The 57,671-nt window shown below is 43.1% G+C and carries 54 protein-coding genes and 2 pseudogenes (2 of these 56 only partly in view); 47 read left to right on the forward strand and 9 right to left on the reverse strand.

What is annotated here, in order from left to right; genetic code table 11:
• From K1J09_RS05820 to K1J09_RS05845, 6 genes are all read left to right on the forward strand, one after another.
• Positions 1-695: the 3' portion of a D-alanine--D-alanine ligase gene (locus tag K1J09_RS05820; protein WP_223323333.1), read on the forward strand. It extends 352 nt beyond the left edge of the window; the window shows 695 of its 1,047 coding nt (coding positions 353-1,047); its start codon lies off the left edge, out of view; the stop codon is at positions 693-695.
• Between the two features lie 75 nt (positions 696-770).
• On the forward strand, positions 771-2,141 hold the full coding sequence (locus K1J09_RS05825) for a UDP-N-acetylmuramoyl-tripeptide--D-alanyl-D-alanine ligase (RefSeq protein WP_223323334.1): 1,371 nt from the start codon (positions 771-773) through the stop codon (positions 2,139-2,141).
• Complete coding sequence (locus K1J09_RS05830) at positions 2,131-2,742, forward strand: NUDIX hydrolase N-terminal domain-containing protein (RefSeq protein ID WP_223323335.1); 612 nt, start codon at positions 2,131-2,133, stop codon at positions 2,740-2,742. The genes K1J09_RS05825 and K1J09_RS05830 overlap by 11 nt, the downstream gene beginning before the upstream one ends.
• A gap of 107 nt (positions 2,743-2,849) precedes the next feature.
• Entirely contained in the window at positions 2,850-3,536 is a 687-nt protein-coding gene (locus tag K1J09_RS05835) for a YwaF family protein (RefSeq protein WP_223323337.1), read from the forward strand.
• An 18-nt stretch (positions 3,537-3,554) separates the two neighbouring features.
• On the forward strand, positions 3,555-4,241 hold the full coding sequence (locus K1J09_RS05840) for a YwaF family protein (protein WP_223323339.1): 687 nt from the start codon (positions 3,555-3,557) through the stop codon (positions 4,239-4,241).
• A gap of 530 nt (positions 4,242-4,771) precedes the next feature.
• Positions 4,772-6,316 (forward strand): peptide chain release factor 3, encoded by a 1,545-nt coding sequence (locus K1J09_RS05845; protein ID WP_004187794.1) that lies wholly within the window; start codon positions 4,772-4,774, stop codon positions 6,314-6,316.
• A gap of 77 nt (positions 6,317-6,393) precedes the next feature.
• Here K1J09_RS05845 and K1J09_RS05850 read toward each other — a convergent pair whose 3' ends face one another.
• The gene (locus K1J09_RS05850) at positions 6,394-6,576 is read right to left on the reverse strand and encodes a dehydrogenase (protein ID WP_223323340.1); all 183 of its coding nucleotides are present in this window, start codon (positions 6,574-6,576) and stop codon (positions 6,394-6,396) included.
• Between the two features lie 77 nt (positions 6,577-6,653).
• Here K1J09_RS05850 and K1J09_RS05855 point away from each other — a divergent pair, with 77 nt between their 5' ends.
• From K1J09_RS05855 to icd, 4 genes are all read left to right on the forward strand, one after another.
• On the forward strand, positions 6,654-7,562 hold the full coding sequence (locus tag K1J09_RS05855) for a magnesium transporter CorA family protein (protein WP_011836670.1): 909 nt from the start codon (positions 6,654-6,656) through the stop codon (positions 7,560-7,562).
• Between the two features lie 210 nt (positions 7,563-7,772).
• A complete protein-coding gene (gene acnA, locus K1J09_RS05860) occupies positions 7,773-10,436 on the forward strand; it encodes an aconitate hydratase AcnA (protein WP_223323342.1) in 2,664 nt (887 codons plus the stop codon).
• Positions 10,437-10,438: 2 nt separating this feature from the next.
• Positions 10,439-11,557 carry a citrate synthase gene (locus K1J09_RS05865; RefSeq protein WP_223323344.1) on the forward strand — a complete coding sequence of 373 codons (1,119 nt, stop codon included), beginning with the start codon at positions 10,439-10,441 and terminating at the stop codon, positions 11,555-11,557.
• Positions 11,544-12,755 (forward strand): NADP-dependent isocitrate dehydrogenase, encoded by a 1,212-nt coding sequence (gene icd / locus K1J09_RS05870; protein ID WP_223323345.1) that lies wholly within the window; start codon positions 11,544-11,546, stop codon positions 12,753-12,755. The genes K1J09_RS05865 and icd overlap by 14 nt, the downstream gene beginning before the upstream one ends.
• Before the next feature lie 27 nt (positions 12,756-12,782).
• Here icd and K1J09_RS05875 read toward each other — a convergent pair.
• Positions 12,783-13,182: pseudogene (locus K1J09_RS05875) on the reverse strand (hypothetical protein).
• A gap of 358 nt (positions 13,183-13,540) precedes the next feature.
• On the opposite strand from K1J09_RS05875, the gene K1J09_RS05880 reads away from it, so the two are divergent.
• From K1J09_RS05880 to K1J09_RS05890, 3 genes are all read left to right on the forward strand, one after another.
• The gene (locus tag K1J09_RS05880) at positions 13,541-15,112 is read left to right on the forward strand and encodes a DEAD/DEAH box helicase (protein ID WP_002897984.1); all 1,572 of its coding nucleotides are present in this window, start codon (positions 13,541-13,543) and stop codon (positions 15,110-15,112) included.
• A 362-nt stretch (positions 15,113-15,474) separates the two neighbouring features.
• Positions 15,475-16,221 carry a DeoR/GlpR family DNA-binding transcription regulator gene (locus K1J09_RS05885; protein WP_002904081.1) on the forward strand — a complete coding sequence of 249 codons (747 nt, stop codon included), beginning with the start codon at positions 15,475-15,477 and terminating at the stop codon, positions 16,219-16,221.
• 183 nt (positions 16,222-16,404) lie between these two features.
• A complete protein-coding gene (locus tag K1J09_RS05890; RefSeq protein ID WP_002904082.1) occupies positions 16,405-16,938 on the forward strand; it encodes an isoprenylcysteine carboxyl methyltransferase family protein in 534 nt (177 codons plus the stop codon).
• A 44-nt stretch (positions 16,939-16,982) separates the two neighbouring features.
• Here the strand turns inward: K1J09_RS05890 and K1J09_RS05895 are convergent, their stop codons facing one another.
• From K1J09_RS05895 to K1J09_RS05910, 4 genes are all read right to left on the reverse strand, one after another.
• On the reverse strand, positions 16,983-17,849 hold the full coding sequence (locus K1J09_RS05895; protein ID WP_223323347.1) for a DapH/DapD/GlmU-related protein: 867 nt from the start codon (positions 17,847-17,849) through the stop codon (positions 16,983-16,985).
• Entirely contained in the window at positions 17,842-18,105 is a 264-nt protein-coding gene (locus tag K1J09_RS05900) for a GIY-YIG nuclease family protein (protein WP_223313254.1), read from the reverse strand. Before K1J09_RS05900 ends, K1J09_RS05895 begins: the two co-directional genes overlap by 8 nt.
• Complete coding sequence (locus K1J09_RS05905; protein WP_002912006.1) at positions 18,095-18,841, reverse strand: tRNA1(Val) (adenine(37)-N6)-methyltransferase; 747 nt, start codon at positions 18,839-18,841, stop codon at positions 18,095-18,097. Before K1J09_RS05905 ends, K1J09_RS05900 begins: the two co-directional genes overlap by 11 nt.
• Before the next feature lie 129 nt (positions 18,842-18,970).
• Positions 18,971-21,310, reverse strand: a complete 2,340-nt coding sequence (locus tag K1J09_RS05910; RefSeq protein WP_223323349.1) for a cation-translocating P-type ATPase — start codon at positions 21,308-21,310, stop codon at positions 18,971-18,973.
• A 157-nt stretch (positions 21,311-21,467) separates the two neighbouring features.
• Here K1J09_RS05910 and K1J09_RS05915 point away from each other — a divergent pair, with 157 nt between their 5' ends.
• The 18 genes from K1J09_RS05915 to K1J09_RS06000 all read left to right on the forward strand — a co-directional run bounded on the left by K1J09_RS05915 (position 21,468) and on the right by K1J09_RS06000 (position 39,545).
• Positions 21,468-22,208, forward strand: coding sequence for a lysophospholipid acyltransferase family protein (locus tag K1J09_RS05915; protein WP_002900842.1), 741 nt, complete (start codon positions 21,468-21,470; stop codon positions 22,206-22,208).
• A gap of 72 nt (positions 22,209-22,280) precedes the next feature.
• On the forward strand, positions 22,281-22,829 hold the full coding sequence (locus tag K1J09_RS05920; RefSeq protein ID WP_223323481.1) for an HXXEE domain-containing protein: 549 nt from the start codon (positions 22,281-22,283) through the stop codon (positions 22,827-22,829).
• A gap of 148 nt (positions 22,830-22,977) precedes the next feature.
• The gene (locus K1J09_RS05925; RefSeq protein ID WP_223323351.1) at positions 22,978-23,658 is read left to right on the forward strand and encodes a helix-hairpin-helix domain-containing protein; all 681 of its coding nucleotides are present in this window, start codon (positions 22,978-22,980) and stop codon (positions 23,656-23,658) included.
• Positions 23,642-25,882 carry a DNA internalization-related competence protein ComEC/Rec2 gene (locus K1J09_RS05930; protein ID WP_223323353.1) on the forward strand — a complete coding sequence of 747 codons (2,241 nt, stop codon included), beginning with the start codon at positions 23,642-23,644 and terminating at the stop codon, positions 25,880-25,882. Before K1J09_RS05925 ends, K1J09_RS05930 begins: the two co-directional genes overlap by 17 nt.
• A 124-nt stretch (positions 25,883-26,006) precedes the next feature.
• The gene (locus K1J09_RS05935) at positions 26,007-27,128 is read left to right on the forward strand and encodes a DUF805 domain-containing protein (protein WP_223323355.1); all 1,122 of its coding nucleotides are present in this window, start codon (positions 26,007-26,009) and stop codon (positions 27,126-27,128) included.
• 255 nt (positions 27,129-27,383) lie between these two features.
• Positions 27,384-28,430 carry a DNA polymerase III subunit delta gene (gene holA / locus K1J09_RS05940; RefSeq protein WP_002919404.1) on the forward strand — a complete coding sequence of 349 codons (1,047 nt, stop codon included), beginning with the start codon at positions 27,384-27,386 and terminating at the stop codon, positions 28,428-28,430.
• A gap of 62 nt (positions 28,431-28,492) precedes the next feature.
• Positions 28,493-29,098, forward strand: coding sequence for a superoxide dismutase SodA (gene sodA / locus K1J09_RS05945; protein ID WP_002906995.1), 606 nt, complete (start codon positions 28,493-28,495; stop codon positions 29,096-29,098).
• Positions 29,099-29,233: 135 nt separating this feature from the next.
• Positions 29,234-30,313 carry a serine hydrolase gene (locus K1J09_RS05950; RefSeq protein ID WP_317627836.1) on the forward strand — a complete coding sequence of 360 codons (1,080 nt, stop codon included), beginning with the start codon at positions 29,234-29,236 and terminating at the stop codon, positions 30,311-30,313.
• A gap of 191 nt (positions 30,314-30,504) precedes the next feature.
• Positions 30,505-31,293: a YhfC family intramembrane metalloprotease gene (locus tag K1J09_RS05955; RefSeq protein WP_223323356.1), complete on the forward strand. Its 789-nt coding sequence runs from the start codon at positions 30,505-30,507 to the stop codon at positions 31,291-31,293.
• On the forward strand, positions 31,271-31,552 hold the full coding sequence (locus K1J09_RS05960) for an autorepressor SdpR family transcription factor (protein WP_002915637.1): 282 nt from the start codon (positions 31,271-31,273) through the stop codon (positions 31,550-31,552). Before K1J09_RS05955 ends, K1J09_RS05960 begins: the two co-directional genes overlap by 23 nt.
• Positions 31,539-32,036, forward strand: a complete 498-nt coding sequence (locus K1J09_RS05965; protein WP_223323358.1) for a DUF1648 domain-containing protein — start codon at positions 31,539-31,541, stop codon at positions 32,034-32,036. Before K1J09_RS05960 ends, K1J09_RS05965 begins: the two co-directional genes overlap by 14 nt.
• A gap of 47 nt (positions 32,037-32,083) precedes the next feature.
• Complete coding sequence (locus K1J09_RS05970) at positions 32,084-32,770, forward strand: Crp/Fnr family transcriptional regulator (protein ID WP_223323360.1); 687 nt, start codon at positions 32,084-32,086, stop codon at positions 32,768-32,770.
• A gap of 104 nt (positions 32,771-32,874) precedes the next feature.
• The gene (locus K1J09_RS05975) at positions 32,875-33,033 is read left to right on the forward strand and encodes a hypothetical protein (RefSeq protein WP_223336024.1); all 159 of its coding nucleotides are present in this window, start codon (positions 32,875-32,877) and stop codon (positions 33,031-33,033) included.
• A gap of 26 nt (positions 33,034-33,059) precedes the next feature.
• A complete protein-coding gene (gene arcA / locus K1J09_RS05980; RefSeq protein ID WP_126435760.1) occupies positions 33,060-34,289 on the forward strand; it encodes an arginine deiminase in 1,230 nt (409 codons plus the stop codon).
• A gap of 50 nt (positions 34,290-34,339) precedes the next feature.
• Positions 34,340-35,356 carry an ornithine carbamoyltransferase gene (gene argF / locus K1J09_RS05985; protein ID WP_002925466.1) on the forward strand — a complete coding sequence of 339 codons (1,017 nt, stop codon included), beginning with the start codon at positions 34,340-34,342 and terminating at the stop codon, positions 35,354-35,356.
• A 166-nt stretch (positions 35,357-35,522) separates the two neighbouring features.
• Positions 35,523-36,470, forward strand: coding sequence for a carbamate kinase (gene arcC / locus K1J09_RS05990; protein ID WP_125338225.1), 948 nt, complete (start codon positions 35,523-35,525; stop codon positions 36,468-36,470).
• Between the two features lie 204 nt (positions 36,471-36,674).
• Positions 36,675-38,186 carry a YfcC family protein gene (locus tag K1J09_RS05995; RefSeq protein WP_223323362.1) on the forward strand — a complete coding sequence of 504 codons (1,512 nt, stop codon included), beginning with the start codon at positions 36,675-36,677 and terminating at the stop codon, positions 38,184-38,186.
• A gap of 21 nt (positions 38,187-38,207) precedes the next feature.
• Entirely contained in the window at positions 38,208-39,545 is a 1,338-nt protein-coding gene (locus K1J09_RS06000) for a dipeptidase (RefSeq protein WP_223323365.1), read from the forward strand.
• A 138-nt stretch (positions 39,546-39,683) separates the two neighbouring features.
• Here K1J09_RS06000 and K1J09_RS06005 read toward each other — a convergent pair whose 3' ends face one another.
• The 3 genes from K1J09_RS06005 to K1J09_RS06015 are packed head-to-tail and all read right to left on the reverse strand — an operon-like array spanning position 39,684 to position 41,388.
• Positions 39,684-40,154 (reverse strand): arginine repressor, encoded by a 471-nt coding sequence (locus tag K1J09_RS06005; RefSeq protein ID WP_002929798.1) that lies wholly within the window; start codon positions 40,152-40,154, stop codon positions 39,684-39,686.
• Between the two features lie 16 nt (positions 40,155-40,170).
• A complete protein-coding gene (gene queA, locus K1J09_RS06010) occupies positions 40,171-41,199 on the reverse strand; it encodes a tRNA preQ1(34) S-adenosylmethionine ribosyltransferase-isomerase QueA (protein WP_223323367.1) in 1,029 nt (342 codons plus the stop codon).
• A gap of 9 nt (positions 41,200-41,208) precedes the next feature.
• Positions 41,209-41,388 carry a hypothetical protein gene (locus K1J09_RS06015; RefSeq protein ID WP_002929807.1) on the reverse strand — a complete coding sequence of 60 codons (180 nt, stop codon included), beginning with the start codon at positions 41,386-41,388 and terminating at the stop codon, positions 41,209-41,211.
• A gap of 134 nt (positions 41,389-41,522) precedes the next feature.
• On the opposite strand from K1J09_RS06015, the gene nagB reads away from it, so the two are divergent.
• The 16 genes and pseudogenes from nagB to alaS form a co-directional block, all read left to right on the forward strand.
• Positions 41,523-42,230 (forward strand): glucosamine-6-phosphate deaminase, encoded by a 708-nt coding sequence (gene nagB / locus K1J09_RS06020; RefSeq protein ID WP_223323369.1) that lies wholly within the window; start codon positions 41,523-41,525, stop codon positions 42,228-42,230.
• A 150-nt stretch (positions 42,231-42,380) separates the two neighbouring features.
• Positions 42,381-43,736: a DUF1958 domain-containing protein gene (locus tag K1J09_RS06025; RefSeq protein ID WP_223323371.1), complete on the forward strand. Its 1,356-nt coding sequence runs from the start codon at positions 42,381-42,383 to the stop codon at positions 43,734-43,736.
• A gap of 94 nt (positions 43,737-43,830) precedes the next feature.
• On the forward strand, positions 43,831-45,000 hold the full coding sequence (locus tag K1J09_RS06030; RefSeq protein WP_223323373.1) for an MFS transporter: 1,170 nt from the start codon (positions 43,831-43,833) through the stop codon (positions 44,998-45,000).
• Between the two features lie 115 nt (positions 45,001-45,115).
• The gene (locus K1J09_RS06035; protein WP_002929818.1) at positions 45,116-46,066 is read left to right on the forward strand and encodes a competence protein CoiA; all 951 of its coding nucleotides are present in this window, start codon (positions 45,116-45,118) and stop codon (positions 46,064-46,066) included.
• A 170-nt stretch (positions 46,067-46,236) separates the two neighbouring features.
• The gene (locus K1J09_RS06040) at positions 46,237-46,629 is read left to right on the forward strand and encodes a DUF1310 family protein (protein WP_002929821.1); all 393 of its coding nucleotides are present in this window, start codon (positions 46,237-46,239) and stop codon (positions 46,627-46,629) included.
• A 321-nt stretch (positions 46,630-46,950) separates the two neighbouring features.
• Complete coding sequence (locus K1J09_RS06045; RefSeq protein WP_223323375.1) at positions 46,951-47,337, forward strand: DUF1310 family protein; 387 nt, start codon at positions 46,951-46,953, stop codon at positions 47,335-47,337.
• A 326-nt stretch (positions 47,338-47,663) separates the two neighbouring features.
• Positions 47,664-48,049, forward strand: a pseudogene (locus tag K1J09_RS06050) (DUF1310 family protein).
• 167 nt (positions 48,050-48,216) lie between these two features.
• Positions 48,217-48,603, forward strand: coding sequence for a DUF1310 family protein (locus K1J09_RS06055; RefSeq protein ID WP_032914211.1), 387 nt, complete (start codon positions 48,217-48,219; stop codon positions 48,601-48,603).
• A 1-nt stretch (position 48,604) separates the two neighbouring features.
• Positions 48,605-50,194 carry a hypothetical protein gene (locus K1J09_RS06060; protein ID WP_002896052.1) on the forward strand — a complete coding sequence of 530 codons (1,590 nt, stop codon included), beginning with the start codon at positions 48,605-48,607 and terminating at the stop codon, positions 50,192-50,194.
• The gene (locus K1J09_RS06065; protein ID WP_002896050.1) at positions 50,191-50,565 is read left to right on the forward strand and encodes a hypothetical protein; all 375 of its coding nucleotides are present in this window, start codon (positions 50,191-50,193) and stop codon (positions 50,563-50,565) included. The genes K1J09_RS06060 and K1J09_RS06065 overlap by 4 nt, the downstream gene beginning before the upstream one ends.
• Before the next feature lie 35 nt (positions 50,566-50,600).
• Positions 50,601-50,909: a hypothetical protein gene (locus K1J09_RS06070; RefSeq protein WP_002896048.1), complete on the forward strand. Its 309-nt coding sequence runs from the start codon at positions 50,601-50,603 to the stop codon at positions 50,907-50,909.
• A gap of 163 nt (positions 50,910-51,072) precedes the next feature.
• Positions 51,073-52,875 (forward strand): oligoendopeptidase F, encoded by a 1,803-nt coding sequence (gene pepF, locus K1J09_RS06075; RefSeq protein WP_223323379.1) that lies wholly within the window; start codon positions 51,073-51,075, stop codon positions 52,873-52,875.
• 1 nt (position 52,876) lies between these two features.
• Positions 52,877-53,560, forward strand: a complete 684-nt coding sequence (locus K1J09_RS06080; RefSeq protein WP_002917505.1) for an O-methyltransferase — start codon at positions 52,877-52,879, stop codon at positions 53,558-53,560.
• Between the two features lie 113 nt (positions 53,561-53,673).
• Positions 53,674-54,681 (forward strand): peptidylprolyl isomerase PrsA, encoded by a 1,008-nt coding sequence (prsA, locus tag K1J09_RS06085; RefSeq protein WP_223323382.1) that lies wholly within the window; start codon positions 53,674-53,676, stop codon positions 54,679-54,681.
• 140 nt (positions 54,682-54,821) lie between these two features.
• Positions 54,822-55,403, forward strand: a complete 582-nt coding sequence (locus tag K1J09_RS06090) for an LURP-one-related/scramblase family protein (protein WP_223323383.1) — start codon at positions 54,822-54,824, stop codon at positions 55,401-55,403.
• Between the two features lie 38 nt (positions 55,404-55,441).
• Positions 55,442-57,671 carry the 5' portion of an alanine--tRNA ligase gene (gene alaS, locus K1J09_RS06095; protein ID WP_223323385.1) on the forward strand. Its footprint extends 389 nt past the window's final position, so the window shows 2,230 of its 2,619 coding nt (coding positions 1-2,230); its start codon is at positions 55,442-55,444; the stop codon falls past the right edge of the window.

The raw sequence follows: 57,671 nt of genomic DNA on the forward strand, positions 1-57,671 counted from the left end.
ATATTTTATCCTCTAGCCTGGCCATGGATAAAATCACGACCAAGCGAGTGCTGGAATCGGCAGGCATTGCCCAAGTGCCTTATGTGGCGCTAGTTGATGGCGAGGATCTAGAGCAAAAAATCCAGGAAATCGAGGAGAAATTGACCTATCCAGTCTTCACCAAGCCCTCCAATATGGGCTCCAGTGTCGGCATTTCTAAATCTGAAAACCAAGCAGAACTGCGTGCTTCTCTGGACCTGGCTTTCAAATACGACAGCCGGGTACTGGTTGAGCAAGGTGTAACAGCTCGTGAGATTGAGGTTGGACTTCTAGGCAATGTTGACGTCAAGAGTACCCTGCCTGGAGAAGTGGTCAAGGACGTGGCTTTCTATGACTACGAAGCCAAATACATTGATAATAAAATTACCATGGATATTCCGGCCAAGATTCCAGAAGAAGTGGTGAGTCTGATGCGTCAAAATGCAGAGGCCGCTTTCCGAGCTCTAGGTGGTCTGGGGCTGTCCCGCTGTGATTTCTTCTATACAGAAGATGGTCAGGTTTTCCTTAATGAGCTCAATACCATGCCAGGTTTTACCCAGTGGTCTATGTATCCATTGCTTTGGGAAAATATGGGGCTGGCCTATCCTGACTTGATTGAGAAACTAGTTGGCCTAGCTGAAGAGGCATTTGCTAAGAGAGAAGCGCATCTTCTCTAAAATATGATATAATAGAGGGGCTGAAAATTTTCGGTCCTTTCTTTTTGCGAGCAAACCGAAAAACGAGGAAGAAGTATGAAATTAGATTTATATGAAATAGCAGAAGTCCTGTCTGCGAAAAATGATGTGACTCAGTTTGAAAATGTTGCGCTTAGAAATGCTGAGTTTGACAGCCGCTTGATTGAGCCGGGTGGCCTTTTTGTGCCTCTTAAGGGAGCGCGTGATGGCCACGACTTTATCCCAACAGCCGTTGCTCAGGGAGCTGCTGCCACCCTATCTGAGCGTCCAGTGGCAGAGGGAGCTTATATCTTGGTCGATGATGTCCTGACGGCCTTTCAGCGCTTGGCCCAGTATTATCTGGAAAAGATGCAGGTGGATGTGCTGGCGGTGACAGGCTCCAACGGTAAAACGACGACTAAGGATATGCTGGCTCAGCTACTAGCAACCACTTACAAGACCTATAAGACCCAGGGCAATTACAATAACGAAATCGGTCTGCCTTATACGGTTCTTCACATGCCTGAAGACACAGAGAAACTTGTCTTAGAAATGGGGCAGGACCACTTGGGCGATATCCATCTCTTGTCTGAACTGGCCAAACCTAAGACAGGCATTGTAACTCTGGTCGGAGAAGCCCATCTAGAATTTTTCGGAAGCCGAACTGAAATTGCCCAAGGCAAGATGCAGATTGCGGATGGTCTAAGAGAAAATGGTCTCTTGATTGTTCCGGCAGATAAGATTGTCAATGAATTTCTGCCAGCAGACTGCAAACTGGTTCGCTTTGGTCCTGATGCGGATATCTTCCTGACGCGTCTGGAAGAGCGCAAGGACAGCTTGAGCTTTGACTGCAACTTTTTAGAGCATAGGATTGATCTGCCTGTGACCGGTAAGTACAATGCGACCAATGCCATGATTGCAGCCTATGCGGCTCTGCAGGAGGGTGTATCTGAGGCGGCTATTGCTCAAGCCTTTTCTGAGCTGGAGCTGACCCGCAATCGAACGGAGTGGAAGAAAGCTGGTAATGGCGCAGATATCCTATCGGATGTCTATAATGCCAATCCAACAGCCATGCGCTTGATTCTGGAGACTTTCTCGACCATTCCGGCCAATCCAGGCGGACGAAAATTGGCAGTGCTGGCGGATATGAAAGAGCTGGGAGCGGACTCTAAGTCCATGCATGGCTCGATGATTACCAGTCTCAATCCAGAAATTGTGACCGACCTTTTCCTTTATGGACAAGACATGGAAGCCCTCTATGACTATGCCAAGGAAATCTACCCGCCAGGCAAGGTTCATTACTTTATCAAAAATGACGAGAAAGACCAGTTTGAACAACTAACTAAAGCTGTCAGAGAGAAGCTGACTCCTGCCGACCAAATTCTTCTCAAAGGCAGCAATTCCATGAATCTGGCTAAGCTGGTAGAGGACTTGGAAGATGGAAACTAAAGAAACTGCAAAAACCATTCAACGTCTCCTTTCTATTACAGAGACAGGACTGGCATTTAGTCGTGATGAATTTGATCGAGAACGTTACTTAGAACTCCGTCAGCTTTTGGGACACCTCCTGGCTGATTGGTCAGATTTGGATGGGAAAGAATTGGCAGAGCTGTTGCGCCCAACGGATTTTTATGCCACTCCTTTGATTGATGTCCGAGCTGTACTGGTTCGAGACGGAAAAGTCTGTTTAGTCAAGGGTAAAAATGAGAAAACTTGGGCTTTACCAGGCGGCTTTTGTGAAGTCGGCCTATCTCCTAAGGAAAATATCGTCAAGGAAGTCCAAGAAGAAACGGGATTTAATGTTTCAGTTTCGCGTCTGCTTGCAATTTTTGATACTAATAAATTTCAATTTCAGAGTAAGCAATATGCTAAACTGGTCTTCGAGTGTCAGATAGAGGATGGAGATTTTCAGCCTAATACAGAAATAGAAGAGTTAGCTTTCTTTGATATCCAATCTCTACCAGAATTATCTTCTAAGCGGACGACAAAAGAACAGTTGGAAATCCTTTGGGAGATTTATCAAGGAGGCAGAGAACAGTATTTGGATTAGTTAAGTAAGTTTCTGGGATGCTTTTTGTCTGAAAAAGCTAGAAATTATTGCAACAACAGGCAAACTCAGCCTTGTTCAAACCTTATATTAGAATGGGAGCCTAGGAGATGGGAATAAGAGATATGTTTACAACCTATAAAACCGAACCGCCTCAACTAGGACTTTGGTATTTTGTTCTTTTGGGGCTGGTCTTTGCGATTATCTGGCTTTCCTATCGCTACTACAATCGGAAGCCTTACCAGCAGCTATTTGTCGGGATGCAAGCTTGTCAGCTGATAAGCCTCTATTCTTGGTATATGCTGACTGCTGCCCCGCTGTCTGAGAGTCTGCCTTTTTATCATTGCAGAATGGCTATGTTTGCCTTGATGTTTCTGCCTAATCGCTCAGTTTATAAATTTTATTTTGCACTTTTGGGGACTTTTGGCTCGATTGTAGCCTTTATCTATCCGATTTTTGATCCCTATCCTTTTCCCCATATCACTATTTTGTCCTTTATCATCGGCCATCTGGCGCTCTTGGGAAATTGTTTGATTTATCTTTTCAGATATTATCATACTTTCTCTATGAGCTGGCAGCGAGTGGTGTGGACGACCTTTATGATGAATGCTTTTTTGCTTGTTATCAATATGTTGACAAAGGGTTCTTATGGATTTCTCACTGATCCGCCGCTTGTTGGCAATCACGGACTCCTGCTCAATTATCTGCTTGTCTCAATCGTCTTAAGTGCAGCAGTCTGCTTGGTTTCTGACATTTTTAAGCGCGTGGAGCAGACCAAGACAGTCACCCTAACCTAATCATCTAACGGAGGATTTATGAAAGATTTTTTAACTACGACAAAAACGGTGGCACCGCCTATCTCGATTTTTTGGTATGCTGTGATGATTGCTTTGGTTTTGCTGTCTATTTGGAGCTCACTCAAATACCATGATAATCCGCGTTTTGTCAAGGCTTTTAAGTGGATTCAGATTGCTCAACTGCTGATGCTTTATAGCTGGTATTTTGGTTTTCGAATTCCCTTTTCCAATAGTCTGCCCTTCTATCATTGCCGCTTGGCTATGTTTGCGGTGGTCTTTCTGCCAGACAAATGGCGCAGCAAGCAGTATTTTGCTCTTTTAGGAGCTAGCGGAGCGGTATTTGCCTTGGGCTATCCAGTTTTTGACCCCTATGATTTCCCGCATATTACCAGCTTTTCTTTCCTGATTGGCCACTATGCCCTCTTGGTTAATTCCTTGATTTATCTGATGAATCACTACGACAAGACCCTGCTCAAGAAATACATGATTGTAGCTTACACCTTTGGACTCAACCTTTTCCTAGTCGGCGTTAATCAAGTGACCGGAGGAAATTACGGTCTGCTAAAAAGTCCGCCTTTCATCCCTGATGCCCCCCTATGGATAAAGTACCTTCTTGTGTCAGTCATCCTTTCTCTGGCTCTGGTTCTCTTTGATATATTGTTTAAGAAACGGTGGAAAAAGCAGTTAAGTTTGGTCCGCAGTTAATTCATCTCAAGTTTACAAGTCCTGTCAAGTTAATGTGGCAGGAATTTTTTTAAATTAGGAAGCCTTATCACGCCCTGCTTTGCTTCTAGTAACAAACGGACTATTTGTCTATCAACTCTTTAAGCTGGTCGAGCTAGACGCTTCTATTAGCAGAATGAAACATCCCAAATTTTGGGCTTTCTTAACAACTGGCGGATGGCTTGATCCTCTATCTCTTGAAACGGAATAAGGTCATTTTTTCCATGACAACTGAAGAGAAAGAAGAACTGGAAACCAGAGAATTGCCTGCTCCATTTACTGGATTTGAACTCAATCGTTGCAATTTGTGCCATTGTCAGGGTTTTAAGGAAATTTCATTGACTTAGGAGAATAGAATCGCTCGAAAGGGCGATTTTTATCTTCTTTAGATAATTGAAAAAAAGCGCTAAATCCGCTATAATAGGTAGGTTGAAAGGTTGGAATACTCCGATGTAAAATAAAAAACAAATACTAAGATTCGCCATTATCCTAAATGAAAGAAAGAGAAGAAAATGACTTTACAAGAAGAAATTAAGAAACGCCGGACCTTTGCCATTATCTCCCACCCGGACGCAGGGAAGACGACCATCACGGAGCAGTTGCTCTACTTCGGAGGCGAGATTCGTGAAGCTGGGACAGTCAAGGGGAAAAAGACAGGTAATTTTGCCAAGTCTGACTGGATGGATATTGAGAAGCAGCGGGGGATTTCGGTGACTTCCTCTGTCATGCAGTTTGACTACGATGGTAAGCGGGTCAATATCCTGGATACGCCAGGACACGAGGACTTCTCAGAAGATACTTATCGGACTTTGATGGCGGTGGATGCTGCGGTCATGGTTATTGACTCGGCCAAGGGTATTGAGGCTCAGACCAAGAAATTGTTTGAGGTTGTCAAGCATCGGAATATCCCAGTCTTCACTTTTATGAACAAGCTGGATCGTGACGGTCGCGAGCCCTTGGACTTGTTGGAAGAACTGGAAGAGATTTTGGGTATTGCCAGCTATCCGATGAATTGGCCGATTGGGATGGGGAAGAGCTTTGAGGGTCTTTATGACCTCTACAATGAGCGGCTGGAGCTTTATAAGGGTGAGGAGCGCTTTGCAACTCTGGCAGAAGGCGATCAACTGTTTGCTTCTAACCCTTTCTATGAGCAAGTTAAGGAAGACATTGAGCTCTTGAGCGAAGCTGGGAATGAATTCTCAGAAGAAGCGATTTTGGCTGGCAAGCTAACACCTGTTTTCTTCGGCTCAGCCCTGACCAACTTTGGCGTCCAGACTTTCCTGGAAACCTTCCTTAAGTTTGCTCCGGAACCGCATGGCCATAAGAAGACAGATGGCGAGGTAGTCGAACCACTCAGCCCAGACTTTTCAGGTTTTGTCTTTAAAATTCAGGCTAATATGGACCCGCGCCACCGCGACCGTATCGCCTTTGTTCGTATTGTTTCTGGAGAGTTTGAACGCGGTATGAGTGTCAATTTGCCTCGCACTGGCAAGTCTGCCAAGCTATCTAATGTTACCCAGTTTATGGCCGAAAGTCGGGAAAATGTGACCAATGCTGTAGCTGGTGATATTATCGGGGTTTATGATACGGGGACTTATCAGGTCGGTGACACCCTGACTGTAGGCAAGAATAAGTTTGAATTTGAGCCTCTGCCAACCTTTACTCCAGAGATCTTTATGAAAGTTTCAGCTAAGAATGTCATGAAACAAAAATCCTTCCATAAGGGGATTGAGCAGCTGGTGCAAGAGGGAGCCATCCAGCTTTATACCAACTACCAGACGGGCGAGTACATGCTGGGCGCTGTCGGTCAGCTCCAGTTTGAGGTCTTCAAGCACCGCATGGAAAATGAATACAACGCTGAAGTAGTCATGAATCCTATGGGTAAAAAGACTGTCCGCTGGATTTCACCAGATGATTTGGACGAGCGTATGTCTTCTAGCCGGAATATTTTAGCCAAAGACCGCTTTGATCAGCCAGTCTTCCTCTTTGAAAACGACTTTGCCCTGCGCTGGTTCGCGGACAAGTATCCAGATGTCAAACTGGAAGAGAAGATGTAACGTACTAAGATTGCTTGGCTACATAGTAGTCTAAGCAATCTACGCCATGTCCTATGGGACCATGGCTAAGTACCTTACTAACTGCGTTTGGCAAATAAAATCGATTTGCCAAACTCCGTGTCGTAGTGAATGGGATTGTTATGATTGTATAACAAACTAAAGTTACTAAGGCCGAGTTCAGTTGGCCCCTTGCTAGCCACTTGACTAATCTCGTCAGGCGAGGTAGTTAATTTGATTGGTTTTGTGCTTCGACATTGCATATTTACTTGCAGGAAGAGTTTATGAAGTTGGGTGCTAGTTTATTAGAGAATCATTCTACCTCATAGAAAGGAGCTCCATGTTTCTGGAAAGAAAACTAAAAGATCAGTCTGTCTGGATCAACATTGACTCAGATAGTTTCAAAAAGAACGCCCGGATTTATCAGGATTATGAAATTGATAAAGAGACCATCGAGTATGCGCTGGATAAGAATGAGCGGGCTCACATGGACTACAATCGTGAGAATGGAACTGTTGTCTTTATCTACAATGTCCTTAATCTAGCGACAGATAAGGAACATTATGAGACGATTCCCATGACCTTTGTGGTGCAACAGAGACGGCTCATTACGATCAGCAACCAGGACAATGCCTATGTTGTGGATATGATGAAGGCTTATACTGAGCGCCATGAGCCAGTATCGGTCTATAAGTTTCTCTTTGCTAGTCTAGAGTTGATCTCCAATTCTTACTATCCAGTTGTTGAGCGGATGGACAAGCGCAAGGATGAGATTAATGCTCTTCTGCGTCAGACCACTACCAAAAAGCATCTTTTTGCCCTGTCCGACTTGGAAACTTCTATGGTCTATCTAGTTGCTGCAGCTAAGCAGAATCGTATGCTCCTAGAGCATATCAAAAGTCATGGAATTTACCGACGTTTTGATGAATTAGAAACCGAGCAGTTTGAGGATGCTATGATTGAGGCTCGTCAGCTCGTCTCTATGACCGATCTGATTGCTCAAGTTCTCAGCCAGCTCTCTGGCTCCTACAATAATATCCTGAACAACAATCTGAATGACAATTTGACGGTCTTGACCATTATTTCGGTCCTTTTGGCAGTACTCGCAGTTATCACGGGTTTCTTTGGTATGAATGTTCCTCTGCCCTTGTCTAATGATAAAAATGCCTGGATTTATATTGTTGTCATTAGTCTAATCATCTGGGGACTTCTGACCAAGCTTCTTAAATGGTTAGCCAATAAGAAGTAAACATTTGAAATTATTTTTCCTATAACAAGCACCGAGAATGGTGCTTGTTTTTTCGTGCTTGGAAAAATAATTATTAGTACAGTTTGCCTGTATTTAAAAAACTGTTATTATGTGTTAGAAAATATAACATAAAAATTATAATTCTTATTGCATAAAATTTCATAATAAAGTATAATATAAAACAATTTAAAATAAGTGAGGGGTAGAAATATGGCAGAATACCTAAACGATTTAAATTACAAAGGTAAAATATACCAATACATAGACCTTTGGAAAGCCTCAGCTCTACTAGGAGGGGATATAGAAAGACTTCCTTATTCTATACGAATATTATTAGAAAGTGTTCTTCGTAAGGAAGATGGTATTGATGTAATAAAAGATAACATTGGTTCTTTGGTGCATTATCAAGCTAAATCACCAAGCGGAGAAGTTCCTTTTAAGCCTAGTCGAGTTATTCTCCAGGATTTTACGGGTGTTCCTGTCGTAGTGGATTTGGCTAGTATGCGCGATGCGATTGTCAAGCAGGGAGGTCAGGCCGATCAGATTAATCCAGAGATTCCGGTTGATTTAGTTATTGACCACAGTGTTCAAGTGGACTTTTATGGCTGTGATACAGCTCTAGAGGCCAATATGACCCAAGAGTTTGTCCGCAATAATGAGCGCTACGAATTTCTCAAGTGGGCAGAAAAATCATTTGATAATTACCGTGCGGTTCCCCCTGCTACTGGGATTATCCATCAGGTCAATATCGAGTTTCTCAGTGATGTCATCATTGAGAAGGATGGCCAACTCTATCCGGACAGTATGTTTGGGACGGACAGTCATACGACCATGATTAATGGTATCGGTGTTCTGGGCTGGGGAGTCGGTGGGATTGAGGCTGAAGCTGCCATGCTAGGTGAGGCTTCATATTTCCCAGTTCCTGAGGTGATTGGTGTTCGTCTTTTGGGAAGGCTACCTAAGATTGCGACAGCGACAGATTTGGCTTTAAAGGTCACGCAAATCTTGCGGCAGGAAAATGTTGTTGGCAAATTTGTCGAGTTCTTTGGACCTGGCTTGTCTAATCTAAGCCTAGCTGATCGGGCAACAGTGGCTAATATGGCGCCGGAATACGGAGCTACCTGTGGTTATTTTCCGATAGATGAGGAAACGCTTAATTACATGCGTCTGACCAATCGGTCAGAAGATCATATCGAGCTGACCCGTCTCTATGCTCAAAAAAATCACCTCTTCTATGATGAAAAGGTTGAGCCGAACTATACCAAGGTAGTCGAAATTGATTTGTCCAGCATTGTGCCGAGCATCTCAGGACCCAAGCGTCCCCAAGATTTGATTGAATTGACAGCTGCTAAAGAAGAATTTCAAGCTAGTCTAGTCAGAGAAGCGGGGGTCCGAGGCTTTGGTCTAGATGAGAGCGAGCTGGAAAAGTCAGCAGTGGTTCAATTTTCTGATTATGAGGAGACGATTAAGACAGGCCATGTGGCTATCGCAGCCATTACTAGCTGTACCAATACATCCAATCCCTATGTGCTGATGGCGGCAGGGCTTTTGGCCAAGAAAGCAGTAGAAAAAGGCTTACGCGTTTCAAAGACTGTCAAGACTTCTTTGGCTCCGGGCAGCAAGGTGGTCACAGGCTATCTCAAGAAGAGTGGTCTACAAACTTATCTGGATCAGCTTGGTTTCAATGTTGTCGGCTATGGCTGCACTACTTGTATTGGAAATTCAGGCAATCTCCGAGCAGAAGTGGCTCAGGCGATTACAGATACTGACTTGCTGGCTAGTGCTGTTCTTTCAGGCAATCGGAATTTTGAAGGACGGATCAATCCACTGGTCAAGGCTAATTTCCTAGCTAGTCCGCCCTTGGTAGTTGCCTATGCTCTGGCTGGAAATACCAATATTGATCTGACCAGTGAGCCGTTGGGTTATGATCAAAAGGGGCAGCCTGTCTATTTGATGGATTTGATGCCGGAGCACGACTTGGTTGCTGATTATGTTCAAAAATATGTGACGCGCCAGCTTTTTGAAAAAGAATATGCTCATGTGTTTGACGACAATGAAAAATGGAATCAGATTCCGACAGCCTCTTCTCAAAATTATCAGTGGAATCAGGCTTCTACCTATATCCAAAATCCACCTTATTTTGATGGTTTAGCTGATGATTTAGTCATTCAGCCACTGAAAAATCTTGCAGTGCTGGCAAAATTTGGGGATACGGTGACGACAGACCATATCTCCCCAGCAGGAAATATTGCCAGAAACAGCCCAGCAGCTTCCTATTTGATGGAGCATGGAGTGGATTACCAAGAGTTTAATTCCTATGGCAGCCGTCGGGGCAATCATGAGGTCATGATGCGGGGGACTTTTGCCAATATTCGGATTAAAAATGAATTGGCGGATGGGAAAATTGGTGGTTACACAGATTATAAAGGAGAGTTGCTATCCATTTATGAAGCGGCCATGCGCTACAAGGAAGAGCAAATTGACACCATTGTCCTAGCTGGCAAAGACTACGGTATGGGGTCCAGCCGTGATTGGGCAGCCAAGGGGGCTAATCTTTTGGGTGTCAAGGTGGTGTTGGCAGAGAGTTTTGAGCGTATCCACCGGTCCAATCTGGTCATGATGGGGATTCTTCCTTTGCAGTATCTAGAGGGAGAAAATGCGGATAGTCTGGGCTTAACAGGCAAGGAGACTTTCGACATCAATCTGCCACAGAACCCGCGAGTTGGGCAGTTAGTTGACGTGGTAGCGCGGAAAGGTGCTGAAAAAATAGCTTTTCAAGCTCGACTGCGTTTTGATGCAGAGGCGGATATCCGTTACTATGAAAACGGAGGAATTTTGCCCATGGTCGTTAGAAAGAAATTAGAGGAGGTGTGAGCATGAGTCAGACGGACGGTTTGAAAGATACCATTGCCTGTGATACTCGGATTAGCCAGATTGTGGATGATTCTTTGTCTTATGCAGGCTACAATATTTCTGAATTGGTAGAGCACCACGCGAGTTTTGAAGAGGTGATTTATCTGCTCTGGCATTTGCATTTGCCGACTCAAATTGAGCTCAAGCATTTTGAAGAAGATCTGCGAACTAATTATGCCATTAGCGATGCGGTGGAGCAGTGCATCCTTATCCAGTCCCGTAAGCACCTTCATCCCATGAGCGTCTTGCGCTCAACGGTCAGTCTTTTGGGTGTTTATAATGTCCATGCTGAGGAAGCTTCTCTAGAAGCGACCTATGAGCAGAGCATCCAGCTTATGGCAAAGATGCCGACTATTATTGCGGCTTTTGCCAGACTGAGGTCGGGTCAGACTCCGGTAGAGCCGCGGGAGGATTTGGGCTTTGCGGCTAATTTCCTCTATATGCTCAAGGGAGAAGAGGCTAGTGAGCTTGAAGTCAAAGCCTTTAACTGTGCCTTGGTGCTCCATGCCGATCATGAACTCAATGCTTCAACTTTTGCGGCTCGTGTATGTGCCTCAACCTTGACTGATATTTATTCTTGCGTGACAGCAGCTGTTGGAGCGCTCAAGGGCTCCCTTCATGGTGGCGCTAATGAATGTGTCTTTGATATGCTGAAAGAGATCAGAGAGGAAGGGGATTGCCAAGCCTACTTAGACCGCAAGCTGGCTTCTCACGAGAAAATTATGGGCTTTGGTCACCGGGTTTACAAGACCCAAGATCCGCGTGAAAAATACCTGCGTCAAATGGCTAAGGATTTGACACAGGGGACCAAGGATGAGGTTTGGTATCAGCTTTCAGTGGAAATTGAAGCCTATATGAAGCATACCAAGCATCTGATACCGAATGTCGATTTTTATTCGGCTACGGTTTACCATGTGTTGGGCATTGACAGCAGTATCTACACCCTGATTTTTGCCATGAGTCGGGTGGCTGGCTGGATTGCTCATATTCAGGAACAGCGCAAGAACAATAAACTGATTCGGCCACGTTCTAACTATATTGGTGCTCAAGGTTTGGAGTATCTTCCCATTGGAAGGAGATAAAATGGCAGATAAGATTTTGTTTGAGAAAGGGCGGTTGCAGGTGCCGGATGCTCCGATTATTCCTTACATCCAAGGTGATGGGATTGGGGGTGATATCTGGAGGAATGCCCGGCTGGTCTTTGATAAGGCAGTGGAAAAGGCTTATGGAAGTCAGAGAAAGGTTTTTTGGAAGGAAGTTTTGGCTGGGAAAAAAGCAGCAGACCAGACAGGTGACTGGCTGCCGGACGAAACGTTGGCAACGATTAAGGATTGTCTGGTAGCTATAAAGGGCCCGCTAGAAACCCCAATCGGAGAAGGGATTCGTTCCTTGAATGTGGCCCTGAGACAGGAATTGGACCTTTACGCCTGTCTGCGGCCGGTTCGTTATTTCAAGGGAGTTCCCAGTCCGCTCAAGCACCCAGAGAAGACAGATATCACGATTTTTCGGGAAAATACAGAAGACATCTATGCAGGGATTGAGTGGGAGAGTGGAACGGCTGAAGTCCAAAAAGTTATCGATTTCCTGCAGGAGGATATGCAGGTTGACAAGATTCGCTTCCCAGAAAGCTCTGCTATTGGGATTAAGCCTATCTCTAAGCAGGGCAGTGAGCGGCTGATACGGGCAGCTATTGACTATGCGCTAGCCAAAGGACTAAGGCGTGTCACTCTGGTTCACAAGGGCAATATCCAGAAATTTACAGAGGGCGGTTTTCGGAAATGGGGCTATGAACTAGCTCAAAGAGAGTATGTGGACGAGCTGGCTTCTGGAAAACTAATCATCCAGGATGTCATTGCGGATAATTTTCTGCAACAGATTTTGCTCTATCCAGAAAAATTCGACGTTGTTGCTTTGACCAATCTAAATGGTGACTATGCCAGCGATGCCTTGGCTGCTCAGGTGGGCGGGATTGGTATCGCTCCAGGGGCCAATATCAATTACGAGACTGGTCATGCTATTTTTGAAGCTACTCACGGGACGGCGCCAGATATAGCAGGTCAAAACAGGGCTAATCCTTGTTCTCTTCTCTTATCGGGAGCCATGCTCTTTGATTACATTGGTTGGTCGGAGGTCTCTCATCTCCTGACTAAGGCCGTTGAGAAAGCTCTCTTTGAGCAAAAAGTGACAGGGGATTTTGCCAGTCAGCTGGAAGGAGTAGCAGCTTTGACCACTAGTCAATTTGCTGAGGAGCTGGTAGCTAATATAGAAAAGTGTCAATAATGAAAAAATGATGAAGAATCTGCCTATCTAGACAGTCTCTTCATCACTTTTTTTGTCTTTTTCGATATTCCAGTCCCCAGCCGATGATCCAGCAAAAGACTAGCAGATAATTTTCAATCCAGCCCAGTAGATTCGCTTGATTCGCCTTTTCCAGATAGCCTAGCAGATGGTTGGTGCCAAAGCCCAGCCCACCCAGAATCAGTGCTAGCAAAGTCATACGTAGATAGAACCAATCATACTTTATGTTGGCGGCAATGACTAAAGGAAGAATAGCCAGATTCCAGAAACCAATTTCCCGCTGCCAGTAGGGAGCTAGACCATAGATGGACTCATTGCCCAAGAGCTGGGGCTGGAAAATCTGGATCATAGCCGCGCCCATCATAGCTAAGAATAGTAAAATGAAAGTCACTCGTAAAAATTTATTCATACTTGTCTCCTTTCTTCTTTGTAGATTATAATGTTTTTGAAAATGATTTTCAAATTTTCATTTTTTACAAAAGAAATCTCTAATAAAATATTTTACAGTCAAGTCCTATCTTTTTAACCTTATTTATGGTATACTGGGTAGGTTGCAAAACTTACAGTTTTTCTATTCAGTGGGAACTAGCGACCGAGTCGGCGCTTTTTTAGTGCCTGGACTTGAGAGACCATATTTATGAAGAGAAGAGCGAATACTCTCAGAAAATCGAGATTTAGCAAGAGAAAAGCACTTGGTATGTTTCGATAGTTGAGTATCAAAAGCCTTATAAGGTGGCTTCGCACCGCCTTTAGAAAGAAGAAGAACATTGAAATTTAATGAATTACATTTATCTGCTGAATTACTAGCAGAAATTGAAAAAGCTGGCTTTGTAGAAGCAAGCCCTATTCAAGAGCAGACAATTCCACTTGCTATGGCAGGTAAGGATGTCATTGGTCAGGCCCAGACTGGGACAGGAAAGACAGCAGCCTTTGGCTTCCCAACTTTGGAGAAGATTGATACAGATAATCCTGCTGTGCAGGCTTTGATTATCGCTCCAACCCGTGAATTGGCTGTGCAGAGTCAGGAAGAGCTTTTCCGTTTTGGCCGCAGCAAGGGGGTCAAGGTGCGTTCTGTCTACGGTGGCTCCAGCATCGAAAAGCAAATCAAGGCCCTCAAGTCTGGTGCTCATATCGTCGTAGGAACACCTGGCCGTCTCTTGGATTTGATCAAACGCAAGGCGCTTAAGCTGAATCAGATTGAAACCTTAATCTTGGACGAAGCGGATGAAATGCTTAACATGGGCTTTTTGGAAGATATTGAGTCTATCATTTCACGTGTGCCAGAAGAGCGTCAGACCTTGCTCTTTTCAGCGACCATGCCGGATGCTATCAAGCGCATCGGTGTTAAGTTCATGAAGGAGCCTGAGCATGTCAAGATTGCTGCTAAAGAGCTGACAACGGAGCTGGTGGATCAGTATTATATCCGTGTCAAGGAAAATGAAAAATTTGATACTATGACCCGCCTGATGGACGTGGAGCAGCCAGAGCTGTCTATCGTCTTTGGCCGGACCAAGCGCCGGGTGGATGAGCTGACTCGTGGCCTGAAAATCCGCGGTTTCCGAGCAGAGGGTATCCATGGTGATTTGGACCAAGGCAAGCGCCTTCGCGTTCTACGCGACTTTAAAAACGGCAATCTGGATGTCTTGGTGGCGACAGATGTGGCAGCGCGTGGATTGGACATTTCTGGTGTAACCCATGTCTACAACTACGACATTCCGCAGGATCCAGAAAGCTATGTTCACCGGATTGGTCGGACTGGTCGCGCTGGTAAGTCAGGTCAGTCTATTACTTTCGTAGCGCCAAATGAAATGGGCTATCTGCAGATCATCGAAAATCTGACCAAGAAGCGTATGAAAGGCCTCAAGCCAGCGACTGCAGAGGAAGCTTTCCAAGCTAAGAAAAAAGTTGCTCTTAAGAAGATTGAACGCGATTTTGCGGATGAAAACATCCATTCTAACTTTGAGAAATTTGGCAAGGATGCCCGCAAGCTAGCAGCAGAATTCAGTCCGGAAGAGCTGGCTATGTATATCCTCAGCTTGACGGTGCAGGATCCAGATGCTCTTCCTGAAGTAGAAATTGCCCGTGAAAAACCATTGCCATTTAAACCGTCTGGCGGTGGCTTTGGCGGAAAAGGCAAGGGCAGTCGTGGCGGAAATAGCAACCGTCGCAGCAATGACAACCGCCGTGACCGAGGTGGCCGTCGCGATCAATTTAAGAAAGGTCGCAAAGACGAGCGTTTTGACAAAGAAAATCGCTACCGCAAGGACCACAAGAAGCCACGCAATACTTCTAGCGAAAAGAAAACCGGCTTTGTTATCCGTAACAAGGGTGATAAATAAAGCGGGGTGTTAACTGGAGTTGACGACAATTTTAGCGTCGAGAGAGAATGCAAGTTCTCTCTTTTTTTGTTTGTTCGATGAGTCTGGTTACCGTCTGTCCCACAGAAATATAAGTATGAGCCAATGTAGTTTCCTTAATCATGCTGATTGAAGCAGTCCTGTTTTTCAAAGTAAATAATAATCGCCTTATTTTTGCTATAGAACAGGATTCAAAGTATTTCAACTAATTTCGATATCAAAATTCAACATATCAGTCAATTAAAATAAAAAAATTCACAAATCTTTGTTTATATGCTGGAACTGTTGTATAATAAGGTGAAGGTGAGTCTGTAAGAAATTCAGGAGCAAAAGGAGAATGTAAAATGAAAGAAAGTAGACATAGAATCATTCTGCAAGAACTGGATCAAACAGGTGTGGTTGCTGTGAAAAACCTCAAAGAAATGCTGGGCGTTACGGATATGACTATCCGTCGAGATTTGATTGACTTGGAGAAGCAGGGCATGCTGACCCGAGTTCATGGCGGAGCCCATAAGAAGGTCAAAAATGCTCTCAATGAGATTTCCCACTCAGAAAAGCAAATGCTGAATGTTGAGGAGAAGAAGCAGATTGCCCGTAAATGTGCGGATTTGATTGCTGACGGGGATACGGTCTTTATTGGGTCAGGCACCACAACGGATTTTATAGGAGATTATTTGGATGGCAAAAATATCAGCATTGTCACCAATTCGCTGCCAATTTTTGAAAAGTTAAAAGAAAGGTCCAATTTAGATTTAATTCTGATTGGAGGACGTTATCGTGCTAAGACTCAAACCTTTGTCGGTCAGTTTGCCAATAATCTTTTGAAAGAAATCAAGGTTTCCAAGGCCTTTATCGGGGCGAATGGCATTGACGGTCATAATGTTACCACCAGTAATGAAGAGGAAGGCAACGGCGACGCGATTATCCTTAACAATGCCATCAGCAAATATATTGTAGCCGATAACAGCAAGTTTGACAGCTATTCTTTCTATTCTTTTTACCGGCTGGACAACCTCAGTGCAGTTGTGACGGACGACAATATCGCTCCGAAAGTTAAGGAAAAATACAGCACTTATGTTGAAATTTTGTGATGTCTGACCGATGAGAGAAACTTAGTTTAAATGAATAATTTATAGAGGCTGTGACTGGGATTTTGTTTAGAAATTCTAGTCGCAGCTTTTTTATCTCTTGATCTCATTTTGTAAACAACAGTCTTGACTTTGCTGCGGAATTCCTTATATAATAAAATGTATTATTAAATTTTAGGAGGTCTTATGACAATCAATATAGTGATTTTTGTGGCTGTGTCGCTTTTTCGTTTGGTGTTTTTGAGGAAATCCTCTCAGAATGAGCAGGATATTCTGGCCAAGGGTGGCATAGAGTACGGGGTGAAAAACTCAACTATCATGAAGTACCTGCACATGCTTTTTTATGCGGTTTGCTTTCTGGAATTGCTGCTGAAAAAGCCAGCTTTTGACTTTGTGAGTCTATTGGGGGCTGTCTTGTTGCTCTTTTCTATGTTTATGCTCTACCTTGTTGCTAAGCTCTTGGGACCAGTTTGGACCATCAAGCTTATGCTGGTTAAGGATCATAAGTTTGTCGACCACTGGCTCTTTCGCAATGTCAAACACCCTAATTATTTCCTGAATGTTGTACCAGAATTGGTGGGCTTGGCACTGCTCAGTCATGCTTACTTTGCTCTTTTCATTCTCTTCCCGCTCTACTGTATCACCCTCTATGTCCGTATCAAGGAAGAGGAGCAGCTGCTCAAGGAAGTCATCATTCCAAATGGAATTGCTGGTGAATAAAATTAATAAAATGCATATCGACTGCAAAATAAAGGCTAGGACCTTTATGTCCTAGCCTTTTCTTGCATGAATTTTCGTATTTCATCAGCCATTTGCTGGGGTTGGTTCGCTTCAAAAAGTAAAGTATTTTCTTCAGGCTGGTGGGCAGTTTGGCTGAAAGCCAAAACTGGCTTCCCCTTGCTGATAGCCCTTTGAACAATTTGGTCGACCTCTCCCCAGTGATTGATATCCAAGTAAATATCCGCCCTATCAAGCAAATCTTCTATAAAGTCATCCTGGTGAATATTGGTGTAGAGGTTGATATTGGGATAGTCCTTAAAGCTGGCCAAGTAAGGAGAAATACTGGTCTTAGCAGCTATGTGAAATTCCAAGTCTGGCAGATTTTCTGCTAAATAGGCCAGCTGTTCCAAGGTATCAGAAGCTGTCAGCGTAAAGGCATGGAAATTGCCCTGTGGACGCTCCTTGATGATAAGCTCTTCCTTGCTCATAGCGATAGAGTTGCTGGGAATATCCTGGAAAATCAAGCTGTTGGCTCCGATGATGACATTATCGCCAATGGTCACACCTTTGAGAATCACAGTATTAGCCCCAATCCAGCAGTTTGCTCCAATCTTAACCGGCGCAACAGTAAAATCAATCTTTTCAATATGGTAATTAGAATACTGATGATTATGGTCAAAAATGCGGACCCCATCGCCAAACATGGTGTCCTTGCCGATTTCGATAGAGTGCTGACATCGGACAGTGCAGTGGTCATTGAAGAAAACTCGGTTTCCTAGTTTGAGTTGTGCGCCACTGGCTACACTGAGGCTGGTAAAGGATTGGAAGACGACATCTTGACCGATATCAAGCTGGCTATCTGGGGAAATTTCTATATGATGAAAGTCGCCTTTAAACTGGATTTCAGGCATTTTGAGTCCTTTCTTTGATGTAAGCCAGTTTGGCTTGTCTAGTTTTCTTTTTAAAGAGTGCTTCAGCCGACATGGCAGCCGGCTTGCTAGGGTGTTCCTCTTGGTAAAGTAAGGAGACTGGCAGCCGAGCGCGGGTGTACTTGGCTCCTTTGCCAGCTTGATGCTTTTTGAGTCGGGCTTGAACATCCGTTGTGTAGCCCGTGTAGAGGGATCCGTCCCCGCATTCAAGTACGTACATATAGGCTTTATTTTCCATAGTAAATCTCGTGAATCTCCGGAGTGTAGCTGCCGTCCTGATTGTGAATAAAGAGAGGGGGCAGGATTTTTAGACCGTCGCGGGAACCATCTTTAATAGCTTCAATGAGCAGCATATTGGCCTCTTTACCCAATTTTGGATAGACAAACTGGATGCGCTTGGGAGCCAGGTTGTGGGCTTGCATGGTGTCTAAAATATCTAAAAAGCGTTCTGGTCGATGAACCATAGCTAGCCGACCGTTGGATTTGAGGACTCGCTGAGCAATCTTGCAAATTTCTTCCAGATTTGTTGAGATTTCATGGCGGGCTAAAAGGTAGTGCTGGCTTTCGTTTAGATTTGATTGCTTATCAACCTTGAAATATGGAGGATTGCAGAGAATCATGTCAACCTTGCTGCCGGTGATATAGCGTCCTAGGTTTTTCAGATCGTCCTGAATGACCTGCATTTGCTGGGTCAAATCATTGAGCTCAATGGAGCGCTCGGCCATGTCTGCCAGACGCTCCTGAATCTCGACTGCCAGAATCTTGGCCTTGGTGCGAGTGCTAGCAAAAAGTCCAACGGCGCCATTTCCAGCACAGAGATCGACAATCAACCCCCGCTGAGGCAGCTTGGGAAAGCGGGAAAGCAGCACGCTGTCTACCGAATAGCTGAAGACCTCACTATTTTGAATAATCTTGACATCCGTCGAAAAGAGCTGGTTGACGCGCTCTCCGTCTTTTAGTTTTGCTTCGTTCATAAGTCAATTATAGCATGATTTAGTAAGGATTCCAAAGGGATATGGGAAGTTTTTGCACAATCAAAAAAACATGCGAGGGCTCTCGCATGTTTCCATGAGCTTAAATGACAATTCTTTTTTAGCTAGCCCTTAATCAAATCTGTATTTCTGCTTGATGGTGCAGGCAACAAAGACAAGTCCGAAAATGACCATGAGAATCAGATAGACTGGCAAAGTTGCGGCTGTCAGCGTTGCAATTTCCAAAAGGTGCTGCAGGACAAAGGCTGATAGATAGAAGCCAAAGACAGAGAAGATAATAAGCAGGCTGCGCCAGAGGTTGAGTGGCAGACAGGCTCGGATGACTGACATGAAGCTGATGCTGCCTAGCAAGTAGTAGGTTAGGGTGGACATTTCTATGTCGCTCCAGCCATGGCTGGAGCCCCAGATACGAACAAATAGCACGCTGAAGACAATCATGATGGAGCTTGGCAGAGCCAGTTGCAGGGAGCGTTTGAGGAAGTGCTTTTCAACCGGCTTAATATTGCGCTCAAAGGTGAGGACAAAGGGCGGGAAACCTTCGACAAACTGGTCAATCAGGGTGATTTGAATCGGGATGAATGGGAAAATCAAGAGGTATTCAGATTTTCCGAGCAGGATACTGGCGATACAGATGATAGCCAGGATAAAGGAATAGATCGTCTTGATGAAGAAAATCGGAGCAATCCGGCCGATATTGTTAACGACTCGGCGGCCTTCAAAAAGAATCTCAGGGACATCGTTAAAGTCGGAGTTAAGAAGGACCAAATTGGCAATTTGCCGAGTTGCGGGGTCTCCCTCCGCCATGACGATGGAACAGTCTGCTTCACGTAAGGCCAAGATATCATTAACCCCATCTCCGGTCATGGCTGTTGTCCGACCGGCGGCCTTGAGAGTCTGGATGAGCAGTTTTTTCTGATGAGGAGAAACACGGCCGAAGATAGCTGTTTCTTCTGCTTGCTCAACCAATTCTTGATCGCTGATTTTAGAGCAGTCGATGTAGCTGTTGTAGTTGGCAAATCCAGCCTGGCTAGCAATATGGGAGACGGTCACTGGATTGTCACCAGAGATGATTTTCAGATCAACATCCTGAGAGCGTAGGTAGTCCAGTGTCTCAGCCGCTCCCTCCCGAATAGGATCAGTGATTTCCAGAACAGCTAAAGCGGTCATATCTTTAGGCAGTTGAATACTGTGTTTGTCTAGCACTTGGTCGCTGTGAGCCAGTACCAAAACCCGTGATCCGCGTTTTTGAGCCTCTCCAACCGCTGCAGGATTGCTGTCCAGCAGCATTTCGGGAGCCCCCAAAAAGATGGTTCCGACACTTGATAAATGCATTGCGCCCCATTTTCGGTCACTAGAAAATGGGATGACATTGTCGCTAGTATAGGTGTGCTCCAGGTGGCCGTATCCCTTGCGGATAGCCTGAGCTGTTGGGTTATTATCCTCGCTGGTTTGGATGTAGGCTGCTAAGATTTGACCGACGGTCTCATCAGAAAACTTATCTGACAAACTATGCAAGGCTTCAACATTCATCTTACCTTGGGTAATTGTCCCAGTCTTGTCCAAGCAGAGAGTATCTACCCGAGCCAGAGTTTCAACTGAATACATTTCCTGAACAAGCACCTTGCGCATGCCGAGCTTGATGACAGCTGTCAGAAGTGACGTGACTGTCAGCAGGGCAATTCCCTTAGGCAGCATACCCAAAAGAGCTGTCGAGCTGGTAATGACAGAGTTTTTGACAGGCAATCCCTTTATCATCAGGGCTTCAAAGAAGAGAGCCATTCCGAAAGGAATGATAATTTTTCCAGTAAAGCGGGAAATTTTCCCAAGATTGTATAGAATACGCGAGTTGATAGGCTTGAGGGTTTTAGCCTCAGTCATGAGCTTGTTGGCATAGTTGTCTGCTCCGACATGATGCACCTCAGCATAGATCTGCCCACTAGCCAGAAAGCTACCAGACAGCAGCTCAGCGCCTTCTTCCTTTAGAACCAAGTCACTCTCACCTGTCAGCATGGCTTCATTGGCCTCGGCAACACCCTCTACTACACGGGCATCACTGGGAATTTGCTCGCCGGCTGACAGCTTGATCAGATCGCCCAGCACAATTTCTTCTGGCTGAATTTTGACTTCCTGGCCGTCTCGGATGACTGTGACTAGCTCTCGGCTGACCAGATTGAGCTTGTCAATCATACGTTTGGCTCGCAGCTCTGTAATAATACCAGTAACGGCGTTAAAGCTGATGACTGCGAAAAAGACCAGATTGCTCCAAGCTTGGACAGAGACCAAGGCAACAGCAATAACAAAGTTAAGGGCATTAAAAAGGGTGAAAACATTCCGCTTAACGATTTGCCAGTTACTAGTACTGGTGTCACTTGTAAAATCGTTGGTCAAGCCCTGCGAAATCTTTTCATCTACTTGGGTTTGGTTTAAACCAATTAATTCTTTCTTGTTCATGAGAATAATGATACCATTTTTTTATGGAAATAGCTATCCGAATCAGCTGTTACAGGCAAAGTTTGGAAAAATATTGCAGACTATAATGGGATAGGGTATAATGGGAAAGGATGTAATAAATTTCAAGTATAATTTTGGTTTGAAATAAGGAGAGTTTATGTTTTATACTTATTTGCGAGGTTTAGTGATTTTTATCCTGTGGACCTTGAACGGCAATGCGCATTACCACAATAAAGAAAAGATTCCTTCAAAAGATGAAAATTATATCTTGGTGGCCCCTCACCGGACATGGTGGGATCCAGTTTACATGGCTTTTGCGACCAAGCCCAAGCAGTTCATTTTCATGGCCAAGAAACAGCTTTTTGAAAATCGCGTATTCGGCTGGTGGATTCGCATGTGTGGAGCCTTTCCTATTGACCGGGAAAATCCTGGTCCGTCAGCTATCAAGTACCCTGTCAATATGCTTAAAAAGAGCAATCGCTCCCTGATTATGTTCCCAAGCGGCAGCCGGCATTCTACAGATGTCAAGGGAGGAGTGGCAGTGATAGCTAAGATGGCTAAAGTCCGTATCATGCCAGTAGTCTATGCTGGTCCTATGAGCCTCAAAGGATTGGCAGCTGGAGAGCGCGTGGATATGAATTTTGGTAATCCGATTGATATTTCAGACATTAAGAAGATGAATGATGAGGGAGTTGAGGAAGTGGCCCGCCGTGTTCATGCTGAGTTTGACCGTTTGGATGCTGAAGTGGCCCCTTACCAGACACAAAAGAAAGGCAATATCTTCTTACGGATTTTACGTGCCTTTGTCTTTATTCCTGCTATTTTGATTGGAATTTTGACCATCATTTTCAGCTTTTTTGCTAGCTTTGTCTGGGATCCAGATAAGCATAGAAAATAAGCTACTAATCAGCTTGCTGAGCAATCTTGCTTGGGAGCTGATTTTTGTATGCAAGTGAGTTATAATGTTGGTATGTTTCATAAGGAGGATACCATGTCTCTTGCTTTTTTATCTTTTGTAACCTTATCACTATTTATGCTGCACGAGTTTGATGAGATTATCCTGATTCGGCCTTGGATTTCTCAGAATCAAGACCATCAAGGCTATCAAAAGGAGATGTTCATTGCTAGGAGAGGAAGTTATCTTTCTGCTGAAAGTATTGCTCTAATGATTGCGGAGGAATTTTTGCTGGCTTTTATCCTTTTGCTGCTTGCAATTCTATTTCGCATTCCCGAGCTAGCTCTGGCTACTGGCTTCTGTCATACCCTCCATCTGCTGGGCCATATCATGCAAGTGTTTCGCTTTCGTCGCTGGGTACCGGGCGGCTTCACAGCTTTGACGACTTTTCCTATACTCATCTTAGTCTTCATCCTTTATCTATATCAGCAGTCAGTTTCTTGGCCGCTGCTTCTAATTCTAAGCGTGCTTGTGATGGCTTTTCTTTTGGCAAATCTGGCTTTTTTACATAGTAGAGCTCAAAAGTTAGAAGCTTGGATATACAGGATAAGCAAAGTAGATTGATATTATAGCTCCTATTTTCATCAATGCCCCTTCTATCCTATACGACTTCTTGCAAAATAAAGATTTTAAAATATGACAAGCTGAAAATTCTTTCGGTTTGTCATATTTTTTTGAATTTTTTACGAATAAAAAGGCAAAGGAGAAAAATATGCTTGAAGAAATCATTGAAAAGCTAAAAGAATATAAGCTCTTTGTCGGTCTGGCAGTAGTTGGCGCTGTGCTAGGTGGCTTTTTCCTCATCAAAGGAAATCACCAGCCGCAAAATCAGGTAGCCGCCTTAAGTCAAGAGGTAACTTCCTCATCCAGCTCAGCTGATGAAGAAAGCGAAAAGATTGTCTCTAAGGCTAAGGCGGACGAAGAGGAGAGTGGGCAAGTCACTGTGGATATAAAGGGAGCGGTCAAGAATCCTGGTGTCTATGAGCTGAGAGCAGGAGCGAGAGTCCATGAAGCCATCCAAAAAGCTGGCGGATTGACAGCAGACGCCGAGGCTAAGTCCATCAATCAGGCACAAAAATTAACAGATGAAGCAGTAATCTATGTGGCAAAGATTGGTGAAGAAGGAGCCGATGTCACACAGACTGGCCAGCATCAAGCAGGAGCTTCTGATTCTGCTGGTTCCAGTGGTGGAAAGTCAGACAAGGTCAATCTAAATACGGCGACAGAGGCTGAACTGCAGACTATTTCAGGCATCGGACAGAAGCGGGCTTCTGACATCATCGCCTACCGCGAAAGTGCTGGCCGTTTCAAGTCAGTAGATGAACTGAAAAAGGTGTCAGGGATTGGAGATAAGACCTTAGAAAAGCTGAAAGAATATGTCACAGTGGATTAAAAAGTTACCCCTCACCCCTATCTATCTAGCTTTCATCCTTGTATGGGCCTATTTTGCAGTCTATTCTGGCAGTTCCTTGGCTTATTTTGGGCTAGGTGTCCTTCTGCTTCGTCTCTTTTTCAGCTATCCCCTCAAAAAAAGTCTAGCTGCTTTGGCATTCCTGTTCTTTTTTGTCCTCTTTTTCTTGCTTCGTCGGGAAATGGCAGAGCAGGTCTTTAGGCAGGAACCTCCTTCAGCTAGCTCAGTTCAAGTTTTGCCAGATACGATCAAGGTCAATGGAGACTACCTATCCTTTCGAGGGCGAACGGACGGTCGGCTTTATCAGGTCTTCTACAAGATCAAATCAGCCAGTGAAAAGGAAGCTTTTCAGCAACTGACAGATTTGGTCGTCCTTGATATGGAAGCTGAGTTTGGACAGGCCCAGCAACAACGAAATTTTTCGGGCTTTGACTATCAGGCTTATTTAAAGAGTCAGGGGATTTACCGTACCTTAAAAATCAATAAGCTTCAGTCACTAAGACCAATTTCCAGCCTTAATCCACTCGATTGGCTGTCTGTCTGGCGCAGAAAAGCGCTGGTCTATATTCGAAATAATTTTCCTAGTCCAATGAGCCATTACATGACTGGACTCTTATTTGGTGACTTGGATACAGAGTTTGCGGAAATGAGTGACCTCTATTCTAGCTTGGGTATCATCCATTTGTTTGCCTTGTCTGGTATGCAGGTAGGTTTCTTTTTGGATGGTTTTCGCAGAATTCTTCTAAGGTTGGGGATGAAGAGGGAGACAGTAAACGCCTTGCAGCTGCCTTTTTCATTTATCTATGCTGGGCTGACAGGCTTTTCTGTTTCTGTCGTCAGAAGCTTAGTTCAGAAGTTGTTGGCCCAGCAAGGACTGACCAGATTAGATAATTTTGCTCTGACACTGATGGTTCTTTTTATCCTCATGCCCAATTTTCTTCTGACAGCGGGCGGTGTCTTGTCCTGCGCTTATGCCTTTTTGATCTCTATGATGGATTTTGAAAAGTTGCCGCTGATTCGGAAGCTTTTAGCGGAAAGTCTGACTATTTCATTGGGCATTTTGCCTATACTAATCTACTATTTTGCAGAATTTCAGCCTTGGTCTGTACTTCTGACTTTTCTATTTTCACTACTCTTTGACTTGCTGATGCTGCCAGGGTTAACCCTCATTTTTATTTTGTCACCACTTTTAAAAATCACTCAAGTCAATTTTTTCTTTGAGTTACTCGAAGGTGTGATTCGCTGGGTAGCTGATTTTGCTCCGCGTCCTTTGATTTTTGGGAAGCCCAACCTCTGGCTACTTGTTGCCCTCCTTTTAGTTTTGGCTTTAATCTATGACTTTCGGAGAAAGAAAAGCTGGCTTTTGTCTTTTAGTTTCCTAGCTCTTCTCTTATTTTTCTTAACAAAGCATCCGCTGCAAAATGAGATTACAGTGGTGGATATTGGTCAAGGTGATAGCATTTTTCTAAGGGACTGGCAGGGCAGGACGATTTTGATTGACGTAGGAGGACGAGTCGAGATAGGAAAGAAGGAGGCTTGGCAGGAGCGACAGACTTCATCCAATGCAGAAAAGACCTTGATTCCCTATCTCAAAAGTCGTGGCGTTGCTAGTCTAGATGTATTGGTCCTGACTCATACCGATACCGACCATATGGGCGATATGCTGGAGGTAGCCCAACATTTTTCCATCAAGGAAATCTATGTTTCTAAAGGAAGTCTGACTCAGTCTGATTTTGTTCAAAAGCTGGAGCAGATAGAAACTTCTGTCCATGTCGTAGAAGTAGGAGATGAGATTCCGGTATTTGACTCAGCTTTGCAGGTTCTCTATCCTAGCAGGACAGGCGACGGTGGAAATGATGATTCGATTGTACTCTACGGGGAGTTCTTTCAGACAAAATTTTTGTTTACAGGTGATTTGGAAAAGCAAGGAGAAACTGAACTGCTGCAGCGCTTTCCTCAGCTGAAAGCAGATGTCTTAAAAGCAGGACACCATGGCTCCAAAGGCTCTTCCAGTCCAGAGTTTTTAGAGCAAATTCAGCCGAAACTAGCCTTGATATCAGCTGGCCAGAATAATCGTTATCGTCATCCCCATCAGGAAACCTTGGAAAGATTTGAGAAGCTTAATACAGCCATCTATCGAACTGACCAGCAGGGAGCCATTCGTTTGATTGGTTGGAATTCCTGGAGGATTGAAACAGTTCATTGATAGCTGCGCTAAAGATGCCAGCTCATACTTTGTAGACTGCTTAGCTTCAGTCAGGAAGTCATATTGATTTATTTATGCATTTGTGATAAGATAATGGGTATAAAAAATTATAGAGGAGAATTCTATGTTTGCTGCATATAAAAAATTCTGGACACACTATGCCGATTTTTCAGGCCGTTCCAGTCGTTCAGACTACTGGTGGGTAGTATTGTGTCATGTTATTGTTACTGCACCGCTAGTTATCATTTTTTGGGTATCTGCTGTGGGAAGTATTCTTTCAGCAGCTCAAGACACAACTTATGGGTATGAACCAGATCCATCAGCAATCTTTGCTGGAGCAGGATTCGCTGTAATCTTTATTTTCATCTTAATTCTCTATGCTCTGGCGACTTTTGTACCTAATTTGGCTATCATTGTCCGTCGTTTACGTGATGCTGGTTATCATTGGGCTTTTCTTTTCCTGTATGTTGGTCCTTTTTTACTATCATTTATTCCGGTTCTGAATATTATTGCAGGATTAGTATCACTTCCATGTAGTATTGCTTTGATTGTTTTACTTTGTCAAGGATCTAAGCCTGAAATGGTTGGGAATTCATACGGTCAGCAATACGGTCAGCAGTTTGGTCAACAGTCTTACAATCAAGGCTTGAACTATGAAAAGCAACCACAACAAGGCGGTTTCCAAGGCCAACAGTTTGGCCAACAACCACAGCAAGGTGGTTTCCAAGGACAACAGTTTGGTCAATCACAACAACCAGTTCAAAATCAATCATTTGGTCAACAACCGCAACAAGGTAGTTTCCAAGGTCAGCAATTTGGTCAACAACCACAGCAACCTGTCCAAAACCAACCATTTGGCCAACAGCCGCAGCAAGGTGGCTTCCAAGAACAGCAGTTTGGTCAACAGCCGCAACAAGGTGGTTTCCAAGGTCAGCAATTTGGTCAGCAACCACAGCAACCTGTCCAAAACCAACCATTTGGCCAACAGCCACAGCAAGGTGGCTTCCAAGAACAGCAGTTTGGTCAACAGCCACAACAACCTGTTTCTGATCAAAGCCAAGCAGTTGAGCAAGCAGAACCAGTTCAAAATCCATTTACTGCTGAAACACCTGAGCAGTCAACACTTCAAGATTTTGGAACTCAGGCACCTGTTGAGGATAATCCTTTTGTTTCACCAATTCAAGAGGAGCAACCTTCTACACCAGTTGAAAACAGTGTAGAGGATGCAACTGAAAACCAAGAATAAATAAATAAAGAAAGAGTTGGAATTTTTCCAGCTCTTTTTGCTCTGTCGCTCGCAGAAAAGATTTAACAGAACGAGGCATTGATTGCTTTTCATAACAAAGAAAAATGAAGCCAATGACAGTTCATATTTATATAGCAGATATACTCAAAAATTAGATTTTATTTGCAAAGAAAATAGCAGACTTTCCGACTCTTTTTTGTTACAATCAATACATGAAAAAAATTGACAAGAAATATAAAGCAGGGGAGACTTTCTGTGTTAGCTATTGAGGAAATTAAAAAAATCACGCCAAGCAATCTTCCTGCTTTGACCATTTTGGCTGGGGATGACTTGGGGCAGTTTGAGTTGTTGAAAGAGCAGTTTCTCCGCCAGATTCAGTTTCAACCGGGCGATTTGAACACTGCTATTTTCGATATGAAAGAAGCAAACTATCAGGACGTGGAGTTGGACTTGGTCAGTCTGCCTTTTTTTACGGATGAAAAAATCGTGATTTTGGACCATTTTGCTGATTTGACAACAGCCAAGAAGCGCTATCTGACTGATGAAGAACTCAAATCTTTCGAAAATTATCTGGAAAATCCAGCAGATACGACTCGTCTGGTTATCTTTGCAGAAGGCAAACTGGATAGTAAGCGCCGTCTGGTCAAACTGCTGAAACGGGATGGGAAAATTTTTGAGGCTGCAGAACTCAAGGAAGCAGATCTACGGGCTTATTTCAGCAAGGAAGCGCAGGCAGAAGGATTACAATTTGCTCCGACAGCTTTCGATCAGTTGCTGCTGAAATCAGGTTTTCAGTTCAGTGAAGTTAGTAAAAATTTAGCATTCTTGAAAGGATATAAAGAGTCCGGTCGGATTGGTTTAGAAGACATTGCTGAGGCCATTCCCAAGACTCTTCAGGACAATATTTTTGACCTGACCCAGCTGATTTTGCAACAGAAGATTGATGAAGCAAGAAGTTTGGTACGAGATTTGACTCTTCAAGGTGAGGATGAAATCAAGCTTATTGCCATTATGCTGGGGCAGTTTCGTATCTTTACGCAAGTTAAGGTTTTAGCAGAAAATGGCAGAGCTGAGAGTCAGATTGTGTCTGATTTGTCCGACTATTTAGGCCGCAAGGTCAATCCTTATCAAGTCAAGTTTGCCTTAAAGGATGCTCGCTCACTGAGTTTAGCCTTTCTTAAAAAGACTATGGCCTGTCTAATCGAAACAGATTACCAGATTAAGTCGGGGCTGTATGATAAAGATTACCTGTTTGATTTGGCTCTGCTCAAGATTGCGACGGGTGAGCTACAAGCAAAATAGTTGAAAAATTATAATGATTGCGTTATCATTTTTATAATCATATAGAAAAAGAGGTCTATCAAATGGCAATTATCTTACCTGATCTTCCTTACGCTTACGATGCTTTGGAGCCTTACATTGATGAAGAAACAATGCACTTGCATCATGACAAGCACCACAATACCTATGTAACGAATGTTAATGCTGCGCTTGAAAAACATCCTGAAATCGGTGAAGACTTGGAAAAATTATTGGCCGATGTGGAGTCTATCCCAGCTGATATCCGCCAAGCAGTCATCAACAACGGTGGTGGTCATCTTAACCACGCTCTTTTCTGGGAATTGATGACACCAGCAGAAACATCACCATCTGCAGAATTGGCAGCAGATATTGAAGCTACTTTTGGATCATTTGAAGACTTTAAAGCGGCTTTCACTGCAGCGGCTACAACTCGTTTTGGTTCTGGCTGGGCTTGGTTGGTTGTCAATAAAGAAGGCAAGTTGGAAGTGACCTCAACAGCAAATCAGGATACTCCTATTTCAGAAGGTAAAACTCCAATCTTAGGACTGGATGTTTGGGAACATGCTTACTATGTGAAATACCGCAATCTTCGTCCGAATTACATTCAAGCTTTCTTCTCAGTTATTAACTGGAAAAAGGTGGACCAACTTTACGCTGCTGCGAAATAAACAGGCAGTTTCAATATATAAAAAGGCGAATCGATTAAAGATTTGCCTTTTTTAATGCTTAAAATACCTTTTTTCTGGATTTCACTTGTTATTTTCCTCATAATTTTTTATAATACAAATGCTAGGAGAAATGTTTTGAGTAAAAAAATTGTAACGATTATCGTAGCTGTAGTTTCTTGTATTTGTCTGCTGGGCTTCATCGTCCTTTTTATAACCGAACGAAATAAGGCCATTGAAAAGAAAGCACAAGAGGCTGCCCAACTTGCAAAGTCTGGCGAGCAAGAACAGGAGGAGGAGAAAGTCAAGTCTGATTCCAAACCAGTTGAAGAAAAGCCCAAGCCAGTTGAAAAAAGTCCAGAGGAGAAGCAGAAGGTCATGGAGGCGGACGGCCCGACTATGGATGCTTTAGGACTTCGATTTGACTATGCAAATTTGGATTTGACTCAGGTCATTCAGGCTTATATGACTGAAATGGGAATTGAACCCTCCCAGGTTGCATTTTCATATAAGGATTTGACGACTGGCAAGACCTTTGCAATGAATGATACCCAGCCTATGACTGCGGGATCGACCTACAAGCTCCCTCTCAATATGCTGGTAGTAGATGAGGTTGCTGCCGGCAAACTTTCTATGGACGAGCGGTTTGATATTACCAATACAAACTATGAATATAGGGGCGAGCATGATAACTATGTTGGTGCTTTCAACGGTGCTATGAGAATATCAGACATGCAGGAATATTCCTTGGTTTATTCTGAAAATACTCCAGCCTACGCTTTAGCAGAGCGTCTAGGCGGCATGGAAAAGGCCTATGATATGTTTAGTCGCTACGGTCAGTCCAAGGCTGATATTAAGACGATCAGCCGTGAGAATAATAAGACCACGACGGACTACTATATTCAGGTCCTTGAGTATTTGTCTAAAAATCAGGAAAAGTACAAGGATATCCTTTATTATATAGGCGAATCCTTCCCAGGTGAATACTATAAGCGCTATCTGCGTGACATTACCATCTATCAAAAGCCTGGATATGTTCGTGAGGCGCTCAATGTGGATGCATTAGTTATGGAAGAGAAGCCCTATATTATAGCTCTCTATACGGCTTATTTAGGTGGTAGCACCGAGGCCAGTGATGAGATCAGTGGTGTCGGAATTGAGCAAGTTGGTCAGTTAGCCTACGTCATCAATGAATGGCATCGGGTTAATATGAACTAATCTAATAGAAATCACAAATCAATACGCTTTAGATGAAAGTCTGGGCGTATTTTTGGTTTTTTATTGCAGTAGAGCTTGATGATTTTTAGATTGAAGTTATTTAGAAAAAACTCGAAATAGATTTGACAGAAAGAAAGGAAAGATGTATAATCTATTTAGAAAAAAACCAAAACAGTTTAGGAGAAAAAACGATGATTTCCATTCATATCTTGATTGCTATGCTGCTGATTTTAGGGACAGTCCTTGTTCCTTTGGTTTATTTTAAAAAGACCAAGCACATTTCTCTATTAGTCTTTCTTTTAGGGGGAGTCGGTTTTTATTTATCGAGTCAAGTTCTGGAAAATATTTTGCATCGTATCGTTTTACAGCCTCAGGCTGATGGAACTATCGCTTTGCAGACGGAAAAACCTTGGCTATACGTTCTTTATGCTATTGCTGCGGCAGCTATTTTTGAAGAAACAGCCCGCTGGGTCATCTTTTACTGGTTGCAAAAGAAGCGCCCACTGACCTTTAGGGATGGTGTGGCCTATGGCTTGGGGCATGGTGCTATTGAGGCTCTGTTTGTTGGTATTGTCAGTCTCTTAAACTTTTGGGTTATAGCTCAAGTAGTGACTCAGGGGAATGCTCAGACGCTGGCTCAAATTCCTCAAGCAGTTATTGACAATGTCCGTTCCATGAGTGCTGGCAGCATCTATCTTTTGGCTCTTGAGCGGATCTTGGCTATTCTTATCCAAATCTTGCTGACCTTCTGGGTTTGGAAGGCGGTCAAGGAGAAGGCTCCAGTGTATTTTTTAGCTGCGCTGGGACTTCACGCCCTGATTGACTTAGCGCCTGCTCTGGCTCAGGTAGGCTTTCTTCCGCCACTGGCTGTTGAGGTTCTGCTCTTGGTAGAAGCAGTGGCACTAGTCTTTCTGACCAAGAAAATTTTGAAAGTTTACCTGAAAGAAAGGTTCAATCATGGGGATCAGTCAAACGCTTAAAGCTCTAGCTGACCCAGTTCGGAGGGGGATTCTTGAAATGCTCAAGCATGGTCCGAAGTCTGCTGGGGAAATTGCTCAAGCTTTTGAGCTGACTCCTGCGACGGTATCCTACCACCTCTCTCAGCTAAAGAAAGCCGGTCTGCTCATAGAGGAAAAGCAGAAGAACTTTATTTATTACAGCTTAGATGTCACGGTTTTTGAAGAAATTCTTGTTTGGTTTCAATCTCTTGGAGGAGGAAAGGAAAATGAAAAAAAATAGTTTACAAGAATTAGGTTGGGCGCTTGGCGTCATGATCTTGCCAGTTTTATATGCCGTATGGGTCTATCAAACATTACCAGAAAACTTGGCTATTCACTTTGACTTATCTGGAAAAGGAAATGCTTTTTTACCTAAGTTTCTAATAGTATCTGCTTTTCCAATTGTCATGATGCTACTAGAAGTTATGATTTATTGGTCTACTGTTGCTAAAGATATCTTAAATAGAACCTTTAAGCACCTTATTCGCTGGATATTTCCTTTTACCTTTGTTTCGCTGTATCTAGCTACCATTTATCGGGGTTTAAATGAGGAATTTGATATCCGTAAAACAGCAGCGATGGTGGTTGCTTTGGTTTTCATAATTGTGGGCAATTATTTGCCCAAAAAAGTACAAGCTGACAGAAATTCCATGAATAGAAAATGGGCACACCTCTTTGTTTTGTTAGGATTTCTTACTTTTACAGCCAGCATTTTCTATTTGTAAGCGGATTTATGCTATAATGGTATCAAGTATCAAATAAAAGGGTTATCATGATTACCAAGGAGCATTATCAGTATATCCGGCAGCATCCTGCCTTTGTCAATCTGCCAGTGGAGCTTTTCGATAAATTGGCTGTAGAGATTCAGTATCGTAAGATTCCTAAAGGACAAATTATCTTTTTTGCGGGGGATCGTCGTGAGCGTCTTTTCCTCTTGTCTCAAGGCTATGTGCGGATTGAGCAGTATGATTCGACAGACACATTTTCTTATATGGATTATGTCAAGAAAAACAGTGTTTTCCCATATGGAGGAATGTTTTTTGATGAACGCTATCATTACACTGCCAGCGCTGTCACCAATGTCGAATATTTCTCTATTCCTATCGATTTGTTTGAAGAATATTCTAAGAAGAGTGTGGACCAGCTGTTGTTCATTACCAAGCGGCTATCGCAAATCTTGGAATTTCAGGAATTGAGATTGCGAAATGTCGTAGCGGCCAGTGCCAGTGAGCGTGTTATCCAGTCTCTATCACTGCTCTGCATGGATTTGTGCAGGGAGGGAGACGGCCTGCCATTTCCTATTAGTATGAAAGAGTTGGCAAAGCTAGGAGCTACGACCCGGGAAACGGTCAATCAAGTTCTGAAAAAGCTCTTGGATGAAGGTCGGATTGAATATGAGCATAAAAAATTAACTTTTAAGGATAAAGAATATTTCATGAAATACCTTGCTGGAAGCTGATCTATTTTGATTAGCTTCTTTTTTGTTAAATAAATTCAAAATATTCTGATATTAACCATGTACTGATTTTATTTTAAAAAATAAATATTCACAAAAATAATATAATGGATAAAATATTCAAAGAAAACGCTTTAAAGAAGAATATTATAAAAATAGAAATAGAAAAAAGCAAAGGATTTGACATTTGCAATGTAGGCTTTTTCTTGAAAGCGGTAGCATTAAATGCTAGAATAGTACATGTAAACGGGCTTAGGAAAACCTAAACCGCAAAGAAAAAGGAGGATAGTAGATGTCTACACATCCAATTCATGTTTTCTCAGAAATTGGAAAACTGAAAAAAGTTATGTTGCACCGTCCTGGCAAGGAGTTGGAAAACTTGCAGCCGGACTATTTGGAACGTCTTCTTTTTGACGATATTCCTTTCTTGGAAGATGCACAAAAAGAACATGACAACTTTGCTCAAGCGCTTCGCAATGAAGGAGTTGAGGTGCTCTATCTTGAGCAGCTGGCTGCTGAGTCACTGACTTCTCCAGAAATCCGCGAGCAATTCATCGAAGAATATCTGGAAGAGGCCAATATTCGTGGCCGTGAAACCAAGAAGGCTATTCGCGAACTGCTCCGTGGTATCAAAGATAACCGAGAGTTGGTTGAAAAAACAATGGCAGGGGTTCAAAAAGTTGAATTACCAGAAATTCCTGAAGAAGCAAAAGGCTTGACTGACTTGGTAGAATCTGATTATCCATTCGCTATTGATCCAATGCCAAACCTTTACTTCACACGTGACCCATTTGCTACAATTGGTAATGCTGTATCGCTTAACCACATGTATGCGGATACTCGTAATCGTGAAACTCTCTACGGTAAATACATCTTCAAATACCACCCAGTATATGGTGGAAAAGTAGATTTGGTATACAATCGTGAAGAAGATACACGTATCGAAGGTGGGGACGAACTGGTTCTTTCAAAAGATGTGCTGGCGGTTGGTATTTCACAACGTACTGACGCAGCTTCTATCGAAAAACTCTTGGTCAATATCTTCAAGAAAAATGTTGGCTTCAAGAAAGTTTTGGCCTTTGAATTTGCCAACAACCGTAAGTTCATGCACTTAGACACTGTCTTCACTATGGTTGACTACGACAAATTTACGATTCACCCAGAAATCGAAGGCGATCTTCACGTTTACTCTGTGACTTATGTTGATGATAAACTTAAGATTGTTGAAGAAAAAGGTGATTTGGCAGAAATCTTGGCAGAAAACCTTGGTGTAGAAAAAGTTCACCTGATTCGCTGTGGCGGTGGCAATATCGTAGCTGCTGCGCGTGAGCAGTGGAACGATGGTTCTAACACCTTGACTATTGCACCTGGTGTGGTAGTGGTGTATGACCGCAATACAGTTACTAACAAGATTTTGGAAGAATACGGCTTGCGTTTGATTAAGATCCGCGGAAGTGAATTGGTTCGCGGTCGTGGTGGACCACGCTGTATGTCTATGCCATTTGAACGTGAAGAAATTTAGGAATCCAGTATTTTACTAATACTCAAAGAATAGAAAGAGGAAATAATAGAATGACACATTCAGTATTCCAAGGACGTAGCTTCTTAGCAGAAAAAGACTTTAGCCGTGCTGAGTTAGAATACCTTATTGGTCTTTCAGCTCACTTGAAAGATTTGAAAAAACGCAACATTCAACACCACTATCTTGCTGGCAAGAATATCGCTCTCTTGTTTGAAAAAACATCTACTCGTACTCGTGCAGCTTTTACAACAGCAGCTATTGACCTGGGAGCACATCCAGAATACCTTGGTGCTAACGATATCCAGCTTGGCAAGAAAGAATCTACAGAAGATACTGCTAAAGTTTTGGGCCGTATGTTTGACGGGATTGAATTCCGCGGCTTCAGCCAACGCATGGTAGAAGAATTGGCAGAATTCTCAGGTGTTCCAGTATGGAATGGTCTGACTGACGAATGGCACCCAACTCAAATGTTGGCTGACTACTTGACAGTTCAAGAAAACTTTGGCCGTCTGGAAGGTTTGACATTGGTATACTGTGGTGATGGACGTAACAACGTTGCCAACAGCTTGCTGGTAACAGGAGCTATCCTTGGCGTCAACGTTCATATCTTCTCACCAAAAGAACTCTTCCCAGAAAAAGAAATCGTTGAATTGGCAGAAGGCTTTGCTAAAGAAAGCGGCGCTCGTGTGCTGATTACAGAAGATGCTGACGAAGCAGTTAAAGGCGCTGATGTTCTTTACACAGACGTTTGGGTATCAATGGGTGAAGAAGACAAGTTTGCAGAACGCGTTGCCCTCCTCAAACCTTACCAAGTTAACATGGATCTGGTTAAGAAAGCTGACAATGAAGACCTTATCTTCCTGCACTGCTTGCCTGCATTCCACGATACAAATACTGTTTACGGTAAAGATGTCGCTGAAAAATTCGGCGTAGAAGAAATGGAAGTAACAGACGAAGTCTTCCGCAGCAAATATGCTCGTCACTTCGACCAAGCTGAAAACCGTATGCACACAATTAAAGCGGTTATGGCTGCAACTCTTGGAAACCTCTACATTCCAAAAGTATAATCTTACATAAGAAACCGTTTACCAACAGCTATGAGGGCTGCGACTAATAGCTTTAGTCCGGCCCTCTTTTATATGATAAGGAATGTTTATTTCCTTATTGAAAATTTGAAAATCTACTAAAATAAATTGGAAGCGCATTCTTTGGAGTGCAATAAAGGAAAATTAAATGGCAAATCGTAAAATCGTTGTAGCTTTGGGAGGAAACGCCATCCTTTCATCTGACCCATCTGCGAAAGCACAGCAGGAAGCCTTGGTGGAAACTGCTAAACACTTGGTGAAATTGATTAAAAACGGGGATGATCTTATCATTACCCACGGAAATGGTCCGCAAGTAGGAAACTTGCTGCTGCAACACTTGGCAGCTGACTCTGAAAAGAATCCTGCCTTCCCACTAGACTCTCTTGTGGCTATGACAGAAGGCAGCATCGGCTTCTGGCTGCAAAATGCTCTGCAAAATGCTCTCTTGGATGAAGGTATTGAAAAGAATGTCGCTTCTGTTGTGACGCAAGTAGTAGTTGATAAGAACGATCCAGCTTTTGTCAACCTCAGCAAGCCAATCGGACCTTTCTACTCAGAAGAAGAAGCCAAAGCAGAAGCTGAAAAGAGCGGAGCGACTTTCAAAGAGGATGCTGGTCGTGGTTGGCGTAAGGTCGTTGCTTCACCAAAACCAGTGGATATCAAGGAAATTGAAACGATTCGTACGCTTTTGAATCAAGGTCAAGTAGTAGTAGCTGCAGGTGGCGGCGGTATTCCTGTCGTCAAGGAAGACAATGGCCATCTTACTGGTGTTGAAGCCGTTATTGACAAGGACTTTGCTTCTCAGCGCTTGGCAGAGTTGGTTGATGCAGACCTCTTCATCGTCTTGACTGGTGTGGACTATGTCTTTGTTAACTACAACAAACCAGACCAAGCAAAACTGGAACATGTGAATGTTGCTCAGTTGGAAGAGTACATCAAGCAAGAACAGTTTGCACCAGGCAGCATGCTTCCAAAAGTAGAAGCAGCTATCGCCTTTGTCAATGGCCGTCCAGAAGGGAAAGCAGTTATTACCTCTCTGGAAAATCTGGGAGCTCTGATTGAGTCTGAGAGCGGCACGATTATTGAAAAAGGCTAGGCATAGAATTGACTGAAAAGCGATAGTAAGTAATCTCTATTGCCGATGGAAATCTTTTCTTGAAAATCTTTGATTATTTTCAAAAATACTGGCTTTTTCAATGTTAATATGGTAAAATAAAAACAAAGTAAGCGTTTTCTTGTTTACTCATGCAGGGAAATGCAGGTTTGTAACCTCGTAAAAAACGTTTAGGAGGAAAAACAAATGAGTGAAAAAACAAAAAAAGGGTTTAAGATGCCTTCATCTTACACCGTATTGTTGATAATCATTGCCATTATGGCAGTGCTGACTTGGATTATCCCAGCTGGGGCTTTTGTAAAAGGTGTTTATCAGCCTCAGCCACAAAATCCACAAGGAATTTGGGATGTCCTGATGGCACCGATTCGTGCTATGCTGGGCACGCATCCTGAGGAAGGATCCTTGATTAAGGAGACAAGCGCAGCCATTGATGTTGCCTTCTTCATCCTCATGGTGGGTGGTTTCCTTGGTGTTGTTAACGAAACTGGTGCTTTGGATGTGGGAATTGCCTCTATCGTTAAGAAGTATAAGGGCCGCGAAAAGATGCTGATTGTTGTCTTGATGCCTCTCTTTGCCCTTGGTGGTACTACCTATGGTATGGGTGAGGAAACCATGGCCTTCTATCCGCTTTTGGTACCAGTGATGATGGCGGTTGGTTTTGACAGTCTGACTGGGGTGGCTATCATATTGCTTGGTTCGCAAATCGGATGTTTGGCTTCTACGCTAAATCCATTTGCAACTGTTATCGCTTCAGAGACTGCTGGTGTTGGAACTGGTGAAGGGATTGTCCTTCGTCTCATCTTCTTGGTTATTCTGACTGCTCTCAGCACTTGGTTTGTTTACCGCTATGCAGATAAGATTCAAAAGGATCCGACCAAGTCATTGGTTTACAGCACTCGCGAAGAAGATCTGAAACACTTTAACGTTGAAACTTCTTCATCTGTTGAGTCAACTCTGAGCAAAAAACAAAGAACAGTTCTATTCCTGTTCATCATGACATTTGTCATTATGGTATTGAGTTTCATTCCTTGGACAGATCTCGGTATTACTATCTTTAAGGATGTCAATACCTGGCTGACAGGTCTTCCAGTACTCGGTAAGATTATTGGTTCATCTACTTCTGCACTGGGTACTTGGTACTTCCCAGAAGGAGCGATGCTCTTTGCCTTCATGGGAATCCTGATTGGTGTTGTGTACGGTCTCAAGGAAGACAAGATTATCTCTGCCTTTATGAACGGTGCAGCTGATCTGCTTAGCGTAGCTCTAATCGTAGCAATCGCCCGTGGTATCCAAGTTATCATGAATGATGGTATGATTACAGACACTATCCTCAATTGGGGTAAACAAGGACTCAGCGGTCTATCATCACAAGTATTTATCGTCTTGACTTACATTTTCTACCTGCCGATGTCCTTCCTTATCCCATCATCATCAGGTCTGGCCAGTGCGACTATGGGAATCATGGCTCCTTTGGGAGAATTTGTCAATGTCAAGGCTAGCTTGATCATCACAGCTTATCAATCTGCTTCAGGTGTGCTGAATCTGGTTGCACCAACTTCTGGTATCGTTATGGGAGCTTTGGCACTCGGACGTATCAATATCGGTACTTGGTGGAAATTTATCGGCAAGCTGATTGTAGCTATCATTGCTATCAGTATTGGTCTCTTACTCCTAGGAACTTTCTTACCGTTCCTATAAGCTAGAAGCTGAGGTGATTCCATGAAAAATTTTATAACGGAAGAGATTAAAGAAGATTTTCTTGAATCTTTGAAAACAATCGTTTCTTATCCTTCAGTGCTAAATGAAGGTCAAAATGGAACACCTTTTGGACAAGCTATCCAAGATGTCCTAGAAAAAACTTTAGAAATCTGTCGAGGGCTAGGTTTTACAACCTACCTCGACCCTAAAGGTTATTACGGATATGCAGAAATCGGTCATGGAGCTCAGCTCCTGGCCGTTCTCTGTCATTTGGATGTTGTTCCATCAGGTGATGAGTCGGACTGGCAGACGCCGCCTTTTGAAGCCACTGTCAAGGATGGCTGGATTTTCGGCCGTGGGGTGCAGGACGACAAGGGACCTTCCATGGCCACTCTTTATGCTGTAAAAGCATTGCTAGACAGCGGAGTAGAATTTAAAAAGCGGGTTCGCTTTATCTTTGGTACAGATGAGGAGACGCTTTGGCGCTGTATGGGAAGATACAACCAGCTAGAAGAGCAGGCGACAATTGGTTTTGCACCAGACTCTTCTTTCCCTTTGACTTATGCTGAGAAGGGGCTTCTTCAGCTTAAGCTGAAAGGGCCTGGCTCTGACACTATAGAGCTCGAAGCTGGTCAAGCTTTTAATGTTGTTCCTGCCAAGGCTTCCTATTCGGGCAGCCTACTAGAGTCAGTCGTTGCAGGATTGGAAGATTTAGGTTATGAATATGAGCGAACGGCAGAAGAAGTAACGGTTATCGGCTTGCCCAAGCACGCCAAGGATGCCGCCCAAGGAATCAATGCCATTATTCGCCTAGCTAAGGTCTTGCAGCCCTTGGATTCGCATCCGGCTCTTGCATTTCTGGCTCAGGCGGTCGGTGAAGATGCAACAGGCAGCCATCTCTTTGGTCCTGTGTCTGATGAACCGACGGGCTTTCTTTCCTTTAATGTTGCTGGTCTGACTTTAAGCTCTGACCGCTCTGAGATTCGGATTGACATGCGGATTCCGGTCTTGGCAGACAAGGATAAGTTGGTTGAAAAGCTGGCAGAGATAGCCAGTCAATACGAGCTGACCTATCAGGAGTTTGATTATTTGGCTCCGCTTTACGTACCTTTGGACAGCGAGTTGGTCAGCACCCTGATGGCAATTTATCAGGAGAAAACAGGAGACAACAGTCCAGCCATGTCTTCGGGTGGGGCAACCTTTGCTCGTACTATGCCTAACTGTGTTGCCTTCGGCGCTCTCTTTCCGGGAGCTGATCAGACAGAGCATCAGGTCAATGAACGATTGCTCTTAGATGATCTGTATCGGGCCATGGATATTTACGCGGAAGCCATTTATCGTTTGGCTACGACACCTTAAATGCTGCCTTTTTGAAAGCATCTTCAAATCTTATTTGTACAGCATTGCTCTAGTCAAGTATGGCTTGCTGATTTACTAATGGGTTTCATTGAGCAAAAATCGTAAATAGAAAAAGCTGAGGCAATGTTGTCTCAGCTTTTATTTACTAAAGAAAAATGGTGGGGTGAATTCTTTGAGTTTCTCAAAGCAGTCAAGGGCACCTTGGTTATCCTCGCAGATAATCAGACAGACGTCATCTCCACAGACAGTAGCTACAATCTGTGGCAGCTCTAGAGCGTCTAAGATGGCACCGAAAGACTGGGCCAGACCAGGCAGGGTTTTCATGACGACTTGATTTTGAACTGGTCTCAGCATGACTAAGGCATCCTCCATGTAGAAACGAAGGCGTTTTTCCCAACGGGATGGTGCAATACTGTTGATGATATAGTAGGAAGTATCGTTCTCACTGACCTTGACCAGATTGAGTGCTTTCATATCTCGTGAAAGAGTGGACTGGGTTACAATGACGCCGTTTGCTTCCAAATGCTCCTGAAGTTCTTGCTGGGTATGGATTTTCTTCTCCATGATTAAGGAGCGGATGAGACGGTGTCTGCTTTCAATTTTATTCATAAATTTTCACCTATAGTTATTTGATAAACATAGCATCACCAAAGCTGAAGAAGCGATAGCGCTCAGCAATAGCGTGCTCATAAGCTTTAAGCGTTAAGGAACGTCCGGCAAAGGCAGAGACTAACATGACCAGTGTTGACTTGGGCAGGTGGAAGTTGGTTGAAAAAGCATCAACGACCTTCCAATCGTATCTCGGCTTGATAAAAATATTAGTCCAGCCAGAGTCAGCCTGAATCTGCCCTTGGAATTTACTGCCAATTGTCTCCAAGGTGCGGATAGATGTCGTGCCGACTGCAATGACACGGCCGCCCTTAGCTTTGACCTGACGTAGTGTCTGGGCAGCTTCCTCGGACAGACTGTAAAATTCGGAGTGCATCTCGTGATCATCTAAGCTGTCTACAGAAACCGGTCGGAAAGTTCCCAGTCCGACATGAAGGGTCAGATAGACTAGCTCGACTCCCTTGGCTGCAATCTGCTCCAGCAACTCTTCTGTGAAATGAAGTCCAGCAGTTGGCGCAGCAGCAGAGCCGTTTTCTTTAGCGTAGACAGTCTGGTAGCGATCGCGGTCTGCCAGTTTTTCGTGGATATAAGGCGGAAGCGGCATTTCTCCCAAACTTTCCAAGACCTCTAGGAAAATCCCTTCGTAGCCAAAGCGCACAATTCGGCCGCCGTGCTCCAGCTCATCTACCACAGTAGCAGTTAAGCGACCATCCCCAAAGGAAATCTGAGCACCTACTCTGAGGCGCTTGGCTGGCTTAGCTAGTACTTCCCAGTCATCGCCCTGAGTATTTTTCAGCAGCAGCAGCTCGACATGGCCTCCTGTCTCAGGCTTGATACCATAAAGGCGGGCAGGCAGGACACGGGTATTATTCATAACTAGGGCATCGCCGGGCTGGAGCTGATCAATAATCTGGTCAAAGTGCTGGTCGGAGAAGGTCCCCGTTTCTTTATCAACCACTAGCAAGCGGGAAGCATCCCTTTTCTCCAAAGGCGTCTGAGCAATCAGTTCTTCGGGCAAGTCAAAATCAAAATCAGCGGTATTCATCGTATCTCCTTATATTGTTTTCATCAGCCAGAGTAGGTAGGCGGCTAGTAGGAAGGGACTAGCTGTAAGCAAGCCACCCAAAATCAAACTTAGCATCTGCAAGCCTGGCTGTTTTTTTATGAGGAAACTCAAGCTGCAGAGTAAGACTCCGACAAAAAATAAAATCAATAAAACAATCAGTAAAAACATGTCTCTATTATAACACGATTTGCCGCAAAAGGAAGCAAGCACGACTAGAAAGTATGTCTATTTTGCAGACTTTTTCTTGACAAAAATTGGTCTATACCATATAATAGAATTAAGAAAAGATGTGGAGGTGGAAAATGAAAATCATTCAAGTGGAAAACCAAGTAGAAGGTGGCAAAGTAGCTTTTGAACTGCTTAAAGAAAAGCTAGCTCAAGGAGCAAAAACTTTGGGGTTGGCCACAGGAAGCAGCCCAGAAGAATTTTACAAGCAGATTGTTGAGAGCGACCTTGATTTTTCAGAGATGACCAGTGTCAATCTGGATGAATATGTCGGTTTGCAGGAGGAGGATCCTCAGTCTTATCGTTATTTCATGAATCAGCACCTCTTTAACCAAAAGCCTTTTAAAGCAAGCTTCCTGCCTAATGGAGCAGCGAAAGATTTAGAAGCAGAAGTGGCGAGGTACAATCAGCTTCTTACAGAGCATCCAGCTGATTTGCAGATTTTGGGAATTGGTACGAATGGTCATATCGGTTTCAATGAGCCGGGGACCAGTTTTGACAGCCAGACTCACTTAGTGGATCTGACACCGTCCACCATTCAATCCAATGCTCGATTCTTCGACAAGATGGAAGATGTTCCGACTCAGGCTATTTCCATGGGAATTGGCAATATTCTCAATGCTAAGTCCATCATCCTCTTTGCTTACGGTTCGGCTAAGGCCAAGGCCATAGCAGGGACTGTTGAGGGTGAGGTGACGGAGGAGCTGCCAGGCAGTGCTCTCCAGAAGCATCCGGATGTTGTGATTATAGCTGATAAGGAAGCACTTAGCTTGTTAAAACACTAAGATTTTAATGTTGTTGCTATAAAACTAGCTTTGCCAGATAAGAGTCTCTTAATTTCCTATCTATTTTTTAGGTAGGATTTTTAGATTTATGGTTGACTTTGCGTAAAATATGATATACTAGATAGGTATAATTGTTCTTTGGAGGATCCTGTGAAGAAAAAGCTTTTGTTATTGGGAATTGCGTTCCTAACCTCGTTAGCACCATTAGCTGCTAGGGCTGATGAATTGGTGGATATGGCTAAAAAGATGTATCCGCATGATAATGTTCAGGCGATTAATCGTCCCAAGTCTTCTCTCGTTATTGACGGCAGTACAGGCGATGTTGTATGGGAGGATAATGTCGATGAGGTACGTGACCCAGCAAGTATGAGTAAGCTCATGACGCTTTACTTGGTCTTTGAAGCGATTAAGGAAGGAAAAATCAGCGAAAAGACGGTCATTACAGCTACACCTCAGGATCAGGCCATCGCTAATATTTATGAAATTTCTAATAATAAAATTGTTGCAGGTGTGGACTACACTGTATCTGAGCTCATTACGATGACCATCGTGCCTTCATCCAATGCGACAACTGTCATGCTGGCCAATTATCTATCGGATAATGATCCAGATGCTTTCTTGGATCGGATGAATGCCAAGGCTCAAGAGCTGGGTATGACCAATACCAAGTGGTTCAATGCCAGCGGTGCAGCGGCAGTTTCATTCAAGGGATATTACAATCCTCAGAATTACGATAATACTCTCAGCAACCAGACAACAGCCCGTGATTTGGCGATTCTGGCCTATAACTTTGTCAATCACCATCCTGAGATTCTAAACTATACTAATAAAGCAAAGGTTACGGTTAAAGCTGGAACTCCTTACGAGGAAACATTTGACACCTATAATTATTCCCTGCCAGGTGCTAAATACGCACTCAAGGGAGTAGATGGTATGAAGACGGGTTCTAGCCCTAACGGTGCTTTCAACTATATCGCGACTATTAAGCGTGGCGATCAGCGCATGATTGCTGTGATTATGGGAGTTGGCGACTGGTCTGACCAAGACGGTGAGTATTACCGCCATCCTTTTGGTAATGCCTTGATTGAGAAAGCATATGCGGACTACGAGTACAAAAAGCTCCTCTCCAAGGGTGAGCAGGAGATCGATGGTCAGAAGTATAAGCTGCCTGAGGATTTCTACGCTACTGTTAAAAAGGGAACCGAGCCTAAAGTCAAGGTTGAAAACAATGTTCTCAAGGCTGAAAATGGCTTGAAGACCTTGTCTAGCAAGATCTCTGATGAAATGAAAGTCGAGAAAGTTGAGAATCCAGTTGCTCAGGCCATTGAAAATGTGACTGGCAGCAAGTCGGAAAGCAAGCCTTGGTATGGTGTGTTCTTCAGCGATAAGATGTTGATTCTGCTGCCTGTTGGCATCCTGCTGATCATTCTGTACTTTGAATACCGCAGTCGCCAAAAACGCAAGGCTGCAAAGCAGGAACGTCGTAGAAATACAGATGTTGAATAAAGGGAATGTCCTCTGTCACATACGAACGGAATGACTTTCCAAGCTAAAACTCAGTGATTTTGCTGAGTTTTCTTTCTGTTTTAAGGAGATTTTCATGCGAAAAAAGTTTCACAACAGCTATCTAGCTCATTTTTTACTTTTTAATTTTTTCTTTCTGGCCTACTCTCTTTTTTCGACCCTGATATCAGTCTATATGCAGGACTTAGGCTATTCTAATGCCCAAGTATCTCTAGTAGTGTCGTCTTCCTTCTTTGCCTCCATGTTGGCTCAGCCAATCTTTGGAATAATCAGCGATTCTTTGGGAATTAAAAAGATTTTCCTTTTTAGTTTTTTAGTCATGATGGTTGGGGCTGTCTTTTTTATGAAGGCAACTCAGCTTTGGCAGCTCTTAGTCTGGTATAGTCTGGTTCTCATGTTGATCAACGGGGTCAATCCAGTCATGGATGTTTTAGCGGCTCAAAGTCCTTATACTTATGGGAAGATTCGGATTTGGGGAACTATCGGCTATGCCTTAGGATCTCAGCTGGCAGGACTAATCTATCAAAGAGTCGCACCGCAGGCTATTTTCCCAGTCTTTATTGGTATGATGCTTATCAGCAGTCTAGGACTATTGGGAATCCAGCCCAAGCATGACCGAGCAGCCTTAGATAAAAAGGACATCCGCAAGCAGACAGGTCTGGGGAAACTCTTGACCAACAAAACCTATCTTTTTTACCTCCTTTTGGTCGTCCTTTACTCTGGGGTGGGGAATACTGGTCATACCTATATCCCGGCCATGCTACAGCATAGTGGCTTAGAGGTGGATAGGGCTTCGACTGTCGTTGCCTTATCAGTTCTGGTTGAAGCGCCTTTTATCTTTTATTCCTATCTCTTTATGGACAAGATTTCGATGAAGAAGCTTCTTTATATCTGTTTGGGAATCATCTTTCTCCAGTACAGTGTTTATGCCTTGGACCTAGGTTTGATTTCGAAAATCGGGATGACTCTCCTTTCCAAACATGTGACTGGCATGGTTTTGATTATGGTGACCCTGAAAATCGTAGCCAGTCTGGTTGATGAAAAATACCTGGTTACAGCCATTGCTCTGGTCCAGACAGCCCGCAGTCTAGGAACCATTCTCATTCAAAATCTGACCGGCCATTTTCTGGACAGTTGGGGTTACGAAGGAATGAACCTATTTCTAGTAGCAGTTATCTTTCTGGTCTGTCTGCTGGCCCTCTTTCTAAAATTACCAGAAGGAAAAAGAAATCAGTTATTTGGATAATGAGAAACGAGTCGGAGAGATGCTCTCTCGACTCGTTTTTTTATCTAGATAGTTTCTTTTTTCTTTTGCGAATATTTTAGTAAATGAGAGAAATTTTTAGAGGGGGGGCTAGGATATGTTTGTGGCGCGAAATCATAAGGGGCTTTTGTGTAATGCTCTGGAGGAGAAGATTGAGAAGGGAGCTGATTTCGTCTGCCCCGCTTGTTCAGGGGCAGTCCGTTTTAAAAAAGGGAAGGTTATGCAGCCGCATTTTGCGCATATTTCGCTAGAAGAGTGTCGTTTTTATAGGGAAAATGAGAGTGCTGAGCACCTCAACCTTAAGGCCGAGCTTTTTCGCTGGGCTGTCCAGACAGAAGAAGTTGAGGTGGAGACTTTTTTGCCTGCACTGCAGCAGATTGCTGATTTGCTAGTTGATAAAAGACTAGCGCTTGAAGTCCAGTGCAGTCCTCTAAGTATAGAACGGCTGCAGGAACGGACGCTTTCTTACCGCCAGCATGGCTATCAGGTTCTCTGGCTTTTGGGGCGAAAACTTTGGCTCAAGGATTCCCTAACCCGTCTGCAGAAGGATTTTCTCTATTTTAGTAAAAATATGGGCTTTCATCTCTGGGAGCTGGATCAAGAAAAGCGAGTTTTGCGTCTAAAATACCTGATTCACGAAGATCTGCATGGAAAAGTCCAGCACAAGACCAAGAACTTTCCCTTTGGTCACGGCCGGCTTTTGGATATTTTGCGTTTGCCCTTTCAAAAGCAGGAGATGAACAGCTTTCTGGCCCAGCAAGATCCGCAGATCTGCAATTATATCCGCCGTCAGCTTTATTACCAGCAGCCTAGATGGATGTGGCTGCAGGCCCAGCTCTACCAGAATGGCGATAATCTCTTGACTAAGACTGCAGAGGATTTCTATCCACAGATTCGCCCAATACAAGCTGCCTCCTTCTGTCAGATAACTACTGATTTGACTGGCTATTACCAGCAGTTTGAGAATTATTACGCCAATCTCCAGCAAAAAAATCTGCAAATTGTTTATTCACCGGCTTTTTATGAGATGACAAGAGAAAATTGCTAAGTATCGTTAGTTTCCCATTGATGAAGCCATAAACTTTTAGTTATCCTTTCAGTTTTAGAATATTTGAGAATCCTGTATAATATAATAAAGTAATAAGTTAGATAGTTAAAAATTCTAAATCGTGCTAATTCAGCTAGCTTTAGCAAAGATGAGAAACGAAAGGAACCACCATGAAGAAAATTTTTGTAATCTTTTTGAGTATCATCACGCTCAGTTCAGCTATGCTTCTAGGAGGGTGTAGCATGCTAAATAGTCGTTCAGAAAAAGAAGAAATGATTCAGATTGCGGAAAGTACAAAAATGAAGAAGGCGATTGAGAAAGAGTTGAGAGAACTGGATCCTAAAGCTCTGACACCAGAGGGGAAGATTAAAACGTATAAAATTGAAAAGAATAAATTAGATTTCAATCCGATGGGAGGATTAGACATCTATTTAATAATTAATGATAATAAGAAGTTTGAATTAGACATGACTTTTCAAGAAAATTCAACTACTGGCGAATACGAAGCGGGTGGTTATGGCATGTCTCCAGAATTTAACGAGCTAATTAGAGGAGAAAAGTAATACGCCTGATTATAAAAACCCTGTTGATGTTAAAGAATATGAAGATAAACAACTTGGTGGAACTTATTTATATGAGTATGGGAGTATGCATGTTGTAAAGAATATGATGTAAAAGGGAGGATTATTTAGGCACCGTCTCCCAAATTTATAAAAATATCAAGCGTGATGGAGAACGAGTTTTTGTCTTTACAACTCTTTATCCGTACTGGAGTACTTGAGACTTCTAAAAAAAGTATAACAATGATAAGATAAAACATTAATCCAAATCCATTTTCATTAGGACATCAGTTTGAGCAAAGGTAACAAACTAAAGGAGTCATCATGAAGAAATATTTTGTCATCTTTCTGACTATCATCACGATTAGTTCAGCTATGCTTCTAGGAAGCTGCAGCATTCTAAACAGTCGGTCGGAAAAAGAAGAAATGATCCAGATTGCGGAAAGTACAAAAATGAAGAAGGCGATTGAGAAAGAGTTGAGAGAACTGGATCCTAAAGCTCTGACAGCAGAAGGGAAAATTAAATCTTATGAAATTCAAAAGGATAAGTTGGAGTACAATCCTATGGGAGGAATGTTGGTTTATGTGGTTCTCAATAATGACCATGAGTTAAATATGAGTATGACGGTATTAGAAGAAAAGACGGGTGAATATAGAATAGCGAGTTATTTTGCATCTGATAAACTTGACAAACTTGTTGGAGGTGTATAAATGGATGGCTGCTTAAATCCTATTGATAGTACGGGATATAAGGATCGACAGCATGTCAATATTTCATTTTTTGAATTTGATGGGAACATGCATATTGGAGGGCTGGAATAGTTGAAGATGTTGCTTACATCGGCACTATCTCCCAAGTTTACGAAACGTACACGTCAATGAAGAATAAGGTTTTTCTTTCACAACTTTCTAACAATAATTGTGCTATCATTTTCTTCTGAAAAAACAATGATAATATAAAACATGAATCCAAATCCATTTTCCCATTTTTGATAAAGCATCAGATTTAGCAAAGATGAGGAACGAAAGGAGCTGTCATGAAGAAATTTTTTGTCATTTTTCTGAGTATCATCACGATTAGTTCATCTATGCTTCTAGGAAGCTGCAGCTTGCTAAATAATCGGTCAGAAAAAGAAGAAATGATTCAGATTGCGGAGGGGAAGAAAGCGCAGAAAGCAATAGAAGAATTACTAAGACAGGAAGATTCTAAAGCATTGACTGAGGAGGGGATTATAAAAGAATATTCAATTAACAAAGATAAATTAGAGTATAATCCTATGGGGGGGTAATCGTTGAACTTATAATCAATGGTGATCCAGAATTAACTATTAAAACAACATTGATGGAAGAATCTGAAGGGAAATTAGAGCATACAGGTTATGTAATATCTGGTGAGCTTGCAAAGAAGTTGAGGGGAGAATGACATGACATATGATAGAGCATTTTATATTTATGAATCTCCGATGATTCCGCTTTCATATTCTCGATAAAAATAGTATAATAATCAATATAAAACATTAATCTAAATCTAGTTTCCCATTTTTGCTAAGGCTCCAGCTTTAGCAAAGATGAGAAGTGAAAGGAGCTATCATGAAGAAAATAGTTATTATTTTTCTGAGTATCATCACGCTCAGTTCAGCTATGTTTTTAGGAGGTTGCAGTATGCTAAACAGTCGGTCAGAAAAAGAAGAAATTCTTCAGATTTCAGAAAGTAAAAAGATGAAGAAAGCCTTGGAAAATTTTCTCAAAGGTTTAGATCCTAAAGCTTTGACACCAGAAGGAAAGATTAAATCCTATGAAATTCAAAAGGATAAGTTAGATTATAATCCTATGGGTGGACTAAATGTTTATATAATTATTAATGGGAATGAAGTTTTGAATATTGATATGACTGTTCAAGAAGAAGATACTGGAGAATATGAAGTTGTATCATATGGTATTCCACAAGAATTGAGTGAGTTATTAGGAGAGAATTAACATGGCTAATAATGCAGAGTACAATGATAAGCAGAATGTTGCAGCAGCTTTGGTAGAGTATCGTGAATTAGAATTTGGGAAAAATTATTCAATAGCTGGTAAGAATGGATATATTGGTAATCTTTCTCAGGTATACGACAATGTAAATGGCCATGAAGAGCAAGTTTTTGTATTTACAAATAATGGTAAAGGACCTGAGCAATCTCCGGTCCCTTACTCCGCTTCGGATGCTGAGCGTGCTCAGGTGCAGGATGTGACAGTCATGATGCAGGGCTCTCAGACCAAGACGCACACTCCTAAGTTAATCCACGATACTGTTACGGATTGGCTGCCTACAGACTTTGTGACGGCATCTCACCGTCTGGGACCTGTAGGTGCAGTAGAATATGCTACCCCTTTTGTTTATCGTCATTCAAAAAATATTATTACTCAAAAAAGCCGAGAAGAACTAGATAAGGCAGATCGAGACGTAAGTAATAAGATAGGAAATGTAGTCGGAATCTTTAATAAAGATGCTGGTCAAGCTGTGAAGCAGAGCCTTAATTCTCTCAATAAAAATCCCTTTAATGAGCTGAGGAAGAATGTTATATCAAATCTTGCAGGTGTTTCTGGCGGAACTTTCACGACAGGAATTGCTGCACCGAATATTTTGGTAGCTGCTAGTTATCTCAAAAAGACACAAGAGTTTCCTCCGGCTCAGTTTAAGGATGCGGCTAAGCATCTTAAGGAAACCATTCGTAAGTACCCTAATGCCAAGATTGATCTTTACGGACACTCTTTGGGTTCTATGGATATCCAGTATGCTCTATCCACCCTGACAGAGGAGGAGATGCGCCATATTGGCACAGTCCATATCTACAATGGCCCTAATATCTATCCTCTCTTGCCCAAGGAACAGCAGGCACGACTGGATAGCGCTAAGTATAAGATCTTTAATCATATCGACCATAAGGATATCGTCAGCTTAGGCTACAGCTTATCTGGCAGTGAAAATGCTGCTGGTATTGTACATCATATTGCGACTGTCGAAAAGGAAATAGGTGCTCAGCATATGATGGAGGGCTATATCTACGATAAAAATAAAAATTTTGTGCTTATGGATGGGACAGGAAAGACGACTATCAAGGATACCATCAAAGCCAATATGATTCCTTACCAGAATATGAAGAAGTATCTGTTTAAGGGTGGATTTAGCAGTAATGAAAAGATTTATCTGGACAGTGTTCAAGCCCAGGCAACTGTTCAAAATTTAGTAAATGTAACCAAACTAGGCTATGACACGTTGCAGCAGGCTAGAGATCAGGTTGTTAGCGAAGCGGAAAAGCTAGCAGAGCAGTTGGGAAAGGTTCCTCAGGGCTTCAGTCTTAGTCCAGATGAGGTGACTGCAGCCTATCAGGCTGGAGGTGCAGATTATCAATCATTGGTCGGATCTTTACAAGAGCACTTTGAAAGTCGATTGTCTAAATTTCAGATGCTTCTAACTATCTTTGAAGTTTTGCAAGGTCAGATTGAAGCTGGAATTGAGCAGCTGCTGGCTAAAGATCAGACATTAGCAGGAGATTTTGAGCAATGGAACCAAATCAATCGATGAAGCAGGATATAGCTAAAAAAGAAAAAGAGTTGGAGGAGCTTTACTCAGAACTTCAGCGGGAACGCTTGAAGATTGATAAAGAACGAGATGTCATCCTATCTAAGAAAAAAGCTTTTTCCGTCATGCTACAAGAAGAGTATGAAATGGCGACTGCTATTTTACGGAAACAAGAAAGGGACACTAGTATCGAATGGCAAGCTCTAAATCAGTATATAGAATCCTATGATATGTTGGCGGAAGAGGCTAGCAGCGAGGAACTGAAAAATCTTGATCTAAAAGATGAGAAAGTTTTGGAAACATTCTCTAAGCAGAGACGCCGTTTAGAATGGGAAATTGAAGATAGCTATTCTCATCTTCGTGATTCTAAATAAATCTGCTGTTTAGAGCAGAGGAAAGGAAAAAGCCTATGTTTATATCAGAAATAGCTTCAACACCAGTAAAAAGTTACTTTTCACCATCTAAAACATCTGATTTGGCAGAAATTAGAAAAGCAATAGAAAAGCAAATTATAACGAATGTTCTAGCTCCTCTTTTGTTAGCTCAAAAAAGCAGCCTTCAAAGCAATTATGATACTCTTTTTACCGATGTCGCAAAGACTGTTCAAGAGAGCGTGAAAGTAGCTGCAGATCAGATAGATAGCTCGATGAAAGGGCAATTTTCTAAAAAAGTTGTAAGCGTTATAGACAACAGCGGTACGAAATTTGAAGAAATTTAGCAATGAACTCTTTGGAATCTAATTTTTCTTTGGTCAGGAATTAGGTTCAAAGAGTTTTTTTTATTAATTAAGTCTGTCTGCCTAGCTACTATGTGATTTTGGTACTTGAGTTTTATAAAAAGTAGAATTTTGTGATAGAATAGGGGAGTCGGAGGATTTTTTTATGGCAAAACAAAGAAATGAAATTGAAGAAAAATATACTTGGGATTTGAGTACCATTTTCCCAACAGATGAAGCCTTTGAAGCGGAGTTGGCGCAGGTTTCAGAAGAAGTGAAGAAAGCAGCTGGTCTGGCTGGGCATTTGCTGGATTCAGCGGATAGTCTCTTAACAACGACTGAAATCCAGCTGGACTTGATGCGTCGTATTGAAAAGCTTTATTCTTATGCTCATATGAAGAATGACCAGGATACACGTGTGGCTAAGTACCAAGAGTATCAGGCTAAAGGTATGACTCTATACAGCGACTTTGGTCAAAGCTTTGCTTTCTATGAGCCCGAATTTATGGCGATTACAGAAGAGCAGTACCAAGCTTTCTTGGCTGAGCAGCCAGCCTTGCAGCAGTATCAGCATTATTTTGACAAGCTTTTGAAAAAGAAAGCTCACATCCTGACACAGCGTGAAGAGGAACTACTGGCCGGTGCTGGTGAAATTTTTGGGGCAGCGGGCGAAACCTTTTCTGTTTTGGATAATGCAGATATCGTCTTTCCGATGGTGCATGACGATGATGGAAATGAAGTTCAGCTCAGCCACGGTAACTATATTACCCTAGTTGAGTCTAAGAACCGAGAAGTCCGTAAGGAAGCTTATGAGGCTCTCTACAGCGTATACGAGCAGTATCAGCATACCTACGCTAAGACTTTGCAGACCAATGTCAAGGTTCACAATTACAATGCGAAAGTCCGCAAGTTTTCATCTGCCCGTGAAGCAGCCTTATCAGCTGACTTTATTCCAGAAAGTGTATACGATAGCTTAGTTTCAGCTGTCAATAAGCATTTGCCTCTTTTGCAGCGATATATCGCTTTACGAGCAAAGATTTTAGGCATTTCTGACTTGAAGATGTATGATATGTACACCCCTTTGTCAGAGACAAACTACAAGTTCACTTATGAGGAAGCTTTGGCCAAGTCTGAGGAAGTTCTGGTTATTCTGGGTGAGGATTATTTGAGCCGAGTGAAGACAGCTTTTTCAGAGCGCTGGATTGATGTTCATGAAAATCAAGGCAAGCGCTCAGGGGCATACTCAGGCGGGTCTTATGATACCAATGCCTTTATGTTGCTCAACTGGCAGGACACACTGGACAATCTCTTTACCTTGGTGCACGAGACGGGTCACAGTATGCATTCCAGTTATACCCGTGAGACCCAGCCTTATGTTTACGGAGACTACTCTATCTTCCTAGCTGAGATTGCTTCAACGACCAATGAAAACATCCTGACAGAGAAGCTCTTGGAAGAAGTAGAAGATGATGCTACCCGCTTTGCTATTCTCAACCACTTTTTGGACGGCTTCCGAGGTACGGTCTTCCGTCAAACCCAGTTTGCGGAGTTTGAGCACGCTATCCACAAGGCTGACCAAGAAGGTCAAGTGTTGACCAGCGAGTTTCTCAATGATCTCTACGCTGATTTGAACGAGAAATACTATGGACTGAAAAAAGAAGACAATCCGCAGATTCAGTACGAATGGGCTCGGATTCCACATTTCTACTATAATTATTATGTTTTCCAATACTCGACAGGATTTTCAGCGGCTTCTGCCTTGGCTGAAAAGATTGTCCATGGCAGTCAGGAAGACAAGGATAAGTATCTGGACTATCTCAAAGCTGGGAATTCTGACTATCCCCTCAATGTCATCAAAAAAGCAGGTGTAGACATGGAAAAAGAAGACTACCTAAATGCTGCTTTTGCTGTTTTTGAGCGTCGCTTGGACGAATTTGAAGCCTTGGTAGAAAAGTTGGGACTGGCATAAGATGGTCGAAACTTATAATCAAAACTCTAATCCCAATATGCGCCGGCCAGTGGTCAAAGAGGAAGTCGTAGACTTTATGAGACAGCGTCTCCAACCGGTCACTGGTGGACTCAAGGAGCTGGAGAATTTTGCCAAAGCTGAAAATGTGCCCGTGATTCCCCATGAGACAGTGGCTTACTTCCGCCTGCTACTCGAAAGTCTGCAGCCAGAGAAGATTTTAGAAATCGGTACTGCTATTGGATTTTCGGCCCTTTTGATGGCGGAGCATGCGCCTCAGGCTCAGATTACGACTATTGATCGAAATCCAGAGATGATTGAGCTGGCTAAGGTTAATTTTGCTAAGTATGACAGCCGTCAGCAGATCACTCTGCTGGAAGGTGATGCAATGGATTTGCTTGAGACACTGGATGATTCTTACGACCTTGTCTTTATGGACTCTGCCAAGTCCAAGTATGTGGTCTTTCTGCCCCAAGTCCTCAAGCGCCTTAATCCTGGTGGCCTGATCCTCATTGATGATGTCTTTCAAGGCGGAGATGTTGCCAAGCCTTTTGAGGACATTAAGCGTGGCCAACGGGCAATTTACCGAGGTCTGCATAGTCTTTTTGACGCAACTTTGGACAGTCCAGATTTAACTTCTAGTCTGCTTCCCTTAGGAGATGGGCTGCTTATGATTAGAAAAAAATGACATCTCTGATTTTTTCCTAATTTCCAAAAATTTTTAGTAAAATTTAAGATATCAATTCAAATTTGTGCTACAATAGAAAACGTGAACTTTTAAGAATAAGGAGTCATTATAAAATGAAGAAAAAAATATTTGCAGGAGCTGTGACACTCTTGTCAGTCGCTGTATTAGCAGCATGTTCCAACTCAGAAGGCAAGGACATCGTGACCATGAAAGGAAACACGATTACTGTCAATGAATTTTACGATCAAGTGAAAAACAATGGTGCAGCTCAGCAGGTCTTGCTGCAGATGGCTATCAAAGACATCTTTGAAGAAAAATACGGCAAAGACGTCAAAGACAAGGATGTTAAGGATGCTTTCGAAAAGTCTAAAACTGCTTACGGTACAGCTTTTGCCCAAGTCTTGGCTCAAAACGGATTGACCGAAGATGCCTACAAGGAGCAAATCCGCACCAATATGCTAGTAGAGCATGCCGTTAAGAAGGCTGCTGAAAAAGAGCTGACTGATGAAAACTACAAGGCTGCCTTTGAAAACTACACGCCAGAAGTAACGGCTCAAATCATTAAGGTTGACAGCGAAGACAAAGGTAAGGAAGTTCTCGAAAAAGCTAAAGCTGAAGGAGCAGACTTCAGTCAAATCGCTAAGGAAAACTCTACCGATACTGCCACTAAGGAAAAAGGCGGAGAAATTAAGTTTGACTCTGGCTCTACTGATGTTCCAGATGCTGTCAAAAAAGCTGCCTTTGCTTTGGAAGAAAATGGCGTTTCAGACCTTGTGACTGTGCCAGATTCACAGTACTCAGCAAGCTACTATATTGTTAAGCTGGTCAAAAAGTCAGAGAAATCTTCTAACTGGAAAGACTACAAAGATAAGCTGAAAAAGATTATCATTGCGCAAAAAGAAAAAGATACTAGCTTTATCCAAAGCGTTGTCGCTAAAGAGCTGAAAGATGCCAACATCAAGGTTAAGGACAGTGCTTTCCAATCTGTCTTTGCTCAGTATATTGAAACGACAGGCTCTTCAACTTCTTCATCAAGTGCTGCCAGCAGCTCAAAGACTTCTGAGTCCAGCTCAGCAGCTGAAAACAGTTCGGCAGAAGCTTCATCATCAGCCGCAGAATAAGGTTGACGAAAAGACAATAAGCAAGTATAATAAGACTGGTGAGAATTGATTTTTCAAGTTCTTAGTTCAGAGAATTGGCGGTGCTGCGAGCCATCTGAGACGGGGAATCATGCTACTCATCTTGAAAAATAGAATACGAAATGAGAATGACAAGTTCATTGAATGAAGGTGGTACCGCGGTTTTTCGCCCTTCAGACGAGGAACTTGTCTTTTATGTTGACTGTGGAGGTAACATAATGAAAACCTATCTTGTCAAACAGAGATTTCGCTTAGGCGGCGAACGCTTTGATATCAAGGACGATCGAGGGAATGTGGATTACCAAGTGGAAGGCTCTTTCTTCCAGATTCCTAAGACCTTTACTATCTATGATAGTCAGGGTCAAATCGTCAGTCAGATTACCAAAACCCTTCTAACCCTCCTGCCTCAGTTTGAAATTAAACTCAGCAGCGGGCATAGCTTTTATATCCGTCAGAAATTCACTATTTTGCGTGATAAGTATAAATTTGATAATTTGGGGCTACGAGTTGAAGGAAACATCTGGGATTTAAACTTTCGTCTGCTGGATGACAGCAATCAAGTCGTTGCAGAGATTACCAAGGAGCTCTTTCATCTGACCTCTACTTATCAGGTTCATATCTATGAGGAGACTTATTCAGATTTGGTGATTTCCCTCTGTGTCGCTATTGATTATGTCGAAATGCTGGAAAGTTCGTCCTCATAATGCAATTATTTTTAGAAAAAATTTAAGGAGAAAAAATCATGAAACAAATGTCAAGTGCTCAGGTTCGTCAAATGTGGCTGGATTTTTGGGCAACTAAAGGTCATGCTGTAGAACCATCTGTCAGCTTGGTGCCAGTCAATGATCCAACCTTGCTCTGGATTAACTCTGGTGTTGCGACTCTCAAGAAATACTTCGATGGAACCATTATTCCGGAAAATCCTCGGATTACCAATGCTCAAAAAGCCATTCGGACCAACGATATTGAAAATGTTGGAAAGACTGCCCGCCACCATACCATGTTTGAAATGCTGGGCAACTTCTCTATCGGCGATTATTTCCGTGATGAAGCCATTGAGTGGGCTTACGAGCTTTTGACTAGCCCTGAGTGGTTTGATTTCCCCAAAGACAAGCTCTACATGACCTACTACCCAGATGACAAGGACTCTTACAACCGCTGGATTGCTATGGGCGTTGAGCCTAGTCATTTGATTCCGATTGAGGACAACTTCTGGGAAATTGGTGCTGGACCTTCTGGACCAGATACAGAGATTTTCTTTGACCGGGGTGAGGCTTTTGATCCAGAAAATATTGGAGTGCGCCTCTTAGAAGAAGATATTGAAAATGACCGTTATATCGAAATCTGGAATATCGTCTTGTCACAATTCAATGCTGACCCTGCTGTACCGCGTAGCGAGTACAAGGAATTGCCACATAAGAACATTGATACGGGCGCAGGATTGGAGCGTTTGGTCGCTGTTATCCAAGGGGCTAAGACTAACTTTGAGACCGACCTCTTTATGCCAATCATTCGTGAAGTAGAGAAACTGTCTGGCAAGGTATATGACCAAGATGTCGACAATATGAGTTTCAAGGTTATCGCAGACCATATTCGTTCGCTTTCCTTTGCCATTGGTGATGGGGCTCTTCCTGGAAATGAAGGCCGTGGCTATGTCCTTCGTCGTCTACTTCGTCGTGCTTCAATGCATGGTCAAAAATTGGGTATCAATGAGCCATTCCTTTACAAACTTGTACCAACTGTGGGCAAGATTATGGAAAGCTACTACCCAGAAGTTCTTGAGAAGAAAGACTTTATCGAAAAGATTATCAAGAGTGAGGAAGAATCTTTTGCTCGTACTCTGCACTCTGGTCAACACTTTGCAGAAACAATTGTTGCGGATTTGAAAGCTAAGGGACAAACTGTTATTGCTGGTCAAGATGCCTTTAAACTCTACGATACTTACGGTTTCCCGCTGGAGTTGACTGAGGAAATTGCTGAAGAAGCAGGCATGACTGTAGATCGTGCTGGCTTTGAAGCGGCTATGAAAGAGCAGCAAGATCGGGCACGTGCTTCTGTTGTCAAGGGTGGTTCAATGGGCATGCAAAATGAAACCCTGCAGGCTATCACCGTAGAGAGTGTCTTTAACTACGAAAAAGAAGAGCTGACAGCTGAACTCCTTGCTATCGTGGCGGATGATGCAGCAGTCGAAGCTGTTGAGACAGGAACAGCTGCCCTCATCTTTGCAGAAACACCATTCTATGCTGAAATGGGTGGTCAGGTAGCCGACCACGGTCAAATCTTTGATGGAGCAGGCAATCTGGTAGCGCAAGTAAGGGACGTACAAAAAGCACCAAATGGTCAGCCACTACATACTGTAGAAGTCTTGGCTCCTATAGCTCTGGGTCAAAGCTACAAACTGGAAATTGACCACAGCCGTCGCCACCGTGTGATGAAAAACCACACAGCAACTCACCTCTTACATGCAGCCTTGCATAATGTTCTTGGTAACCATGCAACCCAAGCAGGCTCTCTGAACGAAGTAGAATTCCTGCGCTTTGACTTTACGCATTTCCAAGCGGTGACAGCAGAAGAGCTGCGCTCTATTGAGCAAGAAGTCAATGAGAAAATCTGGGAAGCTCTTGCCATTGAGACAGTGGAGACGGATATTGACACGGCTAAGGAAATGGGTGCCATGGCGCTCTTTGGTGAAAAATATGGTAAAGAAGTTCGTGTCGTAACCATCGGCGACTACTCAGTCGAGCTTTGCGGAGGAACTCACGTAGGCAACACTTCTGAAATCGGCATTTTCAAGATTGTCAAAGAAGAGGGTATTGGATCTGGCACTCGCCGTATCTTGGCAGTCACCAGCAAGGAAGCTTTTGAAGCCTACCGCGAGGAAGAAGAGGCACTCAAGGCTATCGCAGCGACCCTCAAGGCACCGCAAATCAAGGAAGTGCCTCACAAGGTAGAAGCGCTGCAAGAGCAGCTAC

Source organism: Streptococcus sanguinis, from assembly GCF_019928825.1.
Taxonomy (GTDB): domain Bacteria; phylum Bacillota; class Bacilli; order Lactobacillales; family Streptococcaceae; genus Streptococcus; species Streptococcus sanguinis_L.

Excerpts from the sequence above, each read along its gene's own strand:
- K1J09_RS05825 (WP_223323334.1), top strand. The coding sequence starts at position 771 with ATGAAATTAGATTTATATGAAATAGCAGAAGTCCTGTCTGCGAAAAAT.
- K1J09_RS05830 (WP_223323335.1), top strand. The coding sequence starts at position 2,131 with ATGGAAACTAAAGAAACTGCAAAAACCATTCAACGTCTCCTTTCTATT.
- K1J09_RS05835 (WP_223323337.1), top strand. The coding sequence starts at position 2,850 with ATGGGAATAAGAGATATGTTTACAACCTATAAAACCGAACCGCCTCAA.
- K1J09_RS05840 (WP_223323339.1), top strand. The coding sequence starts at position 3,555 with ATGAAAGATTTTTTAACTACGACAAAAACGGTGGCACCGCCTATCTCG.
- K1J09_RS05845 (WP_004187794.1), top strand. The coding sequence starts at position 4,772 with ATGACTTTACAAGAAGAAATTAAGAAACGCCGGACCTTTGCCATTATC.
- K1J09_RS05850 (WP_223323340.1), bottom strand. The coding sequence starts at position 6,576 with ATGCAATGTCGAAGCACAAAACCAATCAAATTAACTACCTCGCCTGAC.
- K1J09_RS05855 (WP_011836670.1), top strand. The coding sequence starts at position 6,654 with ATGTTTCTGGAAAGAAAACTAAAAGATCAGTCTGTCTGGATCAACATT.
- acnA (WP_223323342.1), top strand. The coding sequence starts at position 7,773 with ATGGCAGAATACCTAAACGATTTAAATTACAAAGGTAAAATATACCAA.
- K1J09_RS05865 (WP_223323344.1), top strand. The coding sequence starts at position 10,439 with ATGAGTCAGACGGACGGTTTGAAAGATACCATTGCCTGTGATACTCGG.
- K1J09_RS05885 (WP_002904081.1), top strand. The coding sequence starts at position 15,475 with ATGAAAGAAAGTAGACATAGAATCATTCTGCAAGAACTGGATCAAACA.
- K1J09_RS05890 (WP_002904082.1), top strand. The coding sequence starts at position 16,405 with ATGACAATCAATATAGTGATTTTTGTGGCTGTGTCGCTTTTTCGTTTG.
- K1J09_RS05895 (WP_223323347.1), bottom strand. The coding sequence starts at position 17,849 with ATGCCTGAAATCCAGTTTAAAGGCGACTTTCATCATATAGAAATTTCC.
- K1J09_RS05900 (WP_223313254.1), bottom strand. The coding sequence starts at position 18,105 with ATGGAAAATAAAGCCTATATGTACGTACTTGAATGCGGGGACGGATCC.
- K1J09_RS05905 (WP_002912006.1), bottom strand. The coding sequence starts at position 18,841 with ATGAACGAAGCAAAACTAAAAGACGGAGAGCGCGTCAACCAGCTCTTT.
- K1J09_RS05910 (WP_223323349.1), bottom strand. The coding sequence starts at position 21,310 with ATGAACAAGAAAGAATTAATTGGTTTAAACCAAACCCAAGTAGATGAA.
- K1J09_RS05915 (WP_002900842.1), top strand. The coding sequence starts at position 21,468 with ATGTTTTATACTTATTTGCGAGGTTTAGTGATTTTTATCCTGTGGACC.
- K1J09_RS05920 (WP_223323481.1), top strand. The coding sequence starts at position 22,281 with ATGTTTCATAAGGAGGATACCATGTCTCTTGCTTTTTTATCTTTTGTA.
- K1J09_RS05925 (WP_223323351.1), top strand. The coding sequence starts at position 22,978 with ATGCTTGAAGAAATCATTGAAAAGCTAAAAGAATATAAGCTCTTTGTC.
- K1J09_RS05930 (WP_223323353.1), top strand. The coding sequence starts at position 23,642 with ATGTCACAGTGGATTAAAAAGTTACCCCTCACCCCTATCTATCTAGCT.
- K1J09_RS05935 (WP_223323355.1), top strand. The coding sequence starts at position 26,007 with ATGTTTGCTGCATATAAAAAATTCTGGACACACTATGCCGATTTTTCA.
- sodA (WP_002906995.1), top strand. The coding sequence starts at position 28,493 with ATGGCAATTATCTTACCTGATCTTCCTTACGCTTACGATGCTTTGGAG.
- K1J09_RS05955 (WP_223323356.1), top strand. The coding sequence starts at position 30,505 with ATGATTTCCATTCATATCTTGATTGCTATGCTGCTGATTTTAGGGACA.
- K1J09_RS05960 (WP_002915637.1), top strand. The coding sequence starts at position 31,271 with ATGGGGATCAGTCAAACGCTTAAAGCTCTAGCTGACCCAGTTCGGAGG.
- K1J09_RS05965 (WP_223323358.1), top strand. The coding sequence starts at position 31,539 with ATGAAAAAAAATAGTTTACAAGAATTAGGTTGGGCGCTTGGCGTCATG.
- K1J09_RS05970 (WP_223323360.1), top strand. The coding sequence starts at position 32,084 with ATGATTACCAAGGAGCATTATCAGTATATCCGGCAGCATCCTGCCTTT.
- K1J09_RS05975 (WP_223336024.1), top strand. The coding sequence starts at position 32,875 with ATGGATAAAATATTCAAAGAAAACGCTTTAAAGAAGAATATTATAAAA.
- arcA (WP_126435760.1), top strand. The coding sequence starts at position 33,060 with ATGTCTACACATCCAATTCATGTTTTCTCAGAAATTGGAAAACTGAAA.
- argF (WP_002925466.1), top strand. The coding sequence starts at position 34,340 with ATGACACATTCAGTATTCCAAGGACGTAGCTTCTTAGCAGAAAAAGAC.
- arcC (WP_125338225.1), top strand. The coding sequence starts at position 35,523 with ATGGCAAATCGTAAAATCGTTGTAGCTTTGGGAGGAAACGCCATCCTT.
- K1J09_RS05995 (WP_223323362.1), top strand. The coding sequence starts at position 36,675 with ATGAGTGAAAAAACAAAAAAAGGGTTTAAGATGCCTTCATCTTACACC.
- K1J09_RS06000 (WP_223323365.1), top strand. The coding sequence starts at position 38,208 with ATGAAAAATTTTATAACGGAAGAGATTAAAGAAGATTTTCTTGAATCT.
- K1J09_RS06005 (WP_002929798.1), bottom strand. The coding sequence starts at position 40,154 with ATGAATAAAATTGAAAGCAGACACCGTCTCATCCGCTCCTTAATCATG.
- queA (WP_223323367.1), bottom strand. The coding sequence starts at position 41,199 with ATGAATACCGCTGATTTTGATTTTGACTTGCCCGAAGAACTGATTGCT.
- K1J09_RS06015 (WP_002929807.1), bottom strand. The coding sequence starts at position 41,388 with ATGTTTTTACTGATTGTTTTATTGATTTTATTTTTTGTCGGAGTCTTA.
- nagB (WP_223323369.1), top strand. The coding sequence starts at position 41,523 with ATGAAAATCATTCAAGTGGAAAACCAAGTAGAAGGTGGCAAAGTAGCT.
- K1J09_RS06030 (WP_223323373.1), top strand. The coding sequence starts at position 43,831 with ATGCGAAAAAAGTTTCACAACAGCTATCTAGCTCATTTTTTACTTTTT.
- K1J09_RS06035 (WP_002929818.1), top strand. The coding sequence starts at position 45,116 with ATGTTTGTGGCGCGAAATCATAAGGGGCTTTTGTGTAATGCTCTGGAG.
- K1J09_RS06040 (WP_002929821.1), top strand. The coding sequence starts at position 46,237 with ATGAAGAAAATTTTTGTAATCTTTTTGAGTATCATCACGCTCAGTTCA.
- K1J09_RS06045 (WP_223323375.1), top strand. The coding sequence starts at position 46,951 with ATGAAGAAATATTTTGTCATCTTTCTGACTATCATCACGATTAGTTCA.
- K1J09_RS06055 (WP_032914211.1), top strand. The coding sequence starts at position 48,217 with ATGAAGAAAATAGTTATTATTTTTCTGAGTATCATCACGCTCAGTTCA.
- K1J09_RS06060 (WP_002896052.1), top strand. The coding sequence starts at position 48,605 with ATGGCTAATAATGCAGAGTACAATGATAAGCAGAATGTTGCAGCAGCT.
- K1J09_RS06065 (WP_002896050.1), top strand. The coding sequence starts at position 50,191 with ATGAAGCAGGATATAGCTAAAAAAGAAAAAGAGTTGGAGGAGCTTTAC.
- K1J09_RS06070 (WP_002896048.1), top strand. The coding sequence starts at position 50,601 with ATGTTTATATCAGAAATAGCTTCAACACCAGTAAAAAGTTACTTTTCA.
- pepF (WP_223323379.1), top strand. The coding sequence starts at position 51,073 with ATGGCAAAACAAAGAAATGAAATTGAAGAAAAATATACTTGGGATTTG.
- K1J09_RS06080 (WP_002917505.1), top strand. The coding sequence starts at position 52,877 with ATGGTCGAAACTTATAATCAAAACTCTAATCCCAATATGCGCCGGCCA.
- prsA (WP_223323382.1), top strand. The coding sequence starts at position 53,674 with ATGAAGAAAAAAATATTTGCAGGAGCTGTGACACTCTTGTCAGTCGCT.
- K1J09_RS06090 (WP_223323383.1), top strand. The coding sequence starts at position 54,822 with ATGAGAATGACAAGTTCATTGAATGAAGGTGGTACCGCGGTTTTTCGC.